Origin of the sequence: Kribbella sp. NPDC006257, assembly GCF_040613535.1 — a bacterium.
Taxonomy (GTDB): domain Bacteria; phylum Actinomycetota; class Actinomycetes; order Propionibacteriales; family Kribbellaceae; genus Kribbella.
This window is the reverse complement of record NZ_JBEXSJ010000004.1, coordinates 290,097-345,255: the sequence shown is the minus strand read 5'-3', so window position 1 is coordinate 345,255 and position 55,159 is coordinate 290,097. Positions and strand designations below refer to the sequence as shown.

Below are 55,159 nucleotides of genomic sequence, written 5' to 3'. Positions count from 1 at the left end.
GGATCGCGGCCTTCGTCGTCGGCACGGTCAGTCGGTGTTGACGATCAGTTGTTGTTCTCCGGACCGCTGCGGTCGAGGACCTCGTGGGCCTCGTCCTCGCTGTCCGACGGGGTCCGCGTGGTGGTGATGCGGCCGGCGGACAGCAGTTGCGTCGCGTAGCGATGGGTGATGCACGGATAGGTCCCGCCGCATTCGCGGCAGACGGCGTCGTTGCGGTGCAGCCAGGGCAGTACGCCGAACCGCTTGATCCAGGTCAACGGCTCCCGGTCGGGCGCATGCAGCTGCAGGGCCGAACGGGCGGCGTTCTGGATCTCCGGGGCGGACCATTCCTCGGCGCTCTTGTCCATCAGATCGCTCAGGTCGGGGTTGGGCGATGAGCTGGACGGTGTCTGGGTCACGTTCGTCTCCGGGGCAGGGGTCGGAGCGGTCGGGGCGGTGCGTAGTACCGATGTCACCGGTCGTGATGCTAGACCTCTCAGGGAGCAAGCTGAAACGAGGGTTTGATGCCGCGCCGGCCACTCAGCCCCAGAGCGTCTCGAAGCTGACCCGGGCCTCGAGCTCGAGGAGGTGGCGTTTACGGGGGATTCCGCCGCCGAAACCGACCATCTTGCCGCCGGCGCCGACGACCCGGTGACAGGGCACGATGACCGCGATCGGGTTGTGGTTGCAGGCCACCCCGACCGCGCGGGCCGCACCCGCGTCACCGACGATCTTGGCGACCTCGCCGTAGGTCTGCATCTCGCCGTACGGGATCCGGCGGAGCTGCTGCCAGACGGCGCGCTCGAATTCGGACCCGCCCGGCACGGAGAGCGGGACGGAGAACTCGGTCAGCTCGCCCGCGAAGTACGCCTTGAGCTCCTCCTGGGCGCGCAGCAGCACCGGGTCGCGGACGATGCCCGGCTCGATCTCGGCGGTCCCCATCCGCAGCCGGCACAACCCGACGTCGTCGACCGCCAGGGACAGGTTGCCGATGGGCGAATCGATCACGGACCAGCGGATGGAGCGTCCTTCTGCCACAACAGTCTCCTTGCCTCAACAGCCTCGATTCTGCCTCCCGGCACCGACAGTTTTCGGCGCCCTCCGAGCGGGGACTGTTGACCCGGACCGGGGCGGTGGGGCGGGGCAGAATCAGTGCAGGAGTGAAGTGGCGCGCCACCGACACGGATGGTTCTGGAACGATTACACCGAGTTGTGCTATTTGTGATTCCCCCGCCTCCCGAGGGCGGCCTGGCGACGAGGGGTACACGTGACCGGTCCGTCGGCGTACGAGCCGAACCCGTACGGCGTACCGGCGTACTCCGATCGCACGCCCTCGGGCGCGACCCGGCGTCCGCAGCCGCCGCCGATGGACCGATGGTTCACCTCCGAGCAGGCGATGGGACTCGGGGCGTCGATCCTGATCGGCATCGACACCGTGGCGAGCTGGACCTCGGCCTGGGCCGACTGGCACTCGTACGACGCTGTGCGGGCCTACCCCGACGACGACGGGAAGCTGGCGCAGGCCGACCTGATCTCCGGCTCGTCCGGGATCTTCTCCGCCTTGGCCCTGCTCGCGGCTGCTGTGGTGTTCATCGTCTGGCTCTGGCGGGTCCGCTGGAACGCGGAGATGTTCTGCCGCGGCGAGCACCGGCTGACCAGGGGCTGGGTGCTCGGCAGCTGGATCTGTCCGGTGGTGAACCTCTGGTATCCGAAGTGGCTGGTCGACGACATCGTCGCGGCCAGCGACCCGAGGACCTCACCGCAGACGCCGAGCCTGCGCAGCATCCCGGGCACCCGGCTGGTCTGGGCCTGGTGGATCACCTGGGTGGTCGGGCTGGTGCTCGGCAACGTCGCGCAGCGGAGCTCGCTGGACGGCGTACCGGCGCTCGGCGAGCTGCGGACGAACGCGCTGCTGTCCAGCGTCTCCGCGGTCGCCACGACCGCGGCGGCGGTGCTCGTGATGGTGCTGATCAACCGGGTCAACGAGCTGCAGATCCGGCGCCCGTGGACGCCTTGGTGGGCGGCCGATCAGGCGCCGCCGCCGTACGCCGGGCCGGGCCGTTGAGGCCGGACCGGATCGGGAAGCCGAAGCCTGCCCGGAAAGCTGCCCTGGAAAGCAAACCGTCACGGACCGTTGAATCGTTCGTTACAAGTGGTGATGGGCGTACGAAAAGAACTCGTTAAGTCGATACCCTCCGTGCTGACACCGACTCCACACGGGTACTTACTTCGTGGTATCAATGTGGCTCGGTCACGCGGGGGCAGGATTCGATCGAAACGCCGAACAGACGGAGTTCCAGCAACGCGAGGGACGCAAGACGTGAGCCACCCGCAACCAGCAGTGCTGTCCGCTGCCGAAGAGCCAGAAGTGTGGCAACCGCACGCCGCTGAAGAGTTCCAGCCGGTCGACAAGGTCGGCAAGATCGCGATCGGGCTGCTCGGTGCGTCGACGCTGACGCACCTGCTCTCCACCTGGTCCGACTGGAACACCTACGGCGTGGTGCACACCTACCTCGGTGGCGGTCCGAACGTCGACGACGCGGATCTCAACCGCGCCGACTCGATCGCCAAGATCATCGCGTACCCGAACGTCCTCGTCTCCGTCGCCGCCGCGGTCCTGTTCGTGATCTGGCTCTGGCGGGCCCGGGTGAACTCCGAGGTGCTCTGCCAGGCGGACCATCGCCGCAGTCACGGGTGGGTGCTGGCCAGCTGGTTCACGCCCGGACCGAACTTCTTCTATCCCAAGCAGATCGTGGACGACATCTGGGTCGCCAGCGATCCGAAGACCCCCGTGTACGCCGACGACCTGCGCCGGCTCAGGAAGCCCCTCCTCACCAAGGTGTGGTGGTACGCCTGGGTCGGCGCTCTCGTGTTCGACGTGGTGATCCGCCGGGTGCTGATGTGGATGGACGCCACCGTCGGCTCGCTGCGCGGGATCGCGCTGGCCGGTACGGCGTCGCTGATGCTGACCGTGGTCTCAGCGGCCGCCGCCACCTTCGTGATCCGCAAGATCAACGCGATGCAGGCCAGCCGTCCGTGGGTGCCGTGGTGGGACCAGAGCGCGCCGAAGCTGGCCGCCGTCCCGACGTACGCCGATGACGACACCTCCGAGCAGATGGCCATCAGCGAGCCGATCGCGGTCGCACCGGCGCCCGCGCTGCGGCTGGAGCGGCAGCCCGAGCCGGCCCTGCAGATGGCCGGCGGCGGCGCCGAAGAGGCCCCGAAGTGGAGCCCGTTCGCCCCGGTCGCGGCGAACTGGCAGGACCCCGCTCCGGCGAACCCGAACTACCGCCCGGTCGAGTCCTGGGGTGACGACACCGGCACGCTGACCAGCCCGGTCGAGGAAGCCACCCCGTCGTTCCAGCCGACCGCCGCCGGTGTGGAGAGCCCGAGCTGGGCCAGCTCCTACTCGGAGCCGACCAACAGCGACCTGCTGTCCGCGCCGCTGCCGAGCTGGCAGGCCGAGTCGGTCGCACCGCCCTCGCTCTCCCTGGTCGACACCTCGTACACCTCGACGTCGTACGAGACCAGCGAGCCGTCCTGGTCCAGCTCGTACTCCGAGCCGTACTCCTACGAGACGTCCGACTACTTCCCGGCGTCGGACCTGATCCCCGCACCCGAGCCGGAGCCCGCGCCCGAGCCTGTTGCGCGCGCCGGTCGCCGGGCCGCTCGGGTGGCGGTGGACAGCCCCTCGACCATCGGGTACGGCCAGGACGACGACTACCTGACCCCGTCGAAGCCGCTGCCGACCGTCCCGTCGTACGGGCCGGAGCCGTCGTACTCGCCGGAGTCGCTCTCCTACACCCCGGAGCCCGCCTACACCCCGGAGCCCGCTTACACGCCGGAGACGAGCTACCCGGCGTACGAGGCCCCGGCGGCGTCGTACGAGTCGACCTCGTACAGCACGGACTACTCGGCCACGTCGTACGACTACTCGACGCCGGAGACCAGCTACACCGCTCCGGAGACGAGCTACTCGACCTATGAGTCGTACAGCACGCCGACGACCGCGGAGCCGACCTACGACAGCTACACCTCGTCGTACGACTCCACCTACACGCAGAGCTCCTACACGGACTACGGCACCGAGAACTACGAGTCCTACAGCCCGAACTACACCCCCGAGTCGTACACCGCTCCGGAGTACAGCACTTACACCCCGGAACAGCCCGCTACCGAGTACCAGACGCCGACGCCGTACTCGTATGAGCCGGCCGAGCCACCGGCCGCGGACGACTCCGACAGCACCGCTCCTCGCACCGTCCCCCGTCGCCGTTGGGTATGACCGGTCTCGCCTTCTCCACCCTCGGTTGTGCGGGTGCGCCGCTGGATCACGTCCTGGAGCTCGCCAAGGCCAATGAGATCGGCGGCCTCGAGCTCCGGGCCGCGGACGACGAGTTCACGAACATCGGGCTGAGCGCGACCGAGCGTCGTACGCTGCGCTCCCGGATCGAGGACGCCGGCCTGGAGATCCTCGCGATCTGCAGCTACGTCAACCTCTGCGCGGTCGAGGACCAGCCACTCGAAGCACACCTCGAACTCGCCGCCGACCTCGGCGCCCGCGGCGTCCGCGTCTTCCCCGGCGACGAAGCCCCGACCGGTACGCCGGACGGCCCGACCCCCGGTGAGCTCCGGGCCCTCGATCGGGTTCACTCCGCACCGAAGGACGTGCACGTCTTCCTGGAGACCCACGACTCGCATTCGGCCGGCAGCAGGATGGCCGCGTTGTGCCGGTTGCTCGATGCCGAGGCACCCGGGCACAACGCCAAGGTGATCTGGGACAGCGCCCATACCTGGAGCCACGGCGAGATCCCGGCCCGATCCCTCGACCTGCTCCGCCCGTGGATCGACTTCGTCCAGATCAAGGACAGCGACTCGACCCAGAACTACCGCCCGGTCGCGATCGGCACCGGCGACTTCCCGATCGCCGAGCTCCTCGAAGCCCTCGACGGTACGCCGTACTGGCTGTCCCTCGAATGGGAACTCAAGTGGCACCCACACCTGCCCCCACTCGACGAGGCCCTGCCGGCCACTAGGGCCTGGATCAGCGGAAACTCCTTGCTGCGTTGACTATTCAGGGTTGAAGTATTTGGCCTAGGCCACAATTCGGAATCAGTCCCGGGTGGGTGCATGACATCGGGTACCGATGTGTCGTCAGACCAAGTGACGTCCCGACGGGGGACCGAAAAGGTAAGGACTCGCGATGCCACCTCGCGCGATCGACAAGCGCGCCCGCCCGGGCAACGAACGCCCGGCAGCAGACCGACCTCTCGAAGCACCGCCGCCGGAGCCGGACGAGCCAGAGGTCAGTAGCCCTGGCGCATCAGAAGCCACTCACCTGCGACAGGAGTGATGATCACCGCGGTGATCACGTAGTACCACCACTCCCACCGGAAGCTGCAGATCTTGCCGAGCAAGCCGGTCGCGGGCGCCGCCAGCATTACCCCCGCGGCGCAGTAGGCGGCAGCCACCTCGGTGCCGTCGAAGCGGACGTACGCCGCCACCGTGATCGCCGCTACCGTCACGAGCGCGATCGGGAAGCCGCGGGCGAACGGATTGACCTCTGTCCACAGCGGCCAGCCGGGCGGCGGCGGTCCCCAGCGCGGGTCCGGTCGCCAATCGGGTCCCGGCCGCCACTTCGGCGACGGCGGTGGCGGCCAGTTCGGCGGCGGGTTGAATCTCTTCGACATGGTTGATCCCCACCTCGGTCGGAGTCTCCGAAGGTAGGCGGGGCGCCGGCCGACCGGAGCCGGCTGACATCAACAGGTCACTCGGGTAGCAGCAGGGACACATCGCCGAACTCGTGCCAGAGGTAGTTCCGCTCGAGAGCGGCGTCGTACGCGCGCTGCACGACCTCGCCACCGACCACGGACTCGAGCAGCAGCAGGTGGGATGCCTCCGGCGCGTGCATTCCGGTGACGAGTCCGTCGACCACCCGCGCCGGATGGTCAGGTCCCATGACGAGGTCGGTCCAGCCACCGGCGGCCGCTACCGAGCCGTCCGCGCGAGCAGCAGACTCGATCGCCCTGACGGCCGTCGTACCGACAGCGATCACCCGGCCGCCGTTCGCCTTGACCCAGTTGACCAGACGAGCGGTGTGCTCCGGTACGTCGTACCGCTCAGGCAGCGGCGGTTCGTGGCTCTCCTGCGAGGAAACCCCACAGTGCAGGAGGATCGGAGCGATCAGTACGCCGGACGCGGCCAGCTGGCTCACCAGTTCGAAGCTGAACGGCCTTGCCGCACTGGGCATCTCAGCGCTCCCCGGTTCGCGCGCGAACACGGTCTGGTAGAGCGCGAGCGGCCAACGCTGCCCGACGTACTTGTACGAGATCGGCCGCCCGTGCCGGCGCAGGTAGGAGACGACATCGGCCACCGGCGGTTGCGCCCGCCACAAGCGATTCTGGTCAGGCTGGTACGGCGCCAGCAGTGTGAGCACGCCCTCGGGCAGCTCCACCCGGTCGCCGGAACCCCCACCGAACAAGGGCAAATCGCCGTTCCGCAGCTCGACCACCCACGTACCGTCGTCGAGCGCCGTGGAGAAATGCACGACCACCGGAGCAACACCGGAGCCGGTGATCCAGCTGCCGTCGACGGCAGCCGGCAAGGTGCCGGAAGTGTTCACCAGCAACAGATCGCCGGGCCGCAGGTGATCTCCCAGCCGGTCGAACCGCGTGTGCGTGATGGCCGACCCCTCCGCGACCAGCAGCTTCACCTGATCCCTTGCCAACCCACGCGCCTCGGGCGGCTCGGCCGCGTTCAGCGCGTCGGGCAAGGTGAATCTGGTCTGTGGATGGACTGTCACGAAGTCACCGCCGGTTCGAACTCGGCCGCGCGGTAGCGCCCACTGGTCGGCCGCGCATCGAGCAACCGCAGGAACGCCGGTACGACGGTCGCCGGCTCGGGCCGGTCCGAGATGTCCTCACCGGGGAAGGCGGCCTGGTGCATCGCCGTCCGGAGATCACCCGGATCCACGGCGTACACGGCGAGCTCTTGATGTTCCGCGGCGAGCACCCGGCTCGCATGATCAAGGGCAGCCTTGGCGGATCCGTAGCCACCCCAGCCCTCGTAGCCCTCGACTGCGGCGTCGGAGCTGATGTTGACGACGATGCCGGCCGCGGCCGTGAGGTCCGGGATCAGTGCCTGGGTGAGGGCGATCGGCGCGACGACGTCGACCTCGTAGACCCGGCGAAGGTCGTCGAGGTCCGTCGCGTCGAGCGGGCGCAGCGGGCTGGTGCCGAGGTAGCTGGCGTTGTTCACCAGCAGGTCGAGCCGGCCGAGCTCGCCGACGGCGTCGACCAGGTCGGCCCGGTGTTCGGCATCGGTCACGTCACCGGCCAGCGGGACCACGTCGGTCCGGTCGGCCAGTGCGTCGGCCGCATCTTTCAGGGCGTCCGCGCCGCGGGCATCGATGATCAACGCCCAGCCACGGTCGGCGAGCCCATGGGCGAGCGCCAGTCCCAGTCCGGCGGAGGCGCCGGTGATCAGAGCAACAGGTCGGGTCGAAGAAGGAGGAGTCATGCCCACGACTCTCCAACCTCAAGCGGACTTGAGGTCAAGACCCTCGTGCTGATCCTTCGCGGTGGAGCCGGAGGTCCGCACCCGCCCGTGCGAACCCCCGGTCCTTCAGTACAACAGAGATCAGGACCAGCAGACCTCGTACTCCGAGAGTTGCCGACCCGGTCTGCTCGACCCGACCCACCGAATAGCCTTCTCCCCATGCCCCTTCGCGACCGCTGGAACGACCCGATCCCCGACGCCGCGGCATTGGTGGTCGATCTCGCCGGTCGCTACACGGCGTCCGACCGGCGGGCCTACCGGGACCAGTACCTCGAGGAGGCTCTGGCCGCGCTGGACTCGCTGGAGCAGCTCAGCACCGACCCCGTCGCCGTACGGCTCGCGGTGTGGTTCCACCGAGCCGTCCACGCGCCGGGCGGCCAACCCGCCGAGGACGCCGAGGCGTCGGCCGAGCTCGCCGAGGAGAGCCTCCCGGCGTACGGCGTGAGCGGTGCCCGAGTGACCGAGGTCGCCCGGCTGGTCCGGCTGACCGGCTCGGCGAGCCCGGACGCCGCGGACGCGAATGCCGAGGTCCTGCTCGACGCCGTCAACGCGACGTACGCAGCGCCGAACTACGCCACGCACGCCTCCGAGCTCCGTCGCGACGCCGACGATCGGAGTACGGCGATCAAGCAGCGGCTCGCCGTTGTGCGAGGGCTTCTCGACGGACCCCTTTACCGGACCCAGCTCGGCCGTGAGCGGTTCGACTCGGCGGCACGGGCCAATCTGACCAGGGAACTGGCTGTGCTGGACAGTGAGATCCCGGCGCCATGGCGAGGCTGGCAGCGAGCAGCCTTGATCGCGGCGGCGGTGTTCAGTCCGTTCCTAGCTGCCCTGGCGGCTTACGGAGCAGCTCACTACTCCTGGCGGTCTCCCAGCACTTCGGACTCGGTGTGGTTTCCCAGCGTGCTTTGTGTGCTGGAGCTGTGCACAGTTCCGCTGCTGGCCCGCTTTGCATCGAGAGTCGGCCGGATGGCCAAACTCGTCAGCGGCACCGTCGTGGCGGTCGCGCTGGCCGGACTGATCGTCACCTGGGTGCTGACCCCGGCCAAGACGCCGTCGACGGGTCCCGGTGACCGGGTCCCCCTGCTGATGATCTCCGCAGTCCTGCTGCTGGTGGCCGGCATCGCCTCGCTGGCCTCGTCCTGGCCGATCGCCCGCCATCCCCGACCGGCCTTCAATCGGGGACAGTTGCTCGCCGCGTCGACAACGGTGGCCGTCATCTTCGCTGCGCTGGTGTTCGTCGGTGAGCCGATCCATCATGCCTATCTGCTGAGTGCCAACGAACATCTGACCGGGTCCGACGTCCCGGCCGGCGAACCTGCCCGGCCGGAACTGACCGGCGGCGTCGCCTGGACCAGCCAGGGGATCTCCTACAGCGCCGACGCTCTCGGCGGCGCCGTCAGCACCAGACACGGCATCGCCCTGGCGAGCGGGCTGGGAACCGTCGTGATGCTGGATCCGGCGACCGGCAAGCAACGCTGGCGCTACTCGCGATCCGACTCCGACGGACGACCCGAGCTGGCCGCGACAGCTGACGGGCAATTGCTGATCGCCAACTTCGATGGTGTCGGCTACCTGGTGCTGGACGCCGCCACCGGGAAGCGGAAGGAGACATGGCCGCGTGGCACCCGGGACCACGACCTGAAGTCGGCCGACCCGGCGCTGACCGGCGAGCGGGTCGGCAAGGGTTCGGACAAGCTTCACGGCGTGGATGTCGACGGCACCAGCCGGTGGACCTTCAAACCCGGCCAGTGCACGACGATCGACGCCGCGGCGACGGCCGATACCGCGCTGGCCTTCCTCTGGGGGCAGTGCCATAAGGACAACGAGACGACTGCCCTGGATCTGAAGACCGGCAAGAAGCTCTGGAGCCGCCCGGACAGCTGGTTCGGTCAGCGACCGATGACGGTCGGCGGTCTGCTCGTGGGAACCGAACGGGACGGGCGCGCCGAGGACGAGATGCGCGGAACCCTGGTCGGCGTGGAACCGCGGACCGGCGCGGTGAAGTGGCGATGGCAAGTGCCGTCTGCCTGGGCCTGTGGCACCAAGGTGACGGCGGTCGGAGACCAACTGGTGTTGCTGGACTGTCCTACGGTCGCGGCCAAGAACACCCAGACGGTGGTGACAGTGCTCAAGGCCGAGACCGGAGGTGTCGTCTGGCAGCGAACCGGCCCGGTCAAGATCGGTCCGCAGTTCGCGGTCACGACCGACGGCCGCGTGGCGATGGTCCCGGACCTGGAGGCGGCGGATCACTGCCTGCTGGACGTGATCGACGAGACGGGCTACCGCCAGGTCACGTTGCCGGCCGAGGTTCTCTGCCGCGGCGGCATCCACGCCATCGGCAACCAACTGCTGGCAGCAGGCCACGAGTCCGTCCTCGCCCTCCGCTGACCCCGGCTGCGACCGGCGATCAGGATGCGGGGTCGAGGTCCGGCGGGATGAGGATGCCGGGGTTGAGAATCCCGTTCGGATCGAGGACGTGCTTGACCGCCTGAAGGGCCTCGATGGCCAGCGGGCCCACCTCCTCGGCGTACGCGCTGCGGTGGTCGGTGCCGACGCCGTGGTGATGGGTGATGGTCCCGCCCGCGGCGGAGATCGCCGCGTTGGCGGCCGTTTTCGCCTTGCGCCATTGGGCGATCGGGTCGTCGGTCTGCGCGCAGATCACGGTGAAGTAGAGCGAGGCGCCGGTCTCGTAGACGTGCGAGACGTGGCAGAGCACGATCGGCGGCGTGCCCTGTTCGGTCAGCGCAGTCACCAACGCCTCGGTTACCTGGGCCTTGAGCTGGGGGAGCGCCGACCAGAATCCGGCGGTCTCCAGCGTCTCCACCAACGCGCCTTCGTCGAGCAACGGGTCCCGCAGGTACGGCGCGCGATAGCGCCCTTCTCGCCACGTCTCACCCGGTCCCTCACCCATCTCCTCACCCCCGGCTGCCGTGAGCACCGCCGCCACCTCAGTACGCCGTACGCCGGTGCGCTCGCCCTCGAAACCCACGATCGCCTGTACGCCGCCCGACCCACCGGCGAGCACATCCGGATCGGCGAGGTTGATCGCGGTCTCGGCTTCGTCGGACAACCGCAGTACGGTCGGCAGCGGCCCGTCCTGCGCGAGCCGGCGAATCGCGACGAGCCCTTCGTCGAAGGACCCGAAGCGCCAGCCCTCGAAGGAGCGCTCGACCGGACGGGGACGGATCCGCACGACGACGCTGGTGATGATGCCGAGCGTGCCTTCGGAGCCGAGCACGAGCTGGCGCAGGTCCGGCCCGGCTGCGGACATCGGCGCCTTGCCGAGCTCGATCGTGCCGCGCGGCGTCGCCATCGTCAGGCCGACCACCATCTGGTCGAAGCGCCCGTAGCCGGCCGATGACTGGCCGCTCGATCGGGTGGCCGCGTAACCGCCGATGCTGGCGCCTTCGTAGGACTGCGGGAAGTGCCCGAGGGTGTAGCCGCGCTCGGCGAGTAGGGCTTCTGCCGCCGTACCGCGAACGCCGGCCTCGAGCGTCGCCGTACGGGAGATCTCGTCCAGCTCTACCAACCGCTCGAGCCTCCGCAGATCGACAGCGATGAAGGCTGTCCCTTGTGGTGCAAGGCCGCCGACAACCGACGTACCGCCTGCATAGGGGACTACTGCGAGGTGCTGCTCGGAGCAGGTCGTGAGAAGGGCCTGTACTTCGTCGTGGGAAGCCGGGTAGACCACTGCGGCCGGCATGTCGGTGGTGTCGCCTGCGCGATGCCGCAGGAGGTCCGGAGTCGAGTAGCCACGGGTGTGACCCCAGCGGGTTTCCAGGTCTGTCTTCAGGTGCTCGGCGCCGAGGAGCTTCTCCAGGAGTTGGAGTGCCTCGTTGCTGAGACCTGGGCGGTCTACAGGAGCGGCGGGCTCGGCAGGGCGGCGTACGCCCAAGTGTTTGAGGGCTTCCAGAGCGGCGGGCGGAAGGGCGACCGGATGGGCAGGATCGCCCCAGCGTCCGGGCGTGAGTTGCGCCACCGGCAGGTCGGACTCGGTCATCGTGCACTCCCCATCGCTCGGCTCGGGAGGTAGCGTCTCGCGGGAACGGGACCCCTGATTCCGGCTCCCGCGAGACTGTTCCCGGACGTCAGAGTCGCTGATACACTCTGACGCGTGATGTCTCAGCGTATCAGCGACACCGACAGTGGATCCAGCGCCGCGGAGTCCACCGGCTCGACCCGGCCCACGCCCGCGAACGCGATCGGCGAGGAGCGGATCCTCGACGCGGCGTACGAGCTGTTGCTGGCGATCGGCATGCGGCGGATGACGATGGCCGACATCGCCCGGCATGCGGAGGTCTCCCGCGCGACGCTGTACCGGCGCTGGCCGAACGTGCAGGCCGTCGTCGCCGCCCTGATGACGCGCGAGTGGACGACGGCGCTGGTGTCGGCGTTCCAGCCCGACGCGGTGGACGGGCGGTCGCGGCTGGTCGAAGGGGTCGTCGAGGTGGTCGCCAAGACCCGGACCCACCCGTTGATGCGCAAGATCATCGAGCTCGACCCCGAGTTCCTCACGCCGTACCTGCTCGAGCGGCGCGGGAGCAGTACGGTCGCCCACCTCGCGCTGGTCGAGGCCGGCATCCGGGCCGGTCAGGAGGACGGTTCGATCCGGTCCGGCGATCCCGACTGGCTGTCCCGGCAGATCATCCTGGTCTCGCTGGCGTCGGCGGTGTCGGGTCCGGTGCTCGCTTCCGCGGCGGAGTACCCGAAGCTCGACGAGGAACTGCGAACCATGCTCACCCGGTATCTGGTGCCATGATCGCGGTCGGCAACGCCAGCCTGAACGCGGCCCGGCGGACCCGCGACCTCGACTGGCTGGACACCACCGGCCGGGTCGACGTGCTGGTCATCGGCGGTGGCGTGACCGGGGTCGGCGTTGCCCTCGACGCGGCGGCCCGCGGGTTGTCCGTCGTCCTGGTGGAGAAACACGATCTGGCGTTCGGGACGAGTCGGTGGAGTTCGAAGCTCGTCCATGGCGGGCTGCGGTATCTGGCGTCCGGCCATGTCGGGATCGCCTACGAGAGCGCGGTCGAGCGCGGCATCCTGATGAAGACGACCGCGCCGCATCTGGTGCATCCGGTGCCGCAGGTCGCGCCTTGGTTGCCGCAGGCAAGGTTCATGCAGGCGGCAATGCTGCGCGGTGCTTTCCTCGGTGGGGACGTGCTGCGGACGTTCGCGCATACGAGCGACGACTACCTGCCGCATTCACGCCGGGTCGGCTCCGCCGAGATCCTACGCTATGCACCGACGCTGCGACCGGACGGATTGCGCGGCGGCTTCCTGACCTGGGACGGGCAGCTGTACGACGACGCGCGGCTGGTGGTCGCGATCGCGCGCACCGCGGCGCAGTACGGCGCTCGCGTGCTGACCCGGTGCGCCGCTGCCGAGGTCACCGGTAGCGGTGCGGTGGTGGTGGACCAGTTGACCGGGCGGCGGATCGACGTGGCCGCGTCGCTGGTGATCAACGCGACCGGGATCTGGGCGGACCAAGTTGCCTCCGGCATCAAACTCCGGCCGAGCAGGGGAGCGCACCTGGTGCTGCCGCAGTCGGCCTTCGGCGGGTTGTCGGCGGTGCTGACCGTGCCGGTGCCCGGCGAGCTGCGCCGGGTGGTGATGGCGATCCCCGCGCCGGACGGACGGGTCTACGTCGGGCTGACCGACGAGGAGGCGCCCGGCCCGGTGAGCGACGTACCGGTGGCGACGGACGCGGAGATCGACTTCCTGCTGAACACGATCAGCTCGGCCGTCCAGGTGCCGCTGACGAGGGCGGACCTGCTCGGCACGTACGCCGGTTTGCGGCCGTTGCTCGACCTGGGGCACCACCGGGGCGAGGACAAGACCGCGGACATCTCGCGGCGGCACGCGGTGATCACCGGCCAGGACGGGCTCGTCACGATCGTGGGCGGCAAACTCACGACGTACCGGCGAATGGCCCAGGACGCGCTGGACACCGGCCTGGCCAAGTCCTCCTTGGAAGCTCGCCGCCCTTGCCTGACCCACCGGATCCCCCTCGTCGGCGCCGCGGACCGAGTTCGCCTGGCCGCTGTCCGCGCCCCGTCCCGCTTCGTCCACCGCTACGGCATCGAGGCTCCCGACGTCATCGCCGGTGACCCTGCCCTCCTGGAGCCGGTCGCCCCCGGCCTCGCCACCACCCATGCCGAACTCCGCTTCGCAGTACAGCACGAAGGCGCCCTGACCGCGGACGACCTGCTCGACCGCCGTACCCGCCTAGGGCTGTCTGCCACAGACCGAGCCCTGGCCCTCCCGGCAGCCGAAGCCGCCCTCCAGATCAACGCCCAATCAAACTGACGCTGTAGGCGGCCGGGGCTTGAGATCGTCGGGCTGCTGCGGGGAGCTGTAGGAAGGGAATGTCTTCGGGGGTGGCTGGGTGGTAAAGCCGGGTAGTTGACGAGGGGCGTACTGCGGTGGTTCGGGGAGGACGGAGTCTTGCGGGCCTGGCGGGGGATAGCTGGCCGTTTGCGGGCGTCCGAGAGGTGAGGATGCCTGGGCCGGCTGGGGGATGAGCGCGTCGGCGGTTGCTTGTTGCCAGCTGCCGACGCGGAGCATCAGGACGGCGATGGTGACGGCGGCGACGATCAGAGCAACCGCGGCGACGGTGAAGCCGATGTCGACGCCGAGCGCTACCCGGATCATGAAGGTCTGCAGGTCGTAGATGTCGACGGACCCACCGTTGTCCGCGGCTTCCGCGGCGTCGACGAGCCGGACCATCCAGACGATGAAGCTGATGCCCGCGAAACTGCCGCCGACGGTGAGGAGCACCCAGAACACTGTCCAGGACGCCCACCAGGCAGACAGCAACGCCTTGATCCCGCCGGACTTCGCGGCACCCGGCTCGCTCGACGGTTCGCTCGCGGAGACGACGTCCTGGACGACCTGGAGCGGATACCAGAACTGGACGATCGGGCAGAACCAGCCGCCGACGGCCCAGCCTTTCGCGTGCCGGTGCGCGCCGCTGCCGGAGTTGTAACCGCCTTGGTAGCTGCCGGCGAACCGCGGCTTGAAGATCTCGGTGTTCTCCCGGGCGCGGTAGAGCCAGATGATGAATGCGATCCCGGTGCCGAGGAAGAGGTAGCCGGCCAGATCCATCAGCGGCCCGGTCCGGGTGATCCGCTCGACCCCGCGGGTGATCTCGTCGTCGGAAACCTGCAGATAAATGACCCGCTTGATCCCCGCGTGCGCCTGCCAGAGCAGCACCGACTGGATCACGGCGAGCAGCGCCGTCAGCCCCATCAGGCTGATGGTCACCCAAGCCAACGCCCGCAACGGCCGATACCGAGGCCCATAGGGCACCCCCGCATACGCCGGCGGAGCAAACTGCCCTACCTGCCCAGGACGACCCGCATAAGGCATCGGCAACCCGGCATACGGCACTGCTTGGCCCGGCGGATAAACCCCAGCAACTCCCGCCTGCGGCATCAACTGCCCCGGATACCCTCCAGGAACTCCTGCATACGGCCCCGGCGGTCCGGCTGCGGCACCCGGATAGTGAGCCGGCTGTCCTGCGGGAGGATGCGAGTGCACGGGTGAATCCTGAGGACGTTCTGGGTATGGCGAGGGCAGGCCGATCGGCGGCACTTGGTTTTCAGACATGCTTCCCCACCCTCCCCAGTCCCCTTGCTGAACAAGTTAGCGCAGGGATGGGAGCGTTCTACCGTTGTCCACAGGGCAATAGCTGCAGATTCGATCAGCCCAACCGGCAGAGCACAGCAGTCGCATCGTCGTGCCGCTTCCCCCGAAAGCTCCCCACATCAGCCGCCGCATCCAGCCGGCGTACCCGCTCAACCAACCCCCGCGGCCCGACCCCCGCCAGCACATCCACCAGCTCCTCCCAGCTGTACCCATACCGCTCAGCAAACCGAGAAGCGCCATCGGTCAGCACCGCAGCGACCTCGACCACCGCGCGTTCCGTAGTACCGGCAACTGCTTCGTACGCCGCCTTAGGTGCCGTACTAGCCACCCAGAACCCACCCGGCTGGTTCCGCAACCGCCGAACGGACTCGAACGTGTACTCCGGCAGCAGGTCGACCCGGTTGTCCGCCAGCACCGTCACCTGACCGGCCGGCGACCGCAGCACGATCGGCGAATCAGCCAGCACCAGGTGCTCGACCTCATCCGCCCCGACCCGCAGCATCGACACCGTCGTCGACGGGCTGTCCGGATTCGCCAGGTCGCAGGTATCGGCATGTTCCGCGCACACCGCCGCGATCGCGTCCGCCAGCAGATCCGCCAACGGCGCTGTCGATCGCCGCAGCAACGGCAGCACCAGCTGCCCACCCAACCGCTCGACCAGCCAGCGCACGTCATGCCGGCACCCCGAATCGAATCCGGCCGGCGCCGTGGCCCCGTCCAGCACCACCACGAAGTCCGCCCCGGTCAGCAGCAGATCCTCGTTGGCCGACCCCGGCAACCGATCCGGCGCCGCCTCACAAACCGCCCGAATCTCCACCCCGCCATTCAACCCCGAGACGCCCAGGTGTCCTTCAGTGACTGGTCGAGAGCGATCGCCGGCGACCACCCCAGGTGTTTCTGGATGAGCGTGGTGTCAGCCTGCTGCCACGGGACGTCCACCGCGCTCGATCCAGCGTGCCCGGCATGCGCGTCCCCCTCGACCACCTTGGCCGACGTCCCACTCAACTCGACCAACCGACTGACCACATCACGGGCCAGCGCGGCCCGCCCGGACCCCACATTGAGTACGGCCGGCAGCCTGTCCTCCGCCGTCGCCACAGCCACCACGGCGTCAGCGACATCCCGTACGTCGACGTAGTCCCGCCACGCGTCGAGCGACCCGAGCTGCAGCGTCTCGGTCGTCCCCAGCTGCCGTACGACCCGGCCGAGCAACGTGCTAGCCGGTGAACCAGGTCCGCTGATGTTGAACGAACGCAGTACCACCGCGTCAGCCCCGTTGCGCTGCGCCCGGAGTACGAGCTCCGAACCTGCCAACTTGGTGATCCCGTACGCCGCGCCCGGCCGGAGGTCCGCGTTCTCGTCCTGGCTCGTCCCACGCGGCGCCCCGCCGTACTCCGCCGCCGAGCCGATCTGGATGAACCGGGCGTTGGTCGCGTAGTGCCGCACCGACTCGAGCAGCGCGTGCACCGCGACCACGTTTCCCCTGGTCAGGGCCGCGATGTCGCCCTGGGTCGCGGCGGCCGCGTTGACGATCACGGTCGGCTTGTACATCCCGAGCTGGGTATCGAGCGCGTAGTGATGAGCCTCGGTCAGGTCGAGCTGCCGGTGCGGATCACCACTGCTCCTGGAGAACCCTCGATGCTCGATCCCGCGCTCGGCCAGCAGCGCACAGATCCGGCTCCCGAGGAACCCGCCGGCGCCGAAAACCATCACCCGTTCTGATCCGGTCACCCCTCAATCCTGCCTCCCGCATTCGGCAATCGCCTGAAAATTGTCCGTCGAGGTCGTCACAATGCAGGAACACCAACCACCCCGAAGCGAGCTGTTGTTCAATTTCCTTCACCCACCCCGGAGCGAGGGGTTGTTTTCCGTATCTCCACCCACCCCGGTTCCCTCCACCCACCCCGAGTCTCTCCACCCACTCCACCTACCCCCGAGCGAGGAGTTGCTCACTCCATCACCCACCGCCGGAGCGAGGAATTCCCCGTCCCTCCACCCACCCCGGGGCGAGGGGCTCTTCACCCACCCCCCGGAGGTGAGGAGTTGTGTGCCTTCCCTTCACCCACCCCACGGAGCGAGGGATTGTTCCCCTCCCTGGACCCCACCCCCGAGCGGAGCGAGGGTTGTTTCCTTCCCTTCTGTTTTGTGAACGAGAGGCAACGCTGTGGCAGACCGCAAGAACGGGCGTCAGGCGCCGGCGACCGAGTCGACGATCCGCGACTGGGACGACGCCGACCCGTCCGGGCAGACCTACAGCCGGGTGCTGTTCATCGACTCAGATCTGACCGAGATCAACAACGTCGGCGGGGTATTCGACGAGTGCACCTTCCGCGGAGTGAAGTTCAACGCTTCCACTCATACCGACGCGGCATTCGTGAACTGCACATTCGTACGCTGCTCCTTCTTCGACACCACGTTCACCCGCTGCAAGCTGATGGGGAGCTGGTTCGACGACTGCACCTACAGCCTGATGAAGGTGATCGGCGGCGACTGGTCCTTCGTCGGTCTCCCCGGCGCTGACCTGCGCGGAGCCGAGCTGTCCGGCGCGAAACTGCGCGAAGCGGACCTGACCGGCCTGCGGGCAGCAAAGTCCGTACTACGGAATCTCGACCTCTCCGGCGCGTCGATGCAACGAGCCGACTTCTCCGGCTGCGACCTCCGCGGCTCCGACCTCTCCACCCTCGACCCGCTCACCGTCGACCTCAAAGGCACCATCGTCGACCTCCCCCAGGCAATCGTCATCACCACCTCCTTAGGCCTAGAAGTCCACCCCTGACCTGTGGATATCTCCACCCCCTTGCCCCGTCATCCCCCGATCCATCCACACCCTGTGGAAAACTATGCGAACATCCCCAGCCGGCCCCCCACCGTTCAAAATCCCCGCACTCGGCGCTTGTGAGTTGTGGCGGATGAGTGAGGGCTGGTTGTCAGCGGAGGCGGGTTAGCGGGCGTAGGCGGGTTGCTTTGGCGGTCAGCGGGCGGGGGACTGCTCGGATTGAAGGTGTCGAGCGGGGGACCAGTTCGGTTCGGCGGTGGCGGGCTGGGCCTCGGGAGACGAGGATCGCTCCGTGCTCCACGACGTACGCCGGGCTGGTGGCTATCCGCGTACGGATCACCAACTGAACGACCGCCGCCAGCCCGACCCCGGCGAAGGCGCCCAGCGTGTTCGCGATCAGGTCGTGCAGCTGACACGACCGTCCCAGCGGCGGGATCAGCGCCTGGACCGCCTCGACCGCCGCCGACAACCCGATCCCGGCCGCGATCCCGTCAGCCGGCCGCCCACTCGCCAGCGTCAGCATCCCGGCCGCGGGGATGAACAGGAACACGTTCAGCAACCCCTGCAACGAGGTGAGCCCACCGGTCGTCGTCAGATGCGTACCGCAGACGCCGGCATCGCTCAACCGATGCGCCGTCGGGCTCAGCGTCGCCGCCAGGATCAAGGCGAACGACGCCGGCATCAGCAAGGACGCCAGCCGCGGCACCACCCCGTCCGGGCGCCTGGCCGACGAGAGGGCAACCGGCAGCGTCATCGCAGTCAGGACGAGCCAGGTGTCCAGCAGATGGGGGATTCCACGATAGGTCTCGAGCACGTGTCCGGATCCTCCGTCGTCGACGGCCGACGCGCAGCCCGCTAGGACCCCGCGTCGACCCGTCGTCATCGATCGCCCGATGTCGCTTCCTCAACAGACGATCTGCCGTCGCCTCCATCGCCCGCTAGGTCAGTCCGGACATCTGCACGCACCCGCAAACAAACCGTGACAATCCGTACCCGAACCGTCACGCCAACAAGATGCCTCCAGCAACAATCTTGATGCCCAAGGCAACAAACTCCCCCGTACACCGGTACGCCGTCGCGACCCATCTCCGCACCGACCCAGACGGCTACACCGGCAGGGCAGAGGGCGACGAGTAACCCAGCCTCCTACCGAGCGCCCGGCGCACGGCGTACGGATGTCTTGGTGCACGAGGTGAGCGTTTCTGCGGCGCCGAGGTACACAGTTGGTGCACAGAGACGTCGCGCCACGGCGTCGGTGAAGGCCGTCGAGCGGCCGATGGAGCTGCGTGACGCCCGCTGGGTTCGTGGGGTGAGGTTCGACCAGCAGTGCCGGGCGCGCCTACGCGCAGTACGGGAAACTGCTCCGACCGACGCGTGAATCAGCCGTCGTGGGCCGGGTCGTCTTCGGGCTCGGGATTGTCGGTGTCGTCCGGTTCGGCGGGCTGCTCGATGTCCGGGTCGGCTTCCTCGCCGATGTCCGGCCAGTCTTCCAGCGCGGGATCGTCGGTGTGCTGGAAAGGCTCGTTCTGGCCAGGTGGGTGGTAGTTGCCCCATTGCTCGGTCATGGCGTCCCCCTCAGGTCGTCAGTATCGCGATCAGAATGATGAGAATCTCGATCCACAGCAGGCCGACGATCACCCGCAACGACTTCTGCAGCCGTTTGATCCCGGCCCGGTTCTCGACACCACCGACGATCATCGCCTCGGTGACGGCCAGCCGGATCTCGTCCTCGTCCTTGCCGTCCAGGCGCAGCTTCAGGATCACCGTCGCACTCGGGCCGTAGTGAAAACTTTTCACCGGCCAGTGCACGACCATCATGGTCGTGGCCATCAGGCTGAGTACGGCGAGCAGGCCGTACGCCGCCCAGGCCGGATAGTGCCGCGGGCTCTTGTCCGCACTGCTGATCAGGCCGACGCCGGCCGTGAATGTCACCGCCAGGGAAGCAGCGGTGAACAACGTCGTCGCGCGATTGCGGACATTGCTGATCGTCCCGTCCTGCTGGGACAGCGTCAGTTTCGCCGCGTCATAAGCGATCTCGAGTGCCTTCTCCGGCATGTCCCCCCCTGGGATTTTGCGCGGTGTAAGCAAAGAATGGCCCGGCCGCCCCGGTTCTGCAATCGATCGGGGCGGCCGGGCTGCCGGGTCAGCCGAATTGGCCCGGCTGGTAGTCGCCGGCGGGCTGCTGAACGATCACGTTGATCCGGTTGTAGGCGTTGATGATCGCGATCACCGACACCAGCGCGGCGAGCTGCTCCTCGTCGTAGTGCTTGGCCGCGTTCGCCCAGGCCTCGTCCGTGACTCCGCCCGCAGCGTCAGCGATCCGGGTGCCCTGCTCGGCCAGCTCCAAGGCCGCACGCTCAGCCTCGGTGAAGACCGTGGCCTCCCGCCAGGTCGCCACCAGATGCAACCGCTGAGCAGTCTCGCCGGCCGCTGCCGCATCCTTGGTGTGCATGTCGGTGCAGAAGCCGCACCCGTTGATCTGACTGGCGCGAAGCCGCACCAACTCCTGCGTGGCGAGAGGCAACGTCGATTCGCCAGCCAACCGACCGGCAGAGGTCAGGTACTTCATGGCCTTGGCGGCGCCCGGGTCTGCGAAAACGTTCAAACGCGCATCCATGATGCGAACTCCTCTTGTTCGTCGATGTCTACACCCCACCGACGAAACCCCTCGCCAAAGTGTGAGGTCACCGCGCGAACAACACCCCACCGGCCTTGCTCTCCGCCGACTCGAGCGTCAGCTGGGCCTCGACGGTGAACCCTGCATCCCCAAGCCAGCCAGCGATCTGCTCCGGTTGCCGGCGATACACGGACACCTTCATCGGATGCCCGCCGTACCCCTCCGTCTTCACCGCAACCTCGTCACCCACGTGAAACCCGATCAGCAACGGGCACCCACCTCGCAGTACCCGCCGAAACTCCGTCAGCACCCTCCTGATCTCGTCATCAGGGATATGAATCAGCGAGTACCAAGCCACCAACCCACCGAGCGCTTCGTCCGCGATGTCGAGCGCGGTCATAGACCCCACCTCGAACCGCACCCCCGGCCACTCCCGCCGAGCCACCGCCACCATCCCCGGCGACAGATCGATCCCGAACGCATCGACCCCCAGCCCCCGCAGATACCCGGTCACCCGCCCCGACCCACACCCCACGTCCGCAACCACCCCGTCCACCATCCCCGCGAACCCGTCCAGCATCCCCCGCTCGAACGGCGTCCGCCCCAACAACCCCCGCACCACCTCGGCATAACTCCCGGCCACGGTGTCGTACGAATCCCGCGTATCTACCAACCACTCATCAGCACCCATACGCGCGCACGCTAACGACCCCCACCGACAGTCCGCACAGGCACTAGCTGGTTGGTGAGCTGACCCATTTGTGGATGTCGATCAAGGTGGCGCTGGTGGGTAGGTGACCGCCGGCGTACTGGTGGCCCTCAGCGGTGGGGATGTTTTCGAGGAGCCACTGTGCGTCGCTCTCCGGTACGTGCTCGTCGGCTGTGCCGTACCAGATGCCGACCGGGACACTGATGCTCTCTGGCGAGAAGCCCCACGGCTGGGCAAAAGCAAGCTGGTCGTCGTACCAGCCGTCAAGACTGTCAGCGAACGTAGCGACCAACCGCTCCCGGGTAGCTGGGTCCTCCCAACCAGGGGTGCCAGCCGGCGCTCCCGGATACGCAGGGCCGCCTGCTTCAACCTGGCCAAGGATGTCAGCGCCCAGCTGTGCCAACTGTCCCCTCAGTGCTTCCTCCGGAGGCAGCGTCGCGATCTGCGGCCGAACCCCCGAAAGCACAGCACACCGGGTGACACGATGCGGAAGTAACGCCGCGCACGCCAACGCATGCGGACCACCACCCGAACCACCCGTCACCGCGAACCTCTCCCACCCCTGACTGTCCGCGAGCGCCTCGACATCCCCCACGACATCGGCAACGGTCCGCCCCGGCAGCCGCGTCGAACCGCCATACCCAGGACGGTCGGCCATCAGAACCCGTACGCCGCTGTGCTCCATCGCCGCAACCTGATCAGGCCGCCGCATCCGCGTACTCGGAGTCCCATAAAACTCAATCACCGGTACGCCGCCCACGGACCCGTACAGGCAAAACCGAAGGATGCGCCCGCCCACCCTGATCTGCTCATCCACCCACCCATCCAACCCCACCCCCAGGGCCAAATCAGTCGAGCGATGCCGATCCCACCCCCGGAGGCTACGGCCATGGGCCTACGCAGAACCACCAAATTCGCCCTAGGTGTGCGCCTCGCGACGGTATTTCTCGATCGCGAGTTCGAAGGCGCCGGGCGGCAGTGACCACGCCTTGTCCTGGGGCTCGCCGAGCCGGCGCAACGCCGGTGGTATCGCATCGATCCAGCCGAAGAGACCACGTTCCTTCATCCGCTGTCGATACAGCACCCGTCCGGCGTCGGTACGCCAGTACCGGTCGGCCTCGGCCTGAGCGCCGATGAGACCCGCGGCTACCAGGCGGCCCACGGCTTGGCTGAACTCTTCCTCGGTGAGGATGGCATGGTTGACGGCGTCCGCCTTCGCGATGACCTGAGCGAGTGAACAGCCGTCATCCGGCCCCGTTCCGTCGATAGACGAGAAGACCCACGCGTCCGACATCATCCATTGCACAACCACACCGCCAGGATATGAGCCCTCATCGCCGACAACCCCAGTACTCGCCTGAAAGCCGAAGCCCCATGCGCGGTCAACTCCGAGTGGAGACGAGGGGACCCGAGACCCTTATCCCTGCCTTGCGGAGGGGGTTGCCCTCGCCGTACAGGACCGGTAGATGCCGTACGAGCGGCTAGGATCGTTGTGAATGGACGGCTGGCGTTTGCGGGCCGATTCGTTGAATTTTCGTTGGAGAGGCTTACTCATGGCGGATGGCGTCTGGGGTCGGGTGCATCGCGACCTACCCGGCCGGCGGGGCACGCGCTGACACGGTAGGTATGGACGTGTCGTCGCGTGCTGCGCAGGTATGCAGCAAGGCGATGCTGCTGGGAGCTTCCTGATCGCGGGAAGCCTTGCCCGGTGGCCAATTTGGCGGGCATGGCAGTCGTGAGAACGCTGCCAACTCCGCCCGGGAATCCGTGATCCTGCCGTGTCGCAGAAGGTCATTTGCCAGCTTCGACACCACGGCACAGACAGCCGTCATGTAGTCGGACCTGGCACCGCTGCGACCCATGCGAAGGTGTCATGTACCCCAACGAAGCTCAACGCCGCATCGTCGTCACCGGGATGGCTGGATCCGGGAAATCCACGTTCTCCCGGGCGCAAGCGGTCAAGTCCGGCCTGCCGCTCATTCATCTTGACCTCCACTTCTGGAAGCCTGCCTGGACCGAACCGTCGGAGGCCGAGTGGCGCGAGAAACAACGTGCTCTCCTTGCCGACGACGCGTGGATCGCCGATGGCAACTACACCGAGACGCTCGATCTCCGGCTCGAACGCGCCGACACCGTGGTGGTCCTGGCCACGCCGTGGTGGCGGTGCGCGGGACGAGCGTTGCTGCGCGGCTGCCGAATGCCGGACACGCTGCCTGAAGGATGTGAGTACTCGCGCTGGCAACGGTTGCGCGATGAGTGGCGCCTCATCCCGCTCATCTGGCGGAACCGGCGCACGGAACTCGAACGTGAGCAGGCGATCATTGCCCGGCACGGGAAACACGCGACCCTGCACGTACTCAGGTCCAAACGGGCGATCAGGGAATTCCTCGATGGGTCAGTCGACGTCGCGGGGGAGGGACCCGGAGATGGAAGCATCTGAGGCGCGGCGTGCGGTGGCTGCGGCGATGACGACCGCCTCAGAGCTCGACCTGGCCGTCGACGACGCGATCGTTCTCAGCGACTCCAACCGCCTCGTCATCCGCCTGACGCCCTGCGACACCGTCGCCCGAGTCACGCCCATGACGCATTTCGCAAGCGCAGAGCAAGAAGTGGAACTCGTGCGACGGCTAGCGCAGACCGACAGCCCCGTCGCCCCGCTAGAGCCTAGGGTCGAACCACGCGTCTTCGTGCATGACGGCTTCAAGATCGCCCTGTGGGCCTACCTCGAACCTGTTCAGCCTCGAATGCTTCCGCCGGCCGGGTATGCGGAGGCACTCGCATGTCTTCATGCCGGCCTGCGGCAGATCGAGGTCACGACGCCACATTTCATGGATCGAGTGGCTGCTACTCAACGAGACGTTGCCAGCCATGACGTCACTCCCGATCTCGCGGACACGGACCGGACGCTGCTCGCCAACACGCTCCATGATCTGGGGCGATCGATCGTCCACCGGCGCGGCGCCGAGCAGCTGCTGCACGGCGAGCCGCACGCCTTCAACATCCTCGACACGAAGAACGGGCCGCTCTTCATCGACTTCGAAAATACCGCCCGTGGGCCGGTCGAGTACGACCTGGCGTGGGCGCCAAGCGCGGTCAGCCAGCACTATCCCGCCGCTGACCAAGTTCTGGTCGGCGAGTGCAGGGGCCTCGTACTCGCGATCGTCGCAGCGCACCGCTGGAGTCTCAACGACCAACACCCGAGCGGCAGAGAATCAGGAGTGGCATTCCTTCGCGTTCTGCGGGCAGGTCCGCCGTGGCCAGCGCTCGACGATGTCGTCTGGTAGAGCGACATCCAAGGCCCCGAACTCGTTCACCCGGTCCGACCGTCGATCGACTGCCTGATCAAATCGGCATGCCCGTTGTGGCGTGCGTACTCCTCGACCATGTGGGCCAGGACCCACCACAAGGTGAAGGTCTCGCCCGTAGGTGGGCACGTGAGTACTGGCACAGAGCGGATGGGGCAAGCGGTGGTCATCGTCGGCAGGGAGCGGAGCGAAGCCGCCGGGGGTGCGGGTGGCGGAGCCCCCACTTGCGGCAAGCGAAGCGCAGCCGCACAACACAACGATGAGCCAAGCCGAGGCGCCATGCGCGAGCAGCCGCGGTCAGCTCCGAGTGGAGACGAGGGGACTCGAACCCCTAACCCCTGCCTTGCAAAGGCAAAACGGGCTGTTGCGCCTGGCTGAGCGGTGATCTGCCGAGCGTCGGACCTGGCTACCCAGTGACCGCAACTGACCGGGCGGGTCCGCTTGTGCGCTTCTGCTGTGGCACGAATGTGGCACGCCAGCCTTCTCACTACGAGTCGAGCTCGGACGTATTGGCTTGACTCGAAAGGGCCGCCTTCTTGGCCGCCGCATCCTCCGCTATCTTCTGCTCGACTTCCGCACCGGCCGCCCGAATCAAGAGATATCTCCTGATGAAGTGGCTGCTTGGCGTCCGCAGGTAGTCCACTGGGATGTCAAACCATCGCTCATGCTTGGCGAAGACCTTCTTGATGCGTTCGGCTGCCTGGCGCTCGTAGTCGTCGTTGGACTCCGGATCCTCAGCCGCAGCCTTGGCGCTCCTCCGATATTCCTCAAGGATGCTGTGAAGCCGTCCTGAGCCGTACCCAAGTTGATAATTGATGAGAAGGACGATCTCGGGCGGGCAGTACTCCACGATTGAGTTCCGCTCCTCGGCCAACGCGTCACTAGCCTCGATAAGGCCCGGCAACAACTCATCGACGGTCCGAGCCCTCAGAGCACCCGATGCTCCGACGATCTTGGTTTCCAGTGCGCGCAGCTTTCGTGCGAGTTCTCGCCGATCCCGGTGCTGTTGGAGAATGCGCTCTTTCCTCGCCTCCAACCAAGGCTTGGCGGTGAACTCGATCGCAAGGGTTGTGAAGGCGGCAACGCCAGCGCTTACCAGGACATTTGACACGGCGATATCGGGCATGCAGGAAGTGTGTACCGGATCGGCCGCGCCAGCCGCACTCCTTGCCACGTACCTAGCGTCTTCCCGTCTGCCGCTCCGACCACCGACCAATCGGCCGGCCGATTCGGGCCTGTCATCCCGGAGTCGTGAGGCCCCCGCCGGAGGCAGATGCTCTTGGCTCTCGTGAAGGAAACCGAGGGCGGGCGCGGCGGTGAACGGCCGGAGGCCGCATGCGCACGCCGCGCCGCGCGCCGAAGGCGCGCCTTGATCCATAAGAGCCAAATTCGGCAGAACGACGGCTGGCGCTGGGTTACATGTGCCACTTGGGTCGACGGAGTTGTCGGTGCCAGCGCCTATGCTCTGGGCGTGGCTTGGAGACCTGGTCAGCGGAAGGCGCAACGCGCACTCGAAGATCCGTACGTCGACGTGCCCGAGCATCTGAGGCAGCCGCTCTGGAACTGGATCGACGGCAGCCTGCGCATGGCCAGCGACTTCTATGATGCTCAGCGGATCGAGTTTCTGGCGGTAGATCTGCGCACGCACCTGCCCGGGTCCTCGACCGTTCGGCAGGCGACCTACTTGCTGGGCTGGTGCAATGAGAACAAGACGAGGATGCTCGACGTGGTCGAGGCTCTGCTCGAACGCCACGGCTGGGATAGTGGTCGCGGGCCTGAGCTTGAAGACCTGTTGGTGAGGGCGAACTCTGCGTATGCGGTGAGCGCGAACTGGGACTCGCTGGAGGAACGCGTAGCTCCGGGTGTGAAGGAACTTGTGCAGGAGGCGATCGACGCCTCAGGTGGATCCGCTGGAGACCACCTAGCGAATGCCTGGAATGAGGCGTACGGCAGGCGTCCCGACCCTGTTAAGGCGTACAGCGAAGCGATCAAGGCGGTCGAGGCCGCTATGGCCAAGCACGTGTCACCACAGAACGGCAAGCAGACCCTCGGCACGATGATCCGAGACATCGCCGCGAAGCCGGTCAAGTGGGAGTTCGTCATTGCTGACGGGAGTGTTAGCGGAGTCGAGACCCTGCTCGGCATGATGCGGATGCTCTGGGATGGGCAGACTTCTCGACACGGTGGGGTCAACCCGACTCGGGATGAAACCACAGACGAGTCGAGGGCTGCCGTACATCTCGCTGCTGCGCTAGTGCAGTTCGGCGTGAGCGGTGCCCTCAAACTCGCCTGATGAGCGTCAGATGGTTGCCTGGTTGAGCACCGGCCACAGGGCACGCTCGAAAGGCTCGAATCGGCCGCGACGTGTCGGCAGGATCTGTGGCTGTTCGGCGATGACCTGCGGCTGTTCCGCTTCTCGCCAGTTCGTGGCTGGCCGTTGGAAGAGGGCACCGGAGGGATAGTCCGCGAGGTCGAGGGTTCGGACGTGTTTGACGCCGCGTTCCTCGTAGTACCGGTGGAGGCCGACATTGTCGGTCCAGACGTCGATCCGGACCCAGTGGTTGCCGAGGTCTCCGGCGCGCTTGCAGGCCCAGTCGAGTACGTCGTCTCCGAGTCCGGCGTACTTCCGGCGCACGATCAGCCGGTGGAGGTACATCGACGGGTCGGCCTGCTCGTCCGGGGTCCAGAGCTGCGGGTCAGAGAAGGTGTCGAGGGCAACGGTCGCGGCGGCCTGGCCGTCGTCGGTGCGAACCATCCAGGTCTCGCCAGCTCTGATGCTGGACAGGATCCGCTCGGACTGCGCGACGAGCTGCCCCGCTGGGACGAGTTGGCCGGCGGATTCACCGACCCCTTCGACGGCACTCCGCTGCCCACCTGGGATCAGGCCCTGGACGCGATCGGAGGTGACCCGGCCGCGACTCCCGCGCACGTGGTCAAGCTCGGCACCCAGCTGGACTACCAAGGCATCATCGGCACCGCAGAGGACAAGGTCGGCAAGGCGATCGGCTACCTGACCAAGTACCTCGCGAAGTCCATCGCCGACACCTACGGCGACGACGACGAGATCACCACCCCGCAAGCGATCCACCTCGACCGGCTGCACCGCGAGGTCCGCTGGCTGCCCTGCTCGCCGTCCTGCTCGAACTGGCTGCGGTACGGCGTACAGCCCCAAGGCGCTGAGGCTGGCATGCGCCCCGGCTGGTGCGGCTCCAAAGCCCACGACAGGCACCATCTGGGCCTCGGTGGGCGTCGGGTCCTGGTGTCGCGTCAGTGGACCGGCAAGACGCTGTCCGAGCATCGCGCCGACCGGGCCGAGGTCGTCCGCCAGACCCTAGCCGCTGCTGGTGTCGACATGCCCGACACCGACCGCTTCGCCGCGACCGCCGCCCTCGAGGACGGCCAACCGCGCTTCATCTGGGAACCCGTCGACCGCGCCAACGACGACGACCTGCCCACCTGGCACGGACTCATGACCCGAGGCATCACCGAACGCATCCGCTGGCGAACCGACTACGAGCAAGCCAAACGGGCTGGACCAAGCCCCGGCGACACCTGTTCGGCAACTGACCACGACTCCGCCACAACGGCGACCTGACTCCGAGAGAGGGCCAGATCATGGATCGACTTTTGACCGTGGAAGAGGTCGCCAACCGCCTCGGTACCTTCCAGACCAGCGGTATTCGCTTCCCCCGCCGCTTGATCTCTGAGCGCCGCATCCGATTCGTGAAGATCGGTCGTCATGTGCGCATCCCTGAGTCCGCGCTCGCCGAGTACATCGAACGAGGCACTGTCGAGCCGGTGACGATTCGTGGGCGGGTGGCCTGATGGCAAAGCGGGACTTCGGAACCATTCGGCAACTGAAGTCAGGTAGTTGGCAGGCTCGCTATCGCGACCCAGACGGGCTGTTGCGACCTGCTCCGCACACCTTCGAGCGCAGACGGGACGCTCAGTTGTTCCTGTCCAAGGTCGAGGCTGACATGGCGCGTGACGACTGGTACGACCCATCAGCCGGGCAGGTCACCATCTCGGAATTCGGCAGATCCTGGCTCACTGAGCGGAGGCTCGCAGACACGACTCGGGAGCGGTATGAAGTCGCCTTCCGAGTCCAGGTGCTACCCACGTTCGGCAATCTGGCGGTCAACAAGGTGCGCGAGGCTGACGTACGGCGGTGGCGCGCTGAGCTGCTCGACGGTGGAACGGGTGAGGCGTCCGTTGCCAAGGCCTACCGGTTGTTGCGGGCGATTATGAGCACGGCTGTAGACGACGGGCTGATCAGGCGGAACCCGTGTCGGATCAAGGGCGCTGGGGATGACCGGAGTCCTGAGCGGCCGGTGCTGACGGTGCACCAGGTTCTCCAGGTCGCCGAGGTGATGCCTGCTCGCTTCAGGATGCTCGTACTGCTGGCCACGTTTACAAGCCTGCGGTTTGGTGAGCTGGCTGCGCTCCGCCGGATGGATGTTGACCCAGAGGCGGGCTTCGTTCGGGTTCACCAATCGCAAGCCGAGCTGTCCAATGGGCAGTTGATCGTCAAGGGTCCGAAAACGGCGGCTGGACGGCGTCGTGTCGCGATACCGGGGGCGCTGCTTGTTGACCTTCGTTCGCACCTTGCGAAGTTCTCCGAATCCGGTCCGGATGGTCTGGTGTTCGTGGGGGAGAAGGGTGGGCGGCTGCGGCGACAGAACTTTCGGGCCGTGTGGGTCAAGGGTCTGAGCGAGGCTGCTGTACCGGCGGTGCACTTCCACGATCTGCGGCACACGGGCAACACGCTGGCGGCGGCTCAAGGTGCCACGCTGCGGGAGCTGATGGAGCGTATGGGGCACGCCAGCTCGCGGGCGGCGATGATCTACCAGCACATCTCTAAGGACCGCGACCGGCACATTGCGGACGGACTCAGCGCTCAGATCGAGAGCGCTCGCGAGGACCAGGGCGACGACGAGGTGCAGGGCTGATGTGGCACGCATGTGGCACGCGGATGGACCTGGCGGTCGTCGGTGGCAGGGGAGCGGGTCGGAAATCACGCTCTGACCTGGGGAAAGAAGGTGGTGGAGACGAGGGGACTCGAACCCCTAACCCCTGCCTTGCAAAGGCAGTGCTCTGCCAGTTGAGCTACGCCCCCGTGGGGGATCAGTGCCCGGGTGTGACCGGGTCTACGGCCTCGGCCCAGAGGTCCTGCTCGGCGCGGGCCTGCTGGGTCTTCTTGTAGACGAAGTATCCACCGACGCTGGCCAGCAGGACCAGCAGAACCTTCTTCAGCACCGGGGACTCCTTGAGATCGGTTTCGATCAGGGGTGGGCCTAACAGGATTTGAACCTGTGACCTCTGCCTTATCAGGGCAGCGCTCTAACCAACTGAGCTATAGGCCCGCAATTGCGGGGGACGAACCTCGGAGAGATTACCGCACTGATCGCCTCTCGCCCAAACCGGTTCCGGCCAGGCCCTGGAAGCACCCGGCCGGAAGCGGTGAACAGGCTCAGTCCTCGGAGGCCAACGTCACTTCGAGACCGCCCAGCAGGGTGGCCGCGATGTTGTAGAGGAACGATCCGAGGGTCGCCAGCGCGGTGATGATGAGCACATCCGCGCAGGCCAGCAGGGTGGTGAATCCCATCACCTTGCCGGTGTTCACGTAGTCCTCGATCCGGAACGGCTCGGCCGACGGGGTGCCGAGCACCTCGGAGACCGTGTTGTTGATGTTGTCGAAGACACCGGCCGCACCGATCGCCGACCAGACGATGAACACCGCGACCCAGGTGACGATGCCGAACGCGATCGAGAGCAGGAACGCGGTCTTCATCACCGACCACGGGTCCAGCCGGGACAGCCGCAGCCGCGCCTTCCGGGTCTGCGGCCGGCTCGACACCTTGGCCGCCGCATCCGTCCGGGCATCCGAGGAGGACGACGAGCCGACCTGCGTCGCGGCATCCTTCACCGCGGCCGCCTTCTCGAGCACAGCCTGCTTCGCCGCGTTCACCTTGTCACCGAACGTCTCGCCCGGCGTGGCGGTCTTGCCCGTCTGCCCATACCCAGCGGCCTTGCCGGTCGTCCCGTACGCCGGCTTCCCGGTCTCCCCGTACGCCGGCTTACCCGTCTCCCCGTACGCCGGAGTCGTGGTCCCCGTCTCCCCGTACGCCGAGTTGGCGGGCTTGGTGCCGCTGCGAGCCGCTTCGCCCGGACGCGGCTCGGGCCGACCGGGTGTGCTCGGGTTCAACGGCCGCGCGGGAGCGCCCGAAGTACCGGAAACTGGAGACGACGCCGGGCGCACCGGCGGCTGCTGCGGCGGCCGCACCGGCTTTGCCGTAGTGCCCGAGGACGACGAGGATGCAGGCCGCTGCGGCGGCGCCGGAGTGGCAGGCCGCTGACCGGTCGAGGCACGACCGTTGGAGGCCGGTGTGGCCGGTGGGTTCGGCTGCCCCTTGCCGTTGCCGCCCTGGCCCGGCCGGGCCGGCGGCGTCGGGGACTTGGAGCTGTCAGCCGCCCCATCAGGCCAGGTCGGCCTCGCGCGGTTGGTCATCAGGTGCCCTCCTGGCCGGCTTCGTCGCCTTCGACGGTAGCCGCGCCCTCGATGTCCGTCGAATGCTGGTCATCATTCTGGACGCTCTGAGGGGCTGTTTCGGTTGGCGAACCATCCACATCCTGGACACCGGCTTCGGCGCCCTCCAGCTCTTCCTCACTCACCGTGAGGTCGGTGTTACGAGCGATCGCGACCACAGCATCGGATTCCCCGACTCCGGCGAACTTCACACCCATCGTGTCGCGGCCCTTCACCGGAACGCTGTCCACCCGGCTGCGGACGACCTGACCGCTGTTCTTGATCGCGAGCACCTGGTCGGTGTCGACGACGATCAGCGCGCCGACCAGGGAACCGCGCTCGTCGTTCAGCTTGACCGCCTTGATCCCGAGCCCGCCACGACCCTGCTGCCGGTACTCCGAGACGCGCGACCGCTTGGCGTAGCCGGCATCGGTGACGGTGAAGACGTACTGCGTGTCCTCCTCCGAACCGGCCCGGATGACCGCCATCGAGAGCAGTTCGTCGCCGTCGCGGAACTTCATCCCGGTGACGCCGGAGGTGGCCCGGCCCATCGGCCGCAGCTGCTCGTCGTTCGCGGTGAACCGGATCGACTGGCCCTTCTTGGAGACCAGCATCAGGTCGTCCTCGGCGGAGGCCAGCTCGGCGCCGATCAGCTCGTCGTCCTCGTCGCGGAAGTTGACCGCGATGATGCCGCTCTGCCGGGCCGAGTCGTAGTCGGTCAGTGCCGTCTTCTTCACCAGGCCGCGCTTCGTGGCGAGCAGCAGATACGGCTCCTGCTGGTAATCGCGCAGAGTCAGGACCTGGGCGATCTGCTCGTCCGGCTGGAACGAGAGCAGGCCGGCGACGTGCGAACCCTTGGCGTCACGGGCCGACTCGGGCAGCTGCCACACCTTGGCCCGGTAGACCCGGCCCTTGGTGGTGAAGAACAGCATCCAGTGGTGGTTCGTGGTGGCGAAGAAATGCCCGATCTCGTCCTCGGCCCGCATCGTCGCGCCGCGAACGCCCTTGCCGCCCCGGTTCTGGGTGCGGTAGAGGTCGGTCTTGGTCCGCTTCGCGTAGCCGCCGCGGGTGATCGTGACGACCACTTCCTCGTCCGGCACCAGGTCCTGGACGGACAGGTCGCCGTCGGCCGCGATGATCTCCGTACGCCGTTCGTCGCCGTACTTCTCGACGATCTCGGCCAGCTCGTCGCGGATGATCGTCCGCTGCCGGACCGGGTCGGCCAGGATGTCCTCGAGGTCGGCGATGACGGCCTCGAGCTCGAGCAGCCGGTCGACGATCTTCTGCCGCTCCAGGGCAGCCAGCCGGCGCAGCTGCATGTCCAGGATCGCCTGCGCCTGGATCTCGTCGATCTCCAGCAGCGACATCAGGCCGTTGCGGGCGTCCTCGACATCCGGGCTGCGCCGGATCAGCGCGATCACCTCGTCGAGGGCGTCGAGCGCCTTGACCAGACCGCGGTAGATGTGGGCCTGCTTCTCGGCCTCACGCAGGCGGTACTTGGTCCGCCGCTGGATGACCTCGATCTGGTGGTCGATCCAGTGCGTGATGAACAGGTCCAGGCTGAGCGTGCGCGGTACGCCGTCGACCAGGGCGAGCATGTTGCAGCCGAAGGTGTCCTGCAGCTGCGTGTGCTTGTAGAGGTTGTTCAGTACGACGCGGGGCTGGGCATCGCGCTTCAGCACGATCACCAGGCGCTGGCCGGTCCGCGACGAGGTGTCGTCCCGGATGTCGGCAATCCCGGTCATCTTGCCGGTGTTCACCAGCTCGGCGATCTTCTGCGCGAGGTTGTCCGGGTTGACCATGTACGGCAACTGGGTGACGACGAGGCTGGTCCGCCCCTTGGCGTCCTCCTCGATGTCCACCACCGCGCGCATGGTGACCGAGCCGCGGCCGGTCCGGTACGCGTCGTCGATGCCCTTGTAGCCGACGATCAGCGCGCCGTTCGGGAAGTCCGGGCCCTTGATGAACTCCATGCACTTGGCGAGGAACTCCTCGCGCTCGGCCTCGGGGTTCTCCAGCGCCCAGTTCGCGGCCGCCGCGACCTCGCGCAGGTTGTGCGGCGGGATCTGGGTCGCCATCCCGACCGCGATGCCGGCCGAGCCGTTCACCAGCAGGTTCGGGAAGCGGCTGGGCAGGATCACCGGTTCCTGCGAGCGGCCGTCGTAGTTGGGGCGGAAGTCGACCGTCTCCTGGTCGATGTCGCGCACCATTTCCATCGCCAGCGGGGCCAGCCGGCACTCGGTGTACCGCATCGCGGCGGCCGGGTCGTTACCCGGCGAACCGAAGTTGCCCTGGCTCTGGATCATTGGCGCGCGCATCACCCACGGCTGCGCCAGCCGGACCAGGGTGTCGTAGATCGCCGAGTCACCGTGCGGGTGGTACTGACCCATCACGTCACCGACGATGCGCGAGCACTTGGAGAAGCCACGGTCCGGCCGGTAGCCACCGTCGTACATCGCGTAGAGGATGCGGCGGTGCACCGGCTTCAGGCCGTCGCGCACCTCGGGCAGCGCACGGCCGACGATGACGGCCATCGCGTAGTCGAGGTACGACTGCTGCATCTCCGTCTGCAGATCGAGCGGCTCGATCCGGTCGTGGCCAGGAGTGGTGGGGGTCTCGGTCATCTGATGCTCGTCCCGTTCATGTCAGACGTCGTACGTCGTACGTCGTACGTCGGTGAGGTCGGCGCGTTGAATGCGGGCGGCCCCGCGGGAGGCGGGGCCGCGGCACTCAGATGTCAAGGAACCGGACGTCCTTGGCGTTGCGCTGGATGAAGTTCCGACGGGCCTCGATGTCGTCGCCCATCAGGGTCGCGAAGGTCTCGTCGGCGCGGGCGGCGTCGTCCAGGGTGATCTGCAGCAGCACCCGGTTGGCGGGGTCCATCGTGGTCTCCCACAGCTCCTGCGGGTTCATCTCACCCAGACCCTTGTACCGCTGGGTGGCGTTCTCCTTCGGGAACTTCTTGCCGGCCTCGATACCCGCCGCCACCAGGCCTTCCTTCTCACGCTCGGTGTAGGCCAGCTCGTGCGGGCTGTTGCTCCAGCGGAGCTTGTACAGCGGCGGCTGCGCGGCGTACACGTGACCGCGCTCGATCAGCGGCCGCATGAACCGGAACAGCAGCGTCAGCAGCAGGGTCCGGATGTGCTGGCCGTCGACGTCGGCGTCGGCCATGATCACGATCTTGTGGTACCGGAGCTTCTCTTCATCGAAGTCCTCGTGGATACCGGTGCCCAGTGCGGAGATGATCGCCTGGACCTCGTTGTTCTGCAGGACCTTGTCGATCCGGGCCTTCTCGACGTTCAGGATCTTGCCCCGGATCGGCAGGATGGCCTGGAACTTGGGATCGCGGCCACCCTTCGCGGAGCCACCGGCCGAGTCACCCTCGACGATGTAGACCTCGCATTCCTCGGGGTTGGTCGACTGGCAGTCGGACAGCTTGCCCGGCAGGCCGCCGCCACCCAGCAGGCCCTTGCGGTTGCGGGCCAGGTCGCGCGCCTTGCGGGCGGCGATCCGGGCACTCGCGGCCGCGGTGGCCTTGCGGATGATCTCCTTGCCCTCCTGCGGGTTCTGTTCGAACCAGGCACCGAGCCGGTCGTTCACCACCCGCTGGACGAAGCCCTTGACCTCGGTGTTGCCGAGCTTGGTCTTCGTCTGGCCCTCGAACTGCGGCTCGGCCAGCTTGACCGAGATGATCGCGGTCAGGCCCTCCCGGATGTCGTCACCGGTGAGCCTGTCCTCCTTCTTCTTGATCATCCCCTGGTCCTCGCCGAACGAGTTGACCAATGAGGTGAGCGCGGCCCGGAAGCCCTCTTCGTGGGTGCCGCCCTCGTGGGTGTTGATCGCGTTCGCGAAGGTGTGCACGGACTCCTGGAAGGAGCCGCTCCACTGCATCGCCACCTCGAGGCTGAGCGAGTCCTCACCGGTGGCCGCTTCGAAGGCGATCACGTCGCGGTGCACGGTCTCGCGGATGCCGGTCAGGTACTTCACGTAGTCGATCAGGCCGTCGTCGTACTTGAACGACTGCTCGACCGGGTTGCCGTCCTCGGTGTGGTCCGGGCGCTCGTCGCGGATGACCAGCTCGAGGCCCTTGTTGAGGAACGCGTACTCGCGGAAGCGGGTGGACAGCGTCTCGTAGGAGTACACGGTGGTCTCGAAGACGTCCGGGCTGGGCCAGAAGGTGATCGTGGTGCCGTCGGAGTCCGACGTACCGACCTCGGCCAGGTCGGCGTCCGGTACGCCGACGGTGAAGGACTGGTTGTAGATCTTGCCGTTCTTGCGGACGTCGACCTGGAGCCGGCTGGACAGCGCGTTCACGACCGAGACACCGACGCCGTGCAGACCACCGGAGACCTTGTACCCGCCGCCGCCGAACTTGCCGCCGGCGTGCAGCACGGTCAGGACGACGGTGACGGCCGGCTTGCCCTCGGACTCGACGATGTCGACCGGGATACCACGGCCGTTGTCGACGACCCGGACGCCGCCGTCGGCCAGCAGGGTGACGACGATCTTGTCGCAGAAACCGGCCAGCGCCTCGTCCACCGCGTTGTCGACGACCTCGTAGACGAGGTGGTGCAGACCGCGCTCACCGGTGGACCCGATGTACATCCCGGGACGCTTGCGGACCGCGTCGAGGCCCTCGAGGACCTGGATCGCGCTGGCGTCGTACTCGCGGTCGACCGCTGATCTGGTGATCGCGGTGAGCGGTGCTTCTGCTTCTGCTTCGATGCCGGTGCTGTCTGCGGACGTTGTTTCGTCGATCTCGGTCGGCTCGTCGGTCACCGGCTGTTGTCCTCCTCGGACCCCGCCTGCGCGGGGCATCGAATCACAGTGCGGGCCGCCGTACTGTGTGATCAGCACCGGCGGCCACTTCAACGTCTCCATCTTACCCGTCGACCGAAGCAGAACCTGCCACCAGGCGGCCGAAACTCGGGTCAGGGCGTCTTTTCGGACTCCCGGCCATGTCCCCCCACGCACCCCGGGGGCTTCGAAAGCGCTCACAGCCCTCAGTGGCTTCTGACCGGATCGCCCCTGACGGTCTCAGGTCCGAGACTCCGCGACACGCACCCACCGGCGCTTAGGATCATGGCCGTGGAAAGTCTGGACGACGTCATCGACGCCATGATCGCCGATCGGGTGATCCACCGGCACCGCCGCAAGTGGCTGATCGTGATCGCCTTGATCCTCCTGCTGGCCGTGGTCGTCTTCTTCGCCGGCGGCTGGAAAGAGAAGAAGGGCCGCAAGGTCGAGACCCTGCAGGCACCGGTCACGTTGACCGCCGGCCGGTACGAGTACGGCCTGAAGTCGGCCGAGATCGTCCGCATCCCGAAGACGAAGTACGAGCCCGCCAGTGCCAAGGTCGTGGTCAGCCTCGACCTGAAGAACATGGACACCGAGACGAAGGAAACCGAGTCGATCCTCGGCAATCTGCTCCAGCTGGTGCCGGCCGACGGCAGCGAGTTCATCAAGTCCAGCGGCGCGATCTGCCAGGGACAGTCGAACTACCGGCTCGTCTTCGGCCTCCCCGCACTCCCTTGTACTGCGGAGTTCAAGGTGCCGAACGACTTCAAGGACCCCGTCATCGAGATCGGCGTACTCGGAGAGAAGTACGAGTCGGACAACGCGCTGCTGGGATTGTCCGACAAGCCCTACTGGCACAACGAGGCACCCGAAGCCGTCGTACAGCTCAAGTCGACGATCCGGACGGAGAAGGCGAAGTGAAGCTCTACCGTCCCGCCACGGTGCTCGTCGGCGTCCTGTTCGTCCTGCTCGGCGGAATCGCCCGGCTGGTCGACGTCGACCAGGTCTTCGACGACCCGGCCAGGGTCACCGTGCACGGCACCATCGGCGAGAAGATCAAGTTCGGCGACTCGAGCCTGACAGTGACCCGGATGCGGTTCTTCAAGGACTACCTGGCCGACGAGGACGACGACAAGCCGGTCACCACCGACGGAATCTTCGTCGCGATCGAGTACGCCGCCGCCCGGGGCACCGAGGACCCCGGGTCCAACAGCATCACGCTCACCGCCGACGGGGGGACCGTCTACGAACCGGTGGCGCAGAACTCCTCGACCGGCATCTACTTCCCGCAGCCCGGCTTCGTCCAGTCCGATGCGCTCGTCTTCGAGCTGAACACCTCCGATGTCAAAGGCCTGACCTTGAAGCTCCACACCATCGAGTTCTTCACCGGCTTTCCGGTCCGGGACCTGACCGTCGACCTGGCGATCCCGAGCGACGAGATCGCCAAACAGCTGGAGGACGGCGCCGCCGATCAGTACGTGCAGCCCGAGCGGTCGATCAGGGTCGCGTCATGAATCTCTCCGCCCGAGCGTTCCGGTGGACCGCACAGATCTCCTTGCTGCTGATCCTGGCCGGGCTCAGCGCCTACCTGACCGTGTTCAACTACCTGGGGAACAAGGAACGGGTCTTCCGGGAGGGTCCGATCACCGAGGTCGTCGGGCATGGGCCGGTGGAGATCGCCAAGGTTCGCTGGCAGCTCGACTCGCTGCAGCCCTACACCCGGCTGGTGAACAAGGAAGGCGAGAAGATCGACGTCGACCAACCGGCCGGCTCGGTCATCATCTTGGTGATCGCCTCGGTGACGCCGCTGGACGGGCTGCGGATCGACGACGGCTTCAGTTGTGAGGCGAAGCTCCGGGACGACCGCGGCAATGTCTGGGAAGACACGAGTGCCTTCGGCCTGGAGTACCCCACCTTCTGCGGGGACGACGACCACCCGATCAAGCGGAACCAGACCGCCAAGATCGCCCAGGTGTACGTCGTACCGGCAGAGGCCGTAGCGCATCTGGTCGGCATCCAGGTGGAGGACACCGACACCGACGTACTGCGCCGCGTCCTGTTCACCTGGTAGGCGATCAGGCCTTGGCCGCCGCTGCTTCCTGCTCCGCCTTCTTGGCCTCGACCTCCGCCTTGCGCTCTGCGCCGACCGAGATGCAGAGGTCGAAAGCCGCCGCCAGCAACGCGATCTGGAGGGTATCGAAGATCGCGTCGCGGATGCCGCTGGCGATATCGGTGTTCATCATTCCCCAGTGCGGCCCGTGCACGCCGATCAGGCGCTGCATCCCGACCAGCATCCAGTCGCGACCCAGCTTCCACAGCGTGTAGACGAAGCAGACCACTCCGAGGAACACCGGACCGACCCGGACCAGCAGCCGGAAGGCGTTCAGCGTCGGGTAGAACTTCTCCCGGATCCCGCCCAGGACCAGATTCGGCGCCTGGTTGGTCCAGGCGACGATCCGGCTGGCCGGCTTCGCGTTCTCGTCGATCCGGCTGCCCAGCCGGCGCTCCAGCCGGGTCCCGCGGAAGACACCGCCACTGGACAACACCCGGTGGCCGAAGACCACGGTGGTGATGGCAAGCCAGGTCAGCGGCTCACCGACTCCGAGCTTGAACAGCGGCCACAGAGTTTCCCAGAAGACGCCCCAGAGGAACTCGATGCCGGCCGGGATCGGGACGTGGATGCCGGCGAACCAATCCTTCAGCCCGCTCCACCAGTCCACCGAGAAGTACCAGAACGACCGGTCCTTGAACCACTTCTTGAAGTCCTTCACCGCGAACGGGATCACGACCACGGTCAGCAGCAGGAAGAACGCCTCGGCCCAGACCTGGACGAACTTGACCGGCCGGCTCGGCCAGCGGTCGTCGATCGCCTCGACCACCCGGCGGATCACCAGCAGGATCACAATGACCGGCAGGTACCCCTTCCAGTGCCCGTCCCCGAGCTGGAAGAACTGCGAACCGGGCTGGGTACCGCGGATGATCATGTTGTACGCACCGAGGGTGCCGACGCGTTCGTCGAGGAAGCCCCAGGCCGACCAGACCGCAACCAGCGGCAGCAAGGTGAGGGCCAGCAGCTCCATCAGCCCTTGCTGTGTTGGGTCCGAGGTCTCCTCGGCCTTGTTGCTGGCGGCATCACGCCAGCGATACAGCGAGGTGGCGCAGGTCCGGATCATGCCGACGGTGGCGGCGATCTGGACCAGTACGCCGGCCGAGAAGATCCCGACGCCGAGACTGGAATGTCCGTGCTCGGCCAGCCAGACCGCGGCATCGATCGAGCCCATGAACCCGATGTAGCCGGCCAGGAACCAGGTCACCAGGGGCAGCAGGTTGCGCCACCAGAGCCGGAAGGCGTCGGTGATCAGCTGGACCATTTCGCGAAGGCCGTCGACGAGCGTGCGCATCGCGCCCGATCCTAGGGGAGCCATGGGTCCTCCCCACAAGCTGCCGTCTCAGCCGTAGGTGTCGCGGGGGCCGCGGCCGCCGCGGACGGTGCGCGGACCCTTGCGCCAGCTGGGGGCGTTCGGGCCCTCGACCTTGACCCGGGTGACGGTGCCGTCACCGAGTTCGGCGTTCAGCCGGCGGACCAGGTCAGGCGCGAGCAGGCGGACCTGGGTGGCCCAGGCCGTGGAGTCGGTGCGGACCGTGAGCTCGGTATCGGTGTAGCTCTCCGGCTTGCAGTGCGAGGCCATCTCGGGTCCGACGATCGACGGCCAGCGGGCCATCACGCCGTGCACGGCGACGTCGACCTCCCAGCCCTGGTCGCGCATCAGCCGGCCGAGCGTGTTGGTGAGCAACTGCGGGTCGCGGTCGTCGGGCCGCGATCCACTGACCTGCGATCCGAAGCCGGGCCGGCGACGGCGCGCCTTCTTGACCGGCTTGATCGGGCTCATCCCCTTGAGCCGGCCGGCCAGGGCCTTGGCCAGTTCGAGGCCCTGCTTGTCGTGCTCCGGCGCGTCCTTCGGCGACTCGGAGTCATCCCCGGCCGCGCTCTCAAAGCCGCTCTCAGAGGAATTCCGGGGTTTTGAGCCGTCCTTGGCGGGTTCGGCCCGGGGCGCCGGCTCGGGCCGTTCGGGCACAGGCTGCGTACCGAACCCGCCGAGCAGGTCCGCGTCCGGGCGGAGATCACCGTCGCTAGGCACGCAGTACGGTCCCGTCGCCCACGTCGTACCGCACGCCGCTCAGCTCCGGCGGGACATCGGCCCCGACGGCCGCGGTGACCAGCACCTGTTCGGCCGGCGCGACCAGTTCGGCGAGCCGGTCGCGGCGCGAGGTGTCGAGCTCGGCGAACACGTCGTCGAGGATCAGCACCGGCTCACCCCCGTCCGCCTTGAGCAGTTCGTACGACGCCAGTCGCAGCGCGAGCGCGAACGACCACGACTCACCGTGACTCGCATACCCCTTCGCAGGCAAGTCACCGAGTCCCAGTACGACGTCGTCGCGATGCGGGCCGACGAGCGAAACGCCCCGGTCGAGTTCGTCCTGCCGGCGCTCGTGCACCTCGTTCAGCAAGACGGCGGCCAGCTGCTCGCGACTCGTCAGGCCGGGCTCTAGCGGTACCGACGACTTGTACTCGAGCCGGGCATCTCCCTTGCCTCGGGCAACAGCGTCGTACGCGCTGGAAACCAACGGACGAAGGGATTCCAGCAACTCCAGCCGGGTCGCGAGGAGTTCCGAACCGGTGCGCGCGAGATTGGAATCCCACACTTCGAGCGTTCGCAACTGTGCATCGGCGGCGCTCGAACGGTTCTGCCGACGAGCCTGCTGGGCACTGCGTAGCAGCGAGTTGCGTTGCTTCAGCACCCGGTCGTAATCCTGCCGGACACCGGCCATCCGCGGTGTCCGAAGGGTGAGCAACTCGTCCAGGAAGCGGCGCCGCTCGGACGGATCACCCTTCACCAGGGCGAGATCCTCCGGCGCGAACAGCACCGTCCGGAGCAATCCGAGCACTTCCCGCGGCCGCGGCACCGGCGAACGGTTCACCCGGGCCCGATTTGCCCTCCCAGGATTGATTTCCAGCTCGATGATCAGATCGCGTTCCTGGTCGCTGCGCAGCTCGGTCCGGACGATCGCCCGGGCGGCGCCGGCCCGCACGAGTGGCGCGTCGTTGGCCACCCGGTGCGAACCGAGCGTCGCGGTGTAGTGGATCGCCTCGACCAGGTTGGTCTTGCCCTGGCCGTTCGGACCGACGAAGGCCGTCACACCCGGGGCGAGCTGGACCTCCACCTGCTGGTAGGACCGGAAATCGAGCAGGCCAAGAGCGGTGACAAACACCGGAATTCCTCTGTAGGACGGATTCTGAGGGTCAGTGCTTGACCGGCGGCGTCGCGTACGACGGGTCCTCGGCGCCCTTGACCGCGTGGCCACCGAACTGGTTGCGCATCGCCGCGATCGCCTTCATCGCCGGCGAGTCGTCCTGCCGGGACGCGAACCGGGCGAACAGCGAGGCGGCGATGGCCGGCACCGGTACGGCGTGGTCGATCGCGGCCTCGACGGTCCAGCGGCCCTCGCCCGAGTCGTCGGCGTAGCCGCGGATCTTGTCCAGGTGGGTGTCTTCCTTCAGCGCGTTCACCATCAGGTCGAGCAACCAGGACCGGATCACGGTGCCTTCGCGCCAGGAGTCGAACGTCTCCGGCACGTTCTGCACGATGTCGGCGGCCTCGAGCAGCTCGAACCCTTCGGCGTACGCCTGCATGATCGCGTACTCGATGCCGTTGTGGACCATCTTCGCGAAGTGCCCGGCGCCGACCTGGCCGGCGTGCACGAACCCGAATTCGCCCTCGGGCTTGAGCGCGTTGTAGATCGGCATCAGGGTGGCGACGATCTCGTCGTCACCACCGCACATCAGCGCGTAGCCGTTCTCCAGACCCCAGACGCCACCGGAGACACCGCAGTCGGAGAACTTGATGCCCTTCTTCGACAGCAGTTCGGCCCGGCGGATGTCGTCGGTCCAGCGGCTGTTGCCGCCGTCGATCACGATGTCGCCCTCGGACAGCAGCTCGGCCAGCTCGGTCAGCACCGGGTCGATGGCCTGCACCGGCACCATCACCCAGACGATCTTCGGCTGGTCCGTCGCGGTCAGCTTGCCGACCATGTCGGCAAGGTCCTTGGCGTCGGAGATCTCCTGGTTGTGGTCGAAACCCACCACGGTCAGGCCGGCGTTGCGCATCCGCTCGCGCATGTTGCCGCCCATCTTGCCGAGACCGACAAGGCCGAGCTCCATCGTGAATCCCCTTGTTCTGTTGGCTTTTCGCTGGTCAGCTGTTCAGGCGGACCGGCATCAGCACGTACCGGAATTCGCTGATCGGCTCGCCGTCGAAGTCCTTCACGCCGGTCAGTTCGGCCGGCTTCGTCGCCTGCGTGAAGGCCAGGTGCGCGACCGAGGTGCCGATCGCGTTCAGACCGTCCAGCAGGTACGTCGGGTTGAAGCCCACGGTAACCGGCTCGCCAACTACGCGCGCCTCGATCGATTCGGACGCCTGCGCCTCGTCGCCGCTGCCGGCGTCGAGCGTGACGGTGTCCTCGGAGAATGTCAGCCGGACCGGTGCGTTCCGCTCGGCCACCAGCGCCACCCGCTTGACCGCCTCGACCAGGGTCGCGGTGTCGATCCGGACCCGGGTCGCGATCGCCGCGTCGGTCGGGATGATGCCGCGAACCTTCGGGAACTCGCCGTCGAGCAACCGGGTGGTGGCCCGCCGGTTGCCACCGGAGACCTGGCCCTCGAAGCCGACGATGCCGTCACCGGTTCCAGGAGCGGCCAGGGAGACGATGATGTCGGTCCCGGTCATCGCTTTCGCGGTTTCGGACAGCACTCTGGCTGGGATAAGGGCTGCTGCAGAGGCATCTGGCGAATTCGGCGTCCATTCGAGCTCCCGGATCGCCAGCCGGTACCGGTCGGTGGCCAGCAGCGAGATGGTGGATCCCTCGATCTCGACCCGTACGCCGGTCAGTACCGGAAGCGTGTCCTCGCGACCCGCTGCGGTCACCACCTGGGCGACTGCCTGAGCGAAAACGTCACTTCGGACGGTGCCGCTGGCGGCCGGAAGGTCCGGCAGAGCCGGATATTCCTCTGTGGGAAGCGTCTGGAGCGTGAAGCGGGAAGTGCCGCAAGTGACTTGGGCCTTCGCTCCGTCCACGGCGATGTCCACGGGCTGGTTCGGCAGACTCTTGGAGATGTCGGCGACCAGCCGGCCGGAGATCAGGCATTTGCCCACGTCCGCCACCTGGGCCGGAACGGTCACCCGGACGGAGGTCTCGTAGTCGAAGCCGGACAGAGTGATCTGCCCTTCCTCGGCCTCGACGAGAAGTCCGGCGAGGATCGGAACGCTGGGACGACTGGGCAAGCTGCGCGCGGCCCAGGCCACCGACTCGGCCAGTACGTCGCGCTCGACGCGAAACTTCACCGCTGGGTGCCTCCTGATTCGGCTGTGTGCCAGGCAGATCCTGCCACGGACAGATGTGATGTGCGCCAACAGGGCTTGACGTGGCGGTTCGGGCGGGTCGCGAATCCCGTTCTCCGGGGTTCACGAGAGCAGCCTGACAGGTCCCACCGACAGTGCTCGGACAAGGCCCGAAAGTCGGGTTTTCCCCAGGTTGGGCCGCAACACCCTTTTGTGGACTGGGACTCCCTTAGAGATTCCATAGGGTTCTTCGCACCTGTGGGAAGTGTGGAAAAGCCAGGAGTTCGCAGGTCAGAGGGCGAAAGTGGCTGGGGACGAGGTGTGGACGAACCGAGGCACTTCTTGGGACGGCTGGTGACGGACGAATTTCTCCACACAGGCGATCCACAGGCGAGACGGGAGTGTCCACCGAGATACCCACGGTTATCCACAGGACTGTCCCCAGCCTGTGTGGTTCGTGTGACCGCGTCGTAGCGCTCGGCGTACACGCTCTCCGACCCCTCCCAACCCCCGTCTTCCTTTGCGGGCCGCGCCCCGACTTCGGCCTCCTCCCAACCCCCGTCTTTCCTCCCGGGCCGCGCCCGGCCCCGGCCCGGCAAGTCATTGCTGCTTGGCCTGGTGCTTGATCCGGTTGGTCAGCTCGGTCACCTGGTTGAAGACGCTGCGGCGCTCCGACATCAGTTGCCGGATCTTCCGCTCGGCATGCATCACGGTGGTGTGGTCGCGGCCGCCGAACTGCTGGCCGATTTTCGGCAGCGACAGGTCGGTGAGTTCGCGGCACAGGTACATCGCGATCTGGCGGGCAGTCACCAGGACCCGGCTGCGACTCGAGCCGCAGAGGTCGTCGATCGACAGACCGAAGTACGAGGCGGTCTGGCCCATGATCATCGCGGCCGTCACCTCGGGCTTGCTGCCCTCGGGGATCAGGTCCTTCAGCACGATCTCGGCCAGCGACAGGTCGACCGGCTGCCGGTTCAGGCTGGCGAAAGCCGTCACCCGGATCAGCGCGCCCTCGAGTTCGCGGATGTTCGTCTGCACCTTCGACGCGATGAACTCGAGCACCTCGGGCGGCGCGGTCAGCCGTTCGGTCGCGGCCTTCTTGCGGAGGATCGCGATCCGGGTCTCGAGGTCGGGCGGCTGGATGTCGGTGATCAGGCCCCACTCGAACCGGTTCCGCAGCCGGTCCTCCAGCGCCTCCAGGCGTTTCGGCGCGCGGTCGGAGCTGATCACGATCTGCTTGTTCGCGTTGTGCAGCGTGTTGAAGGTGTGGAAGAACTCTTCCTGGGTCTGGATCTTGCCTTCCAGGAACTGGATGTCGTCGATCAGGAGAACGTCGACGTCGCGGTACCTGCGCTGGAACTGGGCGGCCTTGTCGTCGCGGATCGCGTTGATGAAGTCGTTGGTGAACTCTTCGCTGGAGACGTACCGAACCCGCGCACCTGTGTAGAGACTGCGGACGTAGTGCCCGATCGCGTGCAGCAGGTGGGTCTTGCCCAGGCCCGAGTCGCCGTAGATCAACTGTGGGTTGTACGCCTTGCCCGGCGCCTCGGCCACCGCGACGGCCGCGGCGTGCGCGAACCGGTTCGAGCTACCGATGACGAAGGTCTCGAACGTGTACTTCGGGTTCAGCCGCGCCTCGCCCTGGGCCTCGGCGACCGACGGGATCGGGGAACCGTTCGGCGGCGGCGCGACCGAGGTCGGCTGGCCGATCCGGTCCACCGGCGCGTGCTGGATCCCCTGTTGCGGAGCCGGCTGCAACTGGGTCGGCTGCATCGACTGGCCGGGCTGGAACGCCCCCGGCTGCTGCAGCGACTGCCCGGGCGCCAGCGCACCGGACTGGATCGGAGCCGTCGGCGCCTGTACGACGGGCTGCGCCGGCGCGGGCTCGCGGAGCTCGGGATCGAGCGACGGATCGACCGTCACCGCGATCCGGATGTCCCGGCCGAAACTCTCCGACAGGATCCGCTCGAGGTCGGGACGCAGCCGGGTCTCGAGCTGACCCCGGGTGAAATCGTCCGGTACGGCGACGATCGCGGTGCTCTCGTGCAGCGTCACCGGCCGGGAATTCGTCAGCCAGGCGCGCTGGTTCGGTGGCAGGCCGGCCAGGACGCGGTTCCACGCCTCGGTCAGATCCATCACTTCCGCCTTGATTTCCGCATTGGCGGACTGGTCCTCGACCACGCGTTGCTCCCCGAATCCTCGCTGCGGTGGAAGCGCCCGACCGCTGCGCCACCTTTCGACCCGACCCCCTGCCGGTGCGGCCCGGGGCCACATCGTGCAGTTGCTGTTCTCCTCGGCCGGTTTCCTCATTGTCCACACCGTTGTCCACAGTTGTGAACGAAGCGCGGAGCCACTTGGTTACCGCCCCGAGGGGAGGGGACCACTGCTGTGAGGGGCCGACGCTAACAAGTCGGGTGGTGGCCATTCAAGCCGTCATCCACAGGCTATGGATGGCAAATTGGGGGCAACCTCCGGCGTGTCGAGTGGACGCCGCACCGTAATCATGGTTGGCCTGTCGCCCTCGGTAGCGGCTTCCGTCACTGTGTGACAGTGGCCGCCGGACGTGATTCTTCCACAGGGCTGTGGAAAACTATGGGGACGGCTGGTTTGACCTGTCCACAGGCGGCCACGTACCGTGGATCGGTCGGTGTTGAACCGGCCGTTTCATGCTGCGCTCCCTGAGGAACCTGGTTTCTCGAGCGGTAGGCAGGATGCACCAAGGACAGATCTACCAGTGGATTTGTCGACATCGTGATCTCGAGTAACCGGAGTCATTCCAGTGAGCAAGCGGACGTTCCAGCCGAACAACCGTCGCCGGCACAAGAAGCACGGCTTCCGTCTTCGGATGCGCACCCGTGCGGGCCGCGCGATCCTCGCCTCCCGCCGCACCAAGGGCCGTCAGCGCCTGGCGGCGTGAGCCACCCGGCCGACACCCGCTGGTGACGGTGACCACCCCGTGTTGCCTTCGTCGAACCGGCTCCGCCGGTCCGACGACTTCCGTCGCGCCGTCCGTACCGGACGGCGCGCTGGTCGGCGCGCGGTGGTGGTCCATCTGTTCTCCCCTTCCGGCGTCCGGCCGGACGATGCCGAGCCTGCTCGCGTCGGATTCGTGGTGAACAAAGCGGTCGGCAACGCGGTTCTGCGGAACCGGGTGCACCGCCGCCTGCGTGCTGTGATGGCGGCCCGGCTCGGCGAACTGCCGGCCGGCAGTCTGACCGTCGTACGGGCGCTGCCCCCGGCGGCCACTTCGTCGTACGACGAACTGGTGGCCGATGTGGACGGCGCCTTGAAGCGTGTCCTGGACCCTCGATGAAGCACTCACCCGTCGCGTACGGGCTGATCGGCTTCCTCAAGGTGTACCGGAAGGTCATCAGCCCGATGTACGGGCAGGTGTGCCGGTTCTACCCCAGTTGTTCTGCTTACGCGTTGGAAGCGGTCGAGCGCCACGGTGCGGTGCGCGGTAGCTGGCTGGCGGCGAGGAGACTCGCCCGCTGCCACCCGTGGAACCCCGGCGGCTACGACCCCGTTCCACCTACAGATGTCGATCGCGGAGATTCCGTCTCCGCCAATCAGCCCGGACCGTCCGTTGACGCCGGGCCAGCGCAGCGAGGTGCTTGAGTGACTCTTCTGGCCATCCCCGAACTCGCTTTGTGGGACGGGATCGTAGACATTTTCAACGCCGTCATGACACCGCTGTACTGGGCGGTGTCGGCGCTGCTGGTGGGATGGCACTGGCTGCTGTCGCAGGTGTTCGATCCGGACAGCGGCTGGGCCTGGGCGCTCTCGATCGCCGGCCTGACCATCGTCATCCGGACCCTGCTGATCCCGCTCTTCGTACGGCAGATCCGGTCCAGCCGGAACATGCAGCTGCTGCAGCCGAAGATGAAGGAGCTGCAGAAGAAGTACGGCCACGACCGGGAGAAGCTCGGTCAGGAAATGATGAAGCTGTACAAGGAGACGGGCACCAACCCGTTCTCCTCGTGTCTGCCGCTGCTGTTGCAGTCGCCGATCTTCCTGGCACTGTTCCGCGTGCTCGACTACGCGTCGAAGGGCAAGGCGCACAGCGGCATCATGGAGCCGCACGTCAACTCGCTGCAGCACGCGAAGATCTTCGGCGCGGAGATCTCGCAGACGTTCCTGAAGGCCAGCGGGCCGGGCGAGACGAACGTCAAGATCGTCGCCATCGTGCTGATCATCCTGATGACCGCCACGATGTTCACCACGCAGCTCCAGCTGATGCGCAAGAACATGCCGAAGGAGGCCCTCGAGGGCCAGGCGGCGCAGATGCAGAAGATCATGCTCTACGTCTTCCCGGTCTTCTTCCTGATCGGTGGGTTCAACTTCCCGATCGGTGTGCTCATCTACTGGTTCGTCTCGAACCTGTGGACGATGGGCCAGCAGTTCTACGTGATCCGCCGCAACCCCGCGCCCGGCACGCCGGCGTTCGACTCCATGCAGGCGCGCAAGCGTGAGCAGAACCTGAAGGCCGGCCGCCCCGCGGACGCCGACGAGACCTCGACCGACACCATCACCGAGGCCCGCCCGGTCGTCCGGCAGCAGCCGAAGCGTCAGTCGCGCAGCGACCGGCGTGGTGGCGGGGCCGCTCCGGCTTCGTCGGCCGCCTCGGATACGCCGTCGAGCACCGCTGCTAGCAACGGACAGACCAAGCCGGCCGGCAACGGTCAGCAGCCCGCCGCGAAGAAGGCTGCTGCGAAGCAGCCTGCGGCCGGCGCGAAGCGTCAGCCGGCCGCGAAGTCGCGGGCCGCCCGGCAGGCAGCCCAGAAGAAAGCCGCGCAGAAGAAGCCTGGTGGCACCGGCCGCCCGCAGGACCGATAGCTGATCGGTTCGCGCCGGAAACCCTTGTTTTCCTCTGCTTTGTACCACCTGGGTCCCCGTGGGGCGGATCTCGAACCGTGAAGGAGTGGCCGTGAGCGACGGCATGCAGAACACCGAGGCGACCGACAAGTCCGCCCCGGCGGCGAACGATCACCTGAAGGCACTGGAGGCCGAGAGCGACATCGCGGCCGACTACCTGGAAGAGCTGCTCGACATCGCCGACCTGGACGGCGACATCGACATGGACATCGACGGCGACCGGGCAGCGGTGTCCATCGTCGGCGCCGACCTGAGCAACCTGGTCGGCGAGAACGGCAAGGTGCTCGAGGCGCTGCAGGAGCTCACCCGGCTGGCGGTGTACCGGGAGACCGGGGAGCGCTCGCGGCTGATGCTGGACGTCTCGAACTACCGGGCGAACCGGAAGGCCGAGCTTGAAGAGGTCGGCCGCAAGGCCGTCGAAGAAGTCAATGCCACCGGTGCGCCGGTGCGGCTGGACCCGATGACCCCGTTCGAGCGCAAGGTCGTCCACGACGTCGTCGCCGCCGCCGGGCTGACCAGCGAGTCCGAGGGCGAGGAGCCGCGTCGTCGGGTCGTCGTACAGCCCGCGTAATGAACGTGGCGTACTGCTCGTGACGGATCGCGTTTCACGTGAAACCCCGCCGCTCGTGGACAAGCTGTTTCCACGAGCGGCGGATCGGCTTGCGGCTTATGCGGAACTGCTCGCCACCGAAGGAACTCTGCGCGGCCTGATCGGTCCGCGCGAGGTGCCGCGGCTGTGGGAACGGCACCTGCTGAACTGTGCCCTGCTCGAGCGCCTGATCCCGGAGCACGCGACGGTCGCCGACATCGGCACCGGCGCCGGCCTGCCGGGGATCGTGCTCGCCATCGTTCGTCCCGATCTCGAGGTCGCGCTCGTCGAGCCGTTGCTCCGGCGCACCACGTTCCTGGAGGAGGCGGTCGAGCAACTCGGCTGCGAGAACGCCGAGGTCGTCCGTGCCCGGGCCGAGGATCTCCCCCCGGCGTCGTACGACGTGGTCGCGTCGCGCGCGGTGGCTCCACTCGGCAAGCTGGCCGGCTGGTGCCTGCCGCTGTGTGTCGAGGGCGGCCTGATGCTCGCGATGAAGGGGGAGTCCGCGGAGGACGAACTGGCCGGATCCGAACGGGAGCTGGAGGCTCTCGGAGCGGAGGAATGGCACGTTCACCAACTCGGTGTGGACGAACTGGCCCAGCCGACGACAGTCGTGAGTATTGTGGCCGGACGTGCTGCGCGGGGATCCCAGCACAGAAGACGCGGGAGGTGAGCGGGTTCGTGAGTCGCGCCCTCGGATGGCCTGACAAGAGCACCGGGGAACCCCGGACCACACAGGGGATCGGCTGGCCCACACCGGGCCCGGCATCAGTCCGCCTGGTAACCCCGGACCCGGACCCCACCCCTGACAACGAGCAGCCCACCGCCTCTTCGCCCACGACCGAAGCCGGCGAGGGCCCTGCGGCGCACGCGGCCATGCCCGTCCCCGACGAGGGTGGCGACAACCAAGTCGCAGACCCCTCGGCCCCTCCAGCAGATTCGACGGCAGCCTCTCCCGAGCCCACCGATTCTATGGAGTCCCACCCTGTCATCCCTCAGGCCACCGACCACGCAGACGCCGAGGCCCACGCCCCCGTCCCCGGCGACCCGCAGGACGCCGCTCCCAGCAACCCGCACACCGCCGGTCCCAGCAGCCTGGCTCAGAGCGACCCCCTGGTGCCCACTTCCGGCGACCCGCAGGACGCCGCTCCCAGCAACCCGCACACCGCCGGTCCCAGCAGCCTGGCTCAGAGCGACCCCCCGGACCCCACTCCCGGCGACCCGCAGGACGCCGCTTCCGGCCACCGGCAGGGCTCCGCTACCAGCGGACTCCAGGATTCCGCTCCCAGCGATGTCCATGAGGCTGCGCCCGGTGGTTCGACCCCGCCGTCGATCACCGCCTTCACCGGCGGTGCTGTAGCCCCCAGCCCCGTCGCCGTAGCCGAGCCCAGCGTCCCGTCGACCGACGCGCGAGACCTGTCCGACGACTCGCCGGTCATCGCCGGCTCCCCTTCACCGCTTCGTGCGGCAGCCTCGATCGGGCTCGGAAGCGATCCACTCGAGACCCCGTTCGCTCCTGTTTCACGTGAAACCCCCACCGCCGTTTCACCCGCAAGGGAGCCCGCCGCCACCGACGAGGAAGAGTTCCCAGAATCCCCACGACCTGTGGATGACTACCCCCTGGAAACACCTCCTCACGCGGGAATTCATCCACAGAGGCCTGTGGATGAACCTGGGGGCAAACCTGCCCCGACCCCAACGGACATCCTCTTCGGGCCAAGTCCCGCACCTATTGGAATGGGCGCCATGACTGCCGCACAGATCGCCGCGCGGGCCACCTCGGACGAGCTACAGCGACGACTTCTCGAAACTCCGATCGCCGCCGCCACCGAACGGACCTTGCTCGTGAACGAAGGACGCACCATGGGCCGCGAGTTCCCGCTGCCCGCCGAGACCCGGGTCTTCGTCGTCGCCAACCAGAAGGGCGGCGTCGGTAAGACCACCACGACGGTGAACGTCGCTGCCGGCCTCGCGCTGTACGGCGCGCGGATCCTGGTGATCGACCTCGACCCGCAGGGCAACGCGTCGACCGCCCTCGGCATCGAGCACTCGGAGGGAACCCCGGGTGTCTACGAAGCCGTCATCGAAGGCGAGCCGCTGAGCAAGCTCCTCGCGCCGTGCGCCGAACACCCCGGCATCATGGTCGTCCCGGCGACCATCGACCTGGCCGGCGCCGAGATCGAACTGGTCAGCATCGTCGCCCGCGAGAGCCGGCTGAAGAAGGCACTCGACGCGCACCTGGCCGAGACCGAGGCAGCGGGCGAGAAATACGACTACGTCTTCATCGACTGCCCGCCGTCGCTCGGCCTCCTCACCGTGAACGCGTTGACAGCCGCGCGTGAGGTCCTGGTCCCGATCCAGAGCGAGTACTACGCGCTCGAGGGCCTGTCCCAGCTCCTCCGCCACATCGACATGGTCAAGTCGCACCTGAACCCGACCCTGGATGTCTCCACCATCCTGCTCACGATGTACGACGCCCGCACCAAGCTCGCCGGCGAGGTGGCAGCGGAGGTCCGCGGCCACTTCCAGGACGCCGTGCTGCGAACCGCCGTGCCGCGCTCGGTCCGGATCTCCGAAGCACCCAGCCACGGTCAGACCGTGCTGGCCTACGACCCGGCGTCCGCCGGCGCGCTCTCGTACCTCGAGGCCAGCCGTGAGATCGCGATGCGCAACAACGCCTGACAGTTCTCGCTGTGGCAGTCGGTCGCTCCGCTTGGATGCAGCTTTGTTGGACCTCTGCGGATGCGGACGGTGTCTCGATTGGCAATGGGGTAGCGAGGTAGTGCCGCGAGTGGCTGGGGGACCGGCTACCGTGGCGCAGTGGTTCCGGAGCTTCTCCGGTGGTGTTATCTAGGTACGGGGGCGGCATGACGAAGTTGTTCTCAGTTCAGGGCAGTCGAATTTCTAGGGAGCGTCGATGAACACCCGACTCGGACGTGGACTCGGTGCGCTGATTCCCAGCACGACCACTCCCGGCAGCACAGCCCTGGGCAGCAAGTCCAGCTCGATCCCGGGCGCACCGCCCGCCAAGCCGGAGCCCGACCTCGCAGCAGTCCCGGGCGCCGAGTTCGCGGAGATCGAGGTCGACAAGATCTCGCCGAACCCGAAGCAGCCGCGCAGTGTCTTCGACGAGGACGCGATGGCCGAGCTGGTCCACTCGGTGAAGGAGATCGGACTCCTGCAGCCGATCGTGGTTCGCCGGCTCGAGGACGACAAGTTCGAACTGGTGATGGGCGAGCGCCGCTGGCGCGCAACCCAGTTGGCGGGCCTGACCACCATCCCGGCGATCGTCCGCGATACCCAGGACGACGTGATGCTGCGGGACGCACTCCTGGAGAACCTGCACCGTAGTCAGCTGAACCCGCTGGAAGAAGCCGCGGCGTACCAGCAGATGCTCGACGACTTCGGCTGCACCCAGGAAGTCCTCGCGACCCGGATCGGCCGGTCCCGCCCGCAGATCTCGAACACCCTCCGTCTCCTCAAACTCCCGTCGGGCGTTCAGCGCCGAGTAGCAGCTGGAGTCCTCTCGGCCGGCCACGCCCGCGCTCTCCTTGGGCTTCCCAGCGGTGACGCCATCGAGCGCCTCGCCCAGCGCATCGTCGCGGAAGGCCTCTCCGTCCGCACAGTCGAAGAGATCGTTGCCCTGGGCGACATGTCGGCCGAAGACCCGATCCCACCTCGCCGTCGCAACAAGCCGGTCGCCCCTCGCCTGGTCGACCTCGCGGACCGCCTCTCCGACCGCTTCGAAACCCGCGTCAAGGTAGACCTAGGCAAAACCAAGGGCCGCATCACTGTCGAGTTCGCCTCCATCGACGACCTAGAACGAATCGTCACCCTGATGGACCCCAACAAGCCCACCGACTAACCCCACCACCACCCCCAGCGCCCCCCGCCCCCTCGGCCGGAGGGCGCTCCTGTTTCGGCCAACCATCGCCCACACCCTCTCCGTTCCACGTGAAACACCCGAACCGCCGCCGCGCCTCCACCCCCGTTCCACGTGAAACCTCCGAGCAACCACCCGGCTGGCTCGTCCCTCCGTTCCACGTGAAACCGACAGCCTCCCAGCCCCAAGACCACCCAACCTCCGCAACCGGAGGCGCCTTAGGATCCCGCTCACAGAACTTTCCGACCCACCGTCCGCAGCCAGCTCCGGTCCAGACCCCACCACCGGGCCCTGCAGCTTCAGTCAGTCCCCCCATCTCCGGCTGGCGCCCGTCTCACGTGGAACGCCGCTAGCGAATGGAGGTCGCCCTCTGATCATCGATCCACGACACGCGCCCGCCGCCGATCACCCGACAGGCCGCCGTCGCCGCACCACCACCACCTCGGCCTTATCCCGGCACCCACCCCACGCCCAGCCGCGCGACCCAGCCGCGCGACCCAGCCGCGCCACCCCGGCCGCGCGACGCCAGCCACTGACGCGATCAGCCGACGCGATCAACTGGCGCCGGTCAATCGACGTCCGGGCTCGCGAAACAGCCATACAAAAGCTCCGCAAGCCACCGTTTGGCGCGCGCACTTGGCGTTTCGCCGACACCTGGCGCGCCGTGAACCGACGAACTGACGGCCAGATGTTCATCCCCTTGACCGACCTCTCAGGCCGACTTGTGGAGATGTCGACTCTCCACCTTGCTACTCCCCGTAGGCCGATCAGAAGGCCCACCCGAGGCACCGACCCAATCCAATCGCCCAGCACCTTCTGGCAAACAAGCCCCGACGCATGTGCAACGAAGCGGCAACACCCGATGAGCTGTCTCGCGCCCGCACTCCTACTCGCGGTCGTTGACCACCGGACTGAGCCGCCGACTAGCCGAGCAAGGGGTGGATGCCGAGACACCGACGGGAAGTGCAACCCGTGGTGGATGAGCGGACCGGAGCTCCTTGTCGGGAACCGGGTGGGAAGCGGGCGGGGAGCTGCGGCCGGCGACTGCGGCGGGGGATGCGCGCGGGGATGCGCGGGGATGCGGCCAGGGATGCGCGGGGGATGCGCGGGGGATGCGGCCGGGGAACTGTCGGCGACAGGAACTCCGGGTGGCAGCTTCGGCGGCGAATGCGGGTGGCAAGTGTGGACGTCCGCCGCTAGTTGGGCGGCGCGGCCAGGATGGAGTCCGGACCGAGAGATTTGGGTGGGCATCTTCGAGCGAGGTGGGCGGTGGGAGTGGAGGTTCGGGTGCGGATGAGACCGAGAACCTCACCTCCGAGGCACCGCGCGATGGAACTGTGGTCCTGACGCGCAGGTCGGGGCGTTCAGATGGAGATGTGCGCGCCCGGACCCCCGGGGGCATGGCCCTGAACGCGAATGGAGTGGAGCCTGAGACGTGCACGCCCGGCAGCCGTGTCGGCCGGTAGTCCGACTGAGACTCTCTGGAGGAGCTCGAATGGGGGACGGGCGTCGGCACTCCGCTCGGCATGAGGGTGTAGGTGAACGCGCCGCTCCTGAGTAGCCGGGCGGCGAGTTCGCCGACCATGCGAGAGTCGACCGCGCCGAAACGGCGAGTGGCTGCACTGATGCTGTCGACGATGGCGAGGAAGACTTCCTCCAGCCGCTGGTTGCCTCCGCTGCGGTTTGCCGGAGGTGACGCCGTTGAGGTGGACCTGCTGCCGTGGCCAGGTGACGGCGCTGGTCCCGTGATCCTGTTAAGTGCAGGCCCCAATCGCGCGGCAGGTCAAGCTCCTGCCGGGCCGCATTACCCCGGCCGTGCACTCGTTCAGCGGGAACCGGGTGGCCTCGTCCAGTTCGCTGGTTGGAACCCGGTAGCTCAGATGCCAGCCCGGGTCGGGACAAGTAGGCGGGGGCCCGGACACGGCATGCCTTGTCCCAGCCCTCATGATCCTGTCCGAACCTGCGGGGCTGGTGTCCGGAGCCGCGCAATGATGTCCGGGTTCCGTCTTGGGGCTGGACGCACGTGGGTCCGGCCTGGTGTCTCGGGCGCCAGCCGTCGGGCTCTCCGCGGTGTCGGCGGCGCTGAGACGGCCGTCGTGGTGATGGCGGTGGCGCCGGGGGGTTGCATTCTGCCGGGAGCTCTCGGCCGCTCGCTGAGTGGGATGGCTTTCCGGTGTCGACTCTGGTCGGTTGCGGCGGGCCGTCTGATGCGGAGGGTGTCGAGGCCGGGGGTTCAACTGGCCGAGTATTGGTTCTGCCTGGCTGGGTGGCTGGATTCGGGCTTCCGGAGATGACAAGCCGTGTTGCGCATTGAGTTCTGCCAGGTGGCGGATGTGTCCTTCGGCGGCTCTTGTGTGGAGCTTAGGTCTTGCTGGGTGGTCTTCTTGGGCGGTCGATGTCGGGTGGAGAGATTTGTCGACAAAGGGATTTAGAGACGTGTCGGCCGATGTTTCAAGTGCAAAATCGGCCGAGGGGGGGGTGGGGGGGGGGGTCAGG

52 protein-coding genes, 3 tRNA genes and 1 pseudogene are annotated in these 55,159 nt (G+C 67.3%); 24 read left to right on the top strand and 32 right to left on the bottom strand.

Features of this window, described 5'->3' with window-relative positions:
* Window positions 1-44: 44 nt before the first annotated feature.
* Both ABZ004_RS07805 and ABZ004_RS07800 read right to left on the bottom strand, forming a co-directional pair.
* The gene (locus ABZ004_RS07805; protein WP_355678986.1) at window positions 45-455 is read right to left on the bottom strand and encodes a hypothetical protein; all 411 of its coding nucleotides are present in this window, start codon (window positions 453-455) and stop codon (window positions 45-47) included.
* Window positions 456-519: 64 nt separating this feature from the next.
* Entirely contained in the window at window positions 520-1,017 is a 498-nt protein-coding gene (locus ABZ004_RS07800; protein ID WP_355678985.1) for a methylated-DNA--[protein]-cysteine S-methyltransferase, read from the bottom strand.
* A gap of 229 nt (window positions 1,018-1,246) precedes the next feature.
* On the opposite strand from ABZ004_RS07800, the gene ABZ004_RS07795 reads away from it, so the two are divergent.
* From ABZ004_RS07795 to ABZ004_RS07785, 3 genes are all read left to right on the top strand, one after another.
* On the top strand, window positions 1,247-2,044 hold the full coding sequence (locus ABZ004_RS07795; protein WP_355678984.1) for a DUF4328 domain-containing protein: 798 nt from the start codon (window positions 1,247-1,249) through the stop codon (window positions 2,042-2,044).
* Between the two features lie 255 nt (window positions 2,045-2,299).
* Window positions 2,300-4,264: a DUF4328 domain-containing protein gene (locus ABZ004_RS07790; protein WP_355678983.1), complete on the top strand. Its 1,965-nt coding sequence runs from the start codon at window positions 2,300-2,302 to the stop codon at window positions 4,262-4,264.
* Entirely contained in the window at window positions 4,261-5,049 is a 789-nt protein-coding gene (locus ABZ004_RS07785) for a sugar phosphate isomerase/epimerase family protein (RefSeq protein ID WP_355678982.1), read from the top strand. The genes ABZ004_RS07790 and ABZ004_RS07785 overlap by 4 nt, the downstream gene beginning before the upstream one ends.
* Before the next feature lie 236 nt (window positions 5,050-5,285).
* Here ABZ004_RS07785 and ABZ004_RS07780 read toward each other — a convergent pair whose 3' ends face one another.
* From ABZ004_RS07780 to ABZ004_RS07770, 3 genes are all read right to left on the bottom strand, one after another.
* Window positions 5,286-5,669, bottom strand: coding sequence for a hypothetical protein (locus ABZ004_RS07780; protein ID WP_355678981.1), 384 nt, complete (start codon window positions 5,667-5,669; stop codon window positions 5,286-5,288).
* A gap of 77 nt (window positions 5,670-5,746) precedes the next feature.
* Window positions 5,747-6,781 carry an S-adenosylmethionine:tRNA ribosyltransferase-isomerase gene (locus tag ABZ004_RS07775; RefSeq protein WP_355678980.1) on the bottom strand — a complete coding sequence of 345 codons (1,035 nt, stop codon included), beginning with the start codon at window positions 6,779-6,781 and terminating at the stop codon, window positions 5,747-5,749.
* The gene (locus tag ABZ004_RS07770; protein ID WP_355678979.1) at window positions 6,778-7,497 is read right to left on the bottom strand and encodes an SDR family oxidoreductase; all 720 of its coding nucleotides are present in this window, start codon (window positions 7,495-7,497) and stop codon (window positions 6,778-6,780) included. The genes ABZ004_RS07775 and ABZ004_RS07770 overlap by 4 nt, the downstream gene beginning before the upstream one ends.
* Window positions 7,498-7,695: 198 nt before the next feature.
* Here ABZ004_RS07770 and ABZ004_RS07765 point away from each other — a divergent pair, with 198 nt between their 5' ends.
* A complete protein-coding gene (locus ABZ004_RS07765; RefSeq protein ID WP_355678978.1) occupies window positions 7,696-9,927 on the top strand; it encodes a PQQ-binding-like beta-propeller repeat protein in 2,232 nt (743 codons plus the stop codon).
* Window positions 9,928-9,946: 19 nt separating this feature from the next.
* On the opposite strand, the gene ABZ004_RS07760 is transcribed toward ABZ004_RS07765, so the two are convergent.
* On the bottom strand, window positions 9,947-11,539 hold the full coding sequence (locus ABZ004_RS07760; protein WP_355678977.1) for an FAD-binding oxidoreductase: 1,593 nt from the start codon (window positions 11,537-11,539) through the stop codon (window positions 9,947-9,949).
* Window positions 11,540-11,656: 117 nt separating this feature from the next.
* Here ABZ004_RS07760 and ABZ004_RS07755 point away from each other — a divergent pair, with 117 nt between their 5' ends.
* On the top strand, window positions 11,657-12,298 hold the full coding sequence (locus ABZ004_RS07755; protein WP_355678995.1) for a TetR/AcrR family transcriptional regulator: 642 nt from the start codon (window positions 11,657-11,659) through the stop codon (window positions 12,296-12,298).
* Window positions 12,295-13,848, top strand: a complete 1,554-nt coding sequence (locus ABZ004_RS07750; protein ID WP_355678976.1) for a glycerol-3-phosphate dehydrogenase/oxidase — start codon at window positions 12,295-12,297, stop codon at window positions 13,846-13,848. The genes ABZ004_RS07755 and ABZ004_RS07750 overlap by 4 nt, the downstream gene beginning before the upstream one ends.
* Here the strand turns inward: ABZ004_RS07750 and ABZ004_RS07745 are convergent.
* From ABZ004_RS07745 to ABZ004_RS07735, 3 genes are all read right to left on the bottom strand, one after another.
* On the bottom strand, window positions 13,840-14,790 hold the full coding sequence (locus ABZ004_RS07745; protein ID WP_355678975.1) for a DUF4328 domain-containing protein: 951 nt from the start codon (window positions 14,788-14,790) through the stop codon (window positions 13,840-13,842). The genes ABZ004_RS07750 and ABZ004_RS07745 overlap by 9 nt on opposite strands.
* Window positions 14,791-15,244: 454 nt before the next feature.
* Window positions 15,245-16,006, bottom strand: coding sequence for a protein phosphatase 2C domain-containing protein (locus ABZ004_RS07740; protein ID WP_355678974.1), 762 nt, complete (start codon window positions 16,004-16,006; stop codon window positions 15,245-15,247).
* A gap of 8 nt (window positions 16,007-16,014) precedes the next feature.
* Window positions 16,015-16,920, bottom strand: coding sequence for an NAD-dependent epimerase/dehydratase family protein (locus ABZ004_RS07735; protein WP_355678973.1), 906 nt, complete (start codon window positions 16,918-16,920; stop codon window positions 16,015-16,017).
* A 433-nt stretch (window positions 16,921-17,353) separates the two neighbouring features.
* On the opposite strand from ABZ004_RS07735, the gene ABZ004_RS07730 reads away from it, so the two are divergent.
* Window positions 17,354-17,965, top strand: coding sequence for a pentapeptide repeat-containing protein (locus ABZ004_RS07730; protein ID WP_355678972.1), 612 nt, complete (start codon window positions 17,354-17,356; stop codon window positions 17,963-17,965).
* 151 nt (window positions 17,966-18,116) lie between these two features.
* On the opposite strand, the gene ABZ004_RS07725 is transcribed toward ABZ004_RS07730, so the two are convergent.
* From ABZ004_RS07725 to ABZ004_RS07695, 7 genes are all read right to left on the bottom strand, one after another.
* On the bottom strand, window positions 18,117-18,779 hold the full coding sequence (locus ABZ004_RS07725) for a VanZ family protein (protein ID WP_355678971.1): 663 nt from the start codon (window positions 18,777-18,779) through the stop codon (window positions 18,117-18,119).
* 565 nt (window positions 18,780-19,344) lie between these two features.
* A complete protein-coding gene (locus tag ABZ004_RS07720) occupies window positions 19,345-19,530 on the bottom strand; it encodes a hypothetical protein (RefSeq protein ID WP_355678970.1) in 186 nt (61 codons plus the stop codon).
* A gap of 10 nt (window positions 19,531-19,540) precedes the next feature.
* Window positions 19,541-20,020, bottom strand: a complete 480-nt coding sequence (locus ABZ004_RS07715; protein ID WP_355678969.1) for a hypothetical protein — start codon at window positions 20,018-20,020, stop codon at window positions 19,541-19,543.
* An 88-nt stretch (window positions 20,021-20,108) separates the two neighbouring features.
* Complete coding sequence (locus ABZ004_RS07710) at window positions 20,109-20,582, bottom strand: carboxymuconolactone decarboxylase family protein (protein WP_355678968.1); 474 nt, start codon at window positions 20,580-20,582, stop codon at window positions 20,109-20,111.
* A gap of 67 nt (window positions 20,583-20,649) precedes the next feature.
* Entirely contained in the window at window positions 20,650-21,273 is a 624-nt protein-coding gene (locus tag ABZ004_RS07705) for a class I SAM-dependent methyltransferase (RefSeq protein ID WP_355678967.1), read from the bottom strand.
* A gap of 43 nt (window positions 21,274-21,316) precedes the next feature.
* On the bottom strand, window positions 21,317-22,003 hold the full coding sequence (locus ABZ004_RS07700; protein WP_355678966.1) for an alpha/beta hydrolase: 687 nt from the start codon (window positions 22,001-22,003) through the stop codon (window positions 21,317-21,319).
* 207 nt (window positions 22,004-22,210) lie between these two features.
* Window positions 22,211-22,603, bottom strand: a complete 393-nt coding sequence (locus ABZ004_RS07695; RefSeq protein ID WP_355678965.1) for a hypothetical protein — start codon at window positions 22,601-22,603, stop codon at window positions 22,211-22,213.
* Window positions 22,604-23,164: 561 nt separating this feature from the next.
* Between ABZ004_RS07695 and ABZ004_RS07690 the strand changes: the two genes are divergently transcribed.
* Window positions 23,165-23,731 (top strand): hypothetical protein, encoded by a 567-nt coding sequence (locus ABZ004_RS07690; RefSeq protein WP_355678964.1) that lies wholly within the window; start codon window positions 23,165-23,167, stop codon window positions 23,729-23,731.
* Entirely contained in the window at window positions 23,718-24,575 is an 858-nt protein-coding gene (locus tag ABZ004_RS07685; protein ID WP_355678963.1) for a phosphotransferase, read from the top strand. Before ABZ004_RS07690 ends, ABZ004_RS07685 begins: the two co-directional genes overlap by 14 nt.
* Before the next feature lie 26 nt (window positions 24,576-24,601).
* On the opposite strand, the pseudogene ABZ004_RS07680 reads toward ABZ004_RS07685, so the two are convergent.
* The 3 genes and pseudogenes from ABZ004_RS07680 to ABZ004_RS07670 all read right to left on the bottom strand — a co-directional run.
* Window positions 24,602-24,709 (bottom strand): annotated as a pseudogene (locus tag ABZ004_RS07680) (DUF664 domain-containing protein); the annotation flags it as partial.
* Between the two features lie 195 nt (window positions 24,710-24,904).
* Window positions 24,905-24,967, bottom strand: a tRNA-Ala gene (locus ABZ004_RS07675).
* A 116-nt stretch (window positions 24,968-25,083) separates the two neighbouring features.
* Window positions 25,084-25,722 (bottom strand): hypothetical protein, encoded by a 639-nt coding sequence (locus ABZ004_RS07670; RefSeq protein ID WP_355678962.1) that lies wholly within the window; start codon window positions 25,720-25,722, stop codon window positions 25,084-25,086.
* 153 nt (window positions 25,723-25,875) lie between these two features.
* Here ABZ004_RS07670 and ABZ004_RS07665 point away from each other — a divergent pair, with 153 nt between their 5' ends.
* Complete coding sequence (locus tag ABZ004_RS07665; RefSeq protein WP_355678961.1) at window positions 25,876-26,889, top strand: hypothetical protein; 1,014 nt, start codon at window positions 25,876-25,878, stop codon at window positions 26,887-26,889.
* A gap of 6 nt (window positions 26,890-26,895) precedes the next feature.
* On the opposite strand, the gene ABZ004_RS07660 is transcribed toward ABZ004_RS07665, so the two are convergent.
* Complete coding sequence (locus ABZ004_RS07660; RefSeq protein WP_355678960.1) at window positions 26,896-27,351, bottom strand: GNAT family N-acetyltransferase; 456 nt, start codon at window positions 27,349-27,351, stop codon at window positions 26,896-26,898.
* On the opposite strand from ABZ004_RS07660, the gene ABZ004_RS07655 reads away from it, so the two are divergent.
* The 3 genes from ABZ004_RS07655 to ABZ004_RS07645 are packed head-to-tail and all read left to right on the top strand — an operon-like array spanning window position 27,241 to window position 29,545.
* Window positions 27,241-28,191 carry a replication initiator gene (locus tag ABZ004_RS07655; RefSeq protein WP_355678959.1) on the top strand — a complete coding sequence of 317 codons (951 nt, stop codon included), beginning with the start codon at window positions 27,241-27,243 and terminating at the stop codon, window positions 28,189-28,191. The genes ABZ004_RS07660 and ABZ004_RS07655 overlap by 111 nt on opposite strands.
* Before the next feature lie 38 nt (window positions 28,192-28,229).
* Window positions 28,230-28,421 (top strand): excisionase family DNA-binding protein, encoded by a 192-nt coding sequence (locus ABZ004_RS07650; RefSeq protein WP_355678958.1) that lies wholly within the window; start codon window positions 28,230-28,232, stop codon window positions 28,419-28,421.
* Window positions 28,421-29,545, top strand: coding sequence for a site-specific integrase (locus ABZ004_RS07645; RefSeq protein ID WP_355678957.1), 1,125 nt, complete (start codon window positions 28,421-28,423; stop codon window positions 29,543-29,545). Before ABZ004_RS07650 ends, ABZ004_RS07645 begins: the two co-directional genes overlap by 1 nt.
* 91 nt (window positions 29,546-29,636) lie before the next feature.
* Here ABZ004_RS07645 and ABZ004_RS07640 read toward each other — a convergent pair.
* The 6 genes from ABZ004_RS07640 to gyrB all read right to left on the bottom strand — a co-directional run bounded on the left by ABZ004_RS07640 (window position 29,637) and on the right by gyrB (window position 35,901).
* Window positions 29,637-29,712 (bottom strand) — tRNA-Ala (locus ABZ004_RS07640).
* Window positions 29,713-29,720: 8 nt separating this feature from the next.
* Window positions 29,721-29,849: a DLW-39 family protein gene (locus tag ABZ004_RS07635; RefSeq protein ID WP_355678994.1), complete on the bottom strand. Its 129-nt coding sequence runs from the start codon at window positions 29,847-29,849 to the stop codon at window positions 29,721-29,723.
* Between the two features lie 36 nt (window positions 29,850-29,885).
* Window positions 29,886-29,959 (bottom strand) — tRNA-Ile (locus tag ABZ004_RS07630).
* A 107-nt stretch (window positions 29,960-30,066) separates the two neighbouring features.
* Window positions 30,067-31,104, bottom strand: a complete 1,038-nt coding sequence (locus ABZ004_RS07625) for a DUF3566 domain-containing protein (protein ID WP_355678956.1) — start codon at window positions 31,102-31,104, stop codon at window positions 30,067-30,069.
* A complete protein-coding gene (gene gyrA / locus ABZ004_RS07620; protein ID WP_355678955.1) occupies window positions 31,104-33,746 on the bottom strand; it encodes a DNA gyrase subunit A in 2,643 nt (880 codons plus the stop codon). The genes ABZ004_RS07625 and gyrA overlap by 1 nt, the downstream gene beginning before the upstream one ends.
* Window positions 33,747-33,852: 106 nt before the next feature.
* Window positions 33,853-35,901, bottom strand: coding sequence for a DNA topoisomerase (ATP-hydrolyzing) subunit B (gene gyrB, locus ABZ004_RS07615; RefSeq protein ID WP_355678954.1), 2,049 nt, complete (start codon window positions 35,899-35,901; stop codon window positions 33,853-33,855).
* 309 nt (window positions 35,902-36,210) lie between these two features.
* Here gyrB and ABZ004_RS07610 point away from each other — a divergent pair, with 309 nt between their 5' ends.
* Genes ABZ004_RS07610 through ABZ004_RS07600 form a run of 3 tightly spaced genes read left to right on the top strand, consistent with a single transcriptional unit; the run spans window position 36,211 to window position 37,990 of the window.
* Window positions 36,211-36,840 (top strand): hypothetical protein, encoded by a 630-nt coding sequence (locus ABZ004_RS07610; RefSeq protein ID WP_355678953.1) that lies wholly within the window; start codon window positions 36,211-36,213, stop codon window positions 36,838-36,840.
* A complete protein-coding gene (locus ABZ004_RS07605) occupies window positions 36,837-37,433 on the top strand; it encodes a hypothetical protein (RefSeq protein WP_355678952.1) in 597 nt (198 codons plus the stop codon). The genes ABZ004_RS07610 and ABZ004_RS07605 overlap by 4 nt, the downstream gene beginning before the upstream one ends.
* Entirely contained in the window at window positions 37,430-37,990 is a 561-nt protein-coding gene (locus ABZ004_RS07600; protein ID WP_355678951.1) for a hypothetical protein, read from the top strand. Before ABZ004_RS07605 ends, ABZ004_RS07600 begins: the two co-directional genes overlap by 4 nt.
* A gap of 4 nt (window positions 37,991-37,994) precedes the next feature.
* Here the strand turns inward: ABZ004_RS07600 and ABZ004_RS07595 are convergent, their stop codons facing one another.
* The 6 genes from ABZ004_RS07595 to dnaA all read right to left on the bottom strand — a co-directional run bounded on the left by ABZ004_RS07595 (window position 37,995) and on the right by dnaA (window position 45,452).
* The gene (locus ABZ004_RS07595; protein ID WP_355678950.1) at window positions 37,995-39,344 is read right to left on the bottom strand and encodes a hypothetical protein; all 1,350 of its coding nucleotides are present in this window, start codon (window positions 39,342-39,344) and stop codon (window positions 37,995-37,997) included.
* A gap of 24 nt (window positions 39,345-39,368) precedes the next feature.
* Window positions 39,369-40,058, bottom strand: a complete 690-nt coding sequence (locus ABZ004_RS07590) for a DciA family protein (protein ID WP_355678949.1) — start codon at window positions 40,056-40,058, stop codon at window positions 39,369-39,371.
* Window positions 40,051-41,190 (bottom strand): DNA replication/repair protein RecF, encoded by a 1,140-nt coding sequence (recF, locus tag ABZ004_RS07585; RefSeq protein ID WP_355678948.1) that lies wholly within the window; start codon window positions 41,188-41,190, stop codon window positions 40,051-40,053. Before recF ends, ABZ004_RS07590 begins: the two co-directional genes overlap by 8 nt.
* A 31-nt stretch (window positions 41,191-41,221) precedes the next feature.
* Window positions 41,222-42,139 (bottom strand): phosphogluconate dehydrogenase (NAD(+)-dependent, decarboxylating), encoded by a 918-nt coding sequence (gene gnd, locus ABZ004_RS07580; RefSeq protein WP_355678947.1) that lies wholly within the window; start codon window positions 42,137-42,139, stop codon window positions 41,222-41,224.
* A 34-nt stretch (window positions 42,140-42,173) separates the two neighbouring features.
* A complete protein-coding gene (gene dnaN / locus ABZ004_RS07575) occupies window positions 42,174-43,319 on the bottom strand; it encodes a DNA polymerase III subunit beta (RefSeq protein WP_355678946.1) in 1,146 nt (381 codons plus the stop codon).
* Between the two features lie 597 nt (window positions 43,320-43,916).
* Complete coding sequence (gene dnaA, locus ABZ004_RS07570) at window positions 43,917-45,452, bottom strand: chromosomal replication initiator protein DnaA (protein ID WP_355678993.1); 1,536 nt, start codon at window positions 45,450-45,452, stop codon at window positions 43,917-43,919.
* Window positions 45,453-46,095: 643 nt separating this feature from the next.
* Between dnaA and rpmH the strand changes: the two genes are divergently transcribed.
* The 8 genes from rpmH to ABZ004_RS07530 all read left to right on the top strand — a co-directional run bounded on the left by rpmH (window position 46,096) and on the right by ABZ004_RS07530 (window position 52,645).
* Complete coding sequence (gene rpmH / locus ABZ004_RS07565; protein WP_133979874.1) at window positions 46,096-46,233, top strand: 50S ribosomal protein L34; 138 nt, start codon at window positions 46,096-46,098, stop codon at window positions 46,231-46,233.
* Between the two features lie 39 nt (window positions 46,234-46,272).
* A complete protein-coding gene (gene rnpA, locus ABZ004_RS07560) occupies window positions 46,273-46,629 on the top strand; it encodes a ribonuclease P protein component (protein WP_355678945.1) in 357 nt (118 codons plus the stop codon).
* Window positions 46,626-46,934: a membrane protein insertion efficiency factor YidD gene (yidD, locus tag ABZ004_RS07555; protein ID WP_355678944.1), complete on the top strand. Its 309-nt coding sequence runs from the start codon at window positions 46,626-46,628 to the stop codon at window positions 46,932-46,934. The genes rnpA and yidD overlap by 4 nt, the downstream gene beginning before the upstream one ends.
* Window positions 46,935-48,152, top strand: a complete 1,218-nt coding sequence (gene yidC, locus ABZ004_RS07550; RefSeq protein WP_355678943.1) for a membrane protein insertase YidC — start codon at window positions 46,935-46,937, stop codon at window positions 48,150-48,152.
* A 103-nt stretch (window positions 48,153-48,255) separates the two neighbouring features.
* Window positions 48,256-48,762, top strand: coding sequence for a R3H domain-containing nucleic acid-binding protein (locus tag ABZ004_RS07545; protein WP_355678992.1), 507 nt, complete (start codon window positions 48,256-48,258; stop codon window positions 48,760-48,762).
* A gap of 55 nt (window positions 48,763-48,817) precedes the next feature.
* Complete coding sequence (rsmG, locus tag ABZ004_RS07540; protein WP_355678942.1) at window positions 48,818-49,453, top strand: 16S rRNA (guanine(527)-N(7))-methyltransferase RsmG; 636 nt, start codon at window positions 48,818-48,820, stop codon at window positions 49,451-49,453.
* A gap of 1,073 nt (window positions 49,454-50,526) precedes the next feature.
* Complete coding sequence (locus tag ABZ004_RS07535) at window positions 50,527-51,462, top strand: AAA family ATPase (protein WP_355678941.1); 936 nt, start codon at window positions 50,527-50,529, stop codon at window positions 51,460-51,462.
* A gap of 235 nt (window positions 51,463-51,697) precedes the next feature.
* Entirely contained in the window at window positions 51,698-52,645 is a 948-nt protein-coding gene (locus ABZ004_RS07530; RefSeq protein WP_355678940.1) for a ParB/RepB/Spo0J family partition protein, read from the top strand.
* Window positions 52,646-55,159 lie beyond the last annotated feature (2,514 nt).

What these genes read in the sequence shown, in the direction of transcription:
- ABZ004_RS07785 (WP_355678982.1), top strand. Translation starts at nt 4,261, where the DNA reads ATGACCGGTCTCGCCTTCTCCACCCTCGGTTGTGCGGGTGCGCCGCTG.
- ABZ004_RS07780 (WP_355678981.1), bottom strand. Translation starts at nt 5,669, where the DNA reads ATGTCGAAGAGATTCAACCCGCCGCCGAACTGGCCGCCACCGCCGTCG.
- ABZ004_RS07770 (WP_355678979.1), bottom strand. Translation starts at nt 7,497, where the DNA reads ATGACTCCTCCTTCTTCGACCCGACCTGTTGCTCTGATCACCGGCGCC.
- ABZ004_RS07765 (WP_355678978.1), top strand. Translation starts at nt 7,696, where the DNA reads ATGCCCCTTCGCGACCGCTGGAACGACCCGATCCCCGACGCCGCGGCA.
- ABZ004_RS07760 (WP_355678977.1), bottom strand. Translation starts at nt 11,539, where the DNA reads ATGACCGAGTCCGACCTGCCGGTGGCGCAACTCACGCCCGGACGCTGG.
- ABZ004_RS07755 (WP_355678995.1), top strand. Translation starts at nt 11,657, where the DNA reads ATGTCTCAGCGTATCAGCGACACCGACAGTGGATCCAGCGCCGCGGAG.
- ABZ004_RS07750 (WP_355678976.1), top strand. Translation starts at nt 12,295, where the DNA reads ATGATCGCGGTCGGCAACGCCAGCCTGAACGCGGCCCGGCGGACCCGC.
- ABZ004_RS07745 (WP_355678975.1), bottom strand. Translation starts at nt 14,790, where the DNA reads ATGGGGCTGACGGCGCTGCTCGCCGTGATCCAGTCGGTGCTGCTCTGG.
- ABZ004_RS07720 (WP_355678970.1), bottom strand. Translation starts at nt 19,530, where the DNA reads ATGACCGAGCAATGGGGCAACTACCACCCACCTGGCCAGAACGAGCCT.
- ABZ004_RS07715 (WP_355678969.1), bottom strand. Translation starts at nt 20,020, where the DNA reads ATGCCGGAGAAGGCACTCGAGATCGCTTATGACGCGGCGAAACTGACG.
- ABZ004_RS07710 (WP_355678968.1), bottom strand. Translation starts at nt 20,582, where the DNA reads ATGGATGCGCGTTTGAACGTTTTCGCAGACCCGGGCGCCGCCAAGGCC.
- ABZ004_RS07705 (WP_355678967.1), bottom strand. Translation starts at nt 21,273, where the DNA reads ATGGGTGCTGATGAGTGGTTGGTAGATACGCGGGATTCGTACGACACC.
- ABZ004_RS07700 (WP_355678966.1), bottom strand. Translation starts at nt 22,003, where the DNA reads ATGCGGCGGCCTGATCAGGTTGCGGCGATGGAGCACAGCGGCGTACGG.
- ABZ004_RS07690 (WP_355678964.1), top strand. Translation starts at nt 23,165, where the DNA reads ATGTACCCCAACGAAGCTCAACGCCGCATCGTCGTCACCGGGATGGCT.
- ABZ004_RS07685 (WP_355678963.1), top strand. Translation starts at nt 23,718, where the DNA reads ATGGAAGCATCTGAGGCGCGGCGTGCGGTGGCTGCGGCGATGACGACC.
- ABZ004_RS07670 (WP_355678962.1), bottom strand. Translation starts at nt 25,722, where the DNA reads ATGCCCGATATCGCCGTGTCAAATGTCCTGGTAAGCGCTGGCGTTGCC.
- ABZ004_RS07660 (WP_355678960.1), bottom strand. Translation starts at nt 27,351, where the DNA reads ATGGTTCGCACCGACGACGGCCAGGCCGCCGCGACCGTTGCCCTCGAC.
- ABZ004_RS07645 (WP_355678957.1), top strand. Translation starts at nt 28,421, where the DNA reads ATGGCAAAGCGGGACTTCGGAACCATTCGGCAACTGAAGTCAGGTAGT.
- ABZ004_RS07625 (WP_355678956.1), bottom strand. Translation starts at nt 31,104, where the DNA reads ATGACCAACCGCGCGAGGCCGACCTGGCCTGATGGGGCGGCTGACAGC.
- gyrA (WP_355678955.1), bottom strand. Translation starts at nt 33,746, where the DNA reads ATGACCGAGACCCCCACCACTCCTGGCCACGACCGGATCGAGCCGCTC.
- ABZ004_RS07600 (WP_355678951.1), top strand. Translation starts at nt 37,430, where the DNA reads ATGAATCTCTCCGCCCGAGCGTTCCGGTGGACCGCACAGATCTCCTTG.
- ABZ004_RS07595 (WP_355678950.1), bottom strand. Translation starts at nt 39,344, where the DNA reads ATGGCTCCCCTAGGATCGGGCGCGATGCGCACGCTCGTCGACGGCCTT.
- gnd (WP_355678947.1), bottom strand. Translation starts at nt 42,139, where the DNA reads ATGGAGCTCGGCCTTGTCGGTCTCGGCAAGATGGGCGGCAACATGCGC.
- dnaA (WP_355678993.1), bottom strand. Translation starts at nt 45,452, where the DNA reads ATGGATCTGACCGAGGCGTGGAACCGCGTCCTGGCCGGCCTGCCACCG.
- yidD (WP_355678944.1), top strand. Translation starts at nt 46,626, where the DNA reads ATGAAGCACTCACCCGTCGCGTACGGGCTGATCGGCTTCCTCAAGGTG.
- ABZ004_RS07545 (WP_355678992.1), top strand. Translation starts at nt 48,256, where the DNA reads ATGCAGAACACCGAGGCGACCGACAAGTCCGCCCCGGCGGCGAACGAT.
- ABZ004_RS07535 (WP_355678941.1), top strand. Translation starts at nt 50,527, where the DNA reads ATGACTGCCGCACAGATCGCCGCGCGGGCCACCTCGGACGAGCTACAG.
- ABZ004_RS07530 (WP_355678940.1), top strand. Translation starts at nt 51,698, where the DNA reads ATGAACACCCGACTCGGACGTGGACTCGGTGCGCTGATTCCCAGCACG.